Raw genomic sequence first — 56,378 nt, 5'->3', positions numbered from 1 at the left:
GCCAGTCGAGGTGATGGAACGTCTTCATATTCTTTCCCGCGAACTCCATCAGCTTCTTGTGCAGCCGCTCGCGCTCTTTTTTGAAATCTTCAATCCTGCTCATAGGCTAGTAATATATCCGAGCATAAGTGGGTGTCAAGCGCGGGGTGATTGTAGGTCGGTGGTTAGGGGAGATGAAGTTTCCGAAAGAAGGGTTAGTCATTGCGAGTCCTAACGTCGCAGGCGTCAGGAAGAAGCAATCTCAATGAGATTGTTCCGCAGCCGTCATCCTACGGAGCCACGCCACCTGCGGTGGCTCGCAATGACGGGGTGAGCAAGGCTTGTTGCTTAGCGAAATAATGGACTCGGTCATAACAGAGTTTCAAGTTCTTTCCTTGTCAGACCACATTGTTTGAGGATTGCCGATTTTAGAATCTTGATGAAGTATTCCGGCGATTGTCGAAAAGATTTTGGGGTCCCCGCGACTTTGTGAGCAAAGTCGTGGGGTGATTAATTGCCGTAGAGATCGAACTCGCGGAAGTCGAACCAGTAGCCCATCTTTGTAACCGAATCCAGCTCTGCCTGCACTAAGGCGAGGTGTCCTTCCTCGATCTCCACGAATTGGGCAAACATCTTCTGGGCATCGCCGGGGAGTTTTTCAACCATCTTTTTGTAGAAGCTCGATGTTACCTTTTCCGCTTCAAGAGCCTTTTGGAGCATGTTGATCTCGGCCCCGTAGTCCTTCCGGGAGACCTGGGCTTTCATCTTTTTGGTGCCTTCGATGATTCTTTCCTTGGAGGGAAGAGCGGTTCTGAGTCCTTCGATGGTGAGTTCTCCTGATGCCTGCCACATCGCAAGTTTTGAATAAAGGAAGTCAAGATGGTGCTGTTCTTCGTCGGCCAGAAGCTTGAAGATGCGTCTGCCCTTCTCGTCGGTTGCTTTTTCCACCGCCTCCTGGTAAACGTCTCGCACCCTGGTCTCGTAGGTGATTGCGGTCTTGATCGCCTCTTCTACAGTCATTTCTCCTCCTTGAGTCTTTAGCTAATTTTACTTGACATGGGGATGAAAGCAACATTCACGAAAGTCCTTTGGAGTACAACAACCGTGTTGTTGTAGCAATGACACGGTCATTGCACTCCATAATCAGAGGAGAAGGAACCAGGGTCGGCTATGAACTCTTCCAGCTTCGCTCTGATTGCGTCCCTTACGGTGCGGAACTCACCCAGCACCTTCTCCTCGGTTCCGGATGCGCTGATCGGGTCAGAAAACGGCCAGTGCAGGCTCTGGCCTGCCTTTCCTATAAACGAGTGGCAGTTGTTCTCGCCGCACAGGGAGATAACGTAATCGAAGGACTGGCCTTGAAATTCTTGCACGTGCTTTGAGCGCTGCCCGGATATGTCAACGCCCAGTTCACCCATAACCTGGATCGCATTAGGCTGAACGAAGCAAGGGATGGTGCCTGCGCTTTCCACCTCGAACCGCTCGCCTGCAAGATGTCTGAGTAACCCTTCCGCCATCTGGGAGCGGCATGAGTTGCCGATGCAGAGAAAAAGCACTTTTATCTTATCAGGCATTTACAGATTATTTTGGAGTGCAACAACCGTGTTGTTGCATGCAACGAGGCGCTCGTTGCACTCCAGAGTGGGTTTTTGGAGTACGACAACCGTGTTGTTGCGTCAAGCTAGAAATCGTCATTGACATTGACACGACCCCAAGGATAATCTTGTTGTAGTTTTTTGAGGCGTTCTTCTTCAGTCTTTATTCTGTAATAATAACTCCCATGCGGATAATCTTCAGGATTTGGGACATATCCATGCTTTACCGGGTTGAAGTAAATGTAGTTTAGTCTGGCAAAGTAAGACCGTTCGTGAGTAATACATCTATCCCAGTAGTTCCAGAAGATTCTTTTAGCCGATTTCGCTTCCAAGGCATTTTTCTTTATCCAGAGAGCGGTAAAGCGATGGATTTCACTGATCATTTTGGATAAATCAGGATCCTCCTCAGGGGCTTGCAGCATCAGGTGATAATGATTGTCGAGTATAACCCAATCTTCCAATAACCAGTTGGATTTATCGCATCCTTTAATTATGGATTCCAGGAGACGCGATTTGCTCTCATGAGAACTTAGAAAAGGCTTTTTCTGGTATGTAGAAGCGGTGATGAAGTATTTGGCTTTGGGGATGAACAGATGAGGTGGATTGTGTTTGTGCTGCTTGTAGATTAAATCATCGCTCATTATACAACGCTATTCTGGAGTGCGACAACCGTGTTGTCGCAAGCAACGAGACGCTCGTTGCACTCCATAAAATCTTTTGGACTGCAATGACTGTGTCATTGCACTTCATAATTATATCTTTTTCCGTGAGAGCCTCAAACTGTTTAACACCACAGTCACACTCGAAAACGCCATGGCACCGGCGGCGAGCATTGGGTGAAGGATGAAGCCCGGCAGAAGCCCTACCGCGGCGAATACCCCGGCAGCCAGGGGAACGAGCGCGGTGTTGTATGCAAACGCCCAGAACAGGTTCTGCTTTATGGTGCGCATGGTTGCCTTGGAGAGTTTGATCGCCTTGGCTACGCCAGCAAGGTCGCCGCCCACCAGGGTTACATCCGATGCCTCCATCGCTATATCCGTGCCAGTGCCTATCGCTATCCCTACGTCCGCCCGTGCCAGGGCAGGCGCGTCGTTGATGCCGTCACCCACCATCGCCGCCCTCCTCCCATCCTTTTGATATTCATTGATGTAGGATTCCTTTTTCTCTGGAAGAACCCCGGCGATTACTTTATCAATTCCCACTTTTTGAGCAATGGCTTGAGCCGCCCGTTCGTTGTCGCCTGTGAGCATCACAGGTACCAACCCCAGAAACTTAAGGGAAGCTACCGCTTCATGGGAGGAGGGCTTTTCTTCATCTGCTACTGCCAAGAGTCCTACCACCTTGCCATCCACCTCAACCACTATCACCGTCTTGCCCGCCGATGCCAGCTCATCCACTCTGCCTTTAATCTCACTGCTCAACTCGAACCAGTCGGGTTTGCCTACTTTCACATCTTTGCCATTGACTGTGGCTGTTACCCCGAATCCTGAGACCGCTTTGAAATCCCTCGGTTCTTTAAGTTTCGCCCCCTTCCCCTCCGCTCCCTCAACCACCGCCTTCGCAATAGGATGCTCGGAGCCGCGCTCAGCACTTGCGGCGAGAACAAGTCCTTCATCTCCGTTATCCAGAGGCAACCAATCGGTAAGCACCGGCTTGCCTTCTGTTATGGTCCCGGTCTTATCGAACATTATCGTGTCCAGCTTGTGGGCGGTCTCCAGCGCCTCACTCGATTTGAAGAGGATGCCCATCTGCGCACCCTTGCCTGTACCTACCATTATTGCGGTCGGTGTGGCTAATCCTAATGCGCAGGGGCAGGCGATCACAAGAACCGCAACCATCCTTAGCATGGCAGGAACGAACTCGCCTCCCAATCCCCACCACAAAGCAAAGGTCACGATCGCTATTCCGATAATCGTGGGCACGAACACACCGGACACCCTGTCCGCTAACCTCTGAATGGGTGCCTTCGAACCCTGCGCCGCCCTTACCAATCTTATGATCTGGGCGAGTGCGGTCTCCGAGCCAACACCGGTGGCCTTAACCTTCAAAAGACCCTGTTGATTGACGGTGGCGCCGAACACCTCAGCCCCTTCCTTCTTGTCCACCGGTATGGACTCGCCGGTCAGCATGCTCTCATCTATTGAGGAACTTCCGGCAATTACCTTCCCGTCTACCGGTATCGCCTCGCCGGGCTTGACTATTACTACGTCGCCTCGTCTCACCTGATCAGCCGGAACATCCTTCTCGTTTCCGTCGGCATCAATCACATGGGCGATCTTGGGGGCAAGATCCATCAGCTTTCGTATTGCCGCCGACGTCCTTCCCTTGGCCATCACCTCAAGCATCTTTCCGAGCTTGATAAGGGTGATGATCATGGCTGCGGTCTCGAAGTAGACGTGTTCGCCGATGCTTATGCCTGGAGCGATCAGGGGTACCAGGATTACCGCCAGGGAATAGAAGAATGCCACCGAGGAGCCCATCGCCACCAGCACCTCCATGTTGGCCGAGCGGTTCCTTAAGGACTTGAAGCCTCCGATGTAGAATCCCAGGCCGGTAAAGAACTGAACCGGGAGAGCAAGAGCAAGGAACAGCCAGTTGACCCAGGGCTGGTGAGCCCACGCGCCTACGAGCCCAAAATCTCTGCTCATGCTCAAAACGAACAGGGGAACGGTGAACGCCACACCCACCCAGAACGCGGTGCGCTCCCTGCGAACCTCTTTCTCCCGTGCCTCCTGCTCGGCGTCCGCCGCTTTCGCGTCGTCATCAGGCAGAACCGCCTTGTAGCCTGCCCGCTCGACAACGTCGGCTATCACCTTGAGATCGGCTAACTTAGAATCGAACTCCACCGATGCTCGCTCTGTTGCAAAGTTTACGTTGGCCGAGATCAGACCGGGCACCTTGCGCTTCAGCGAGCGCTCGATTGTCAACGCGCAGTTGGTGCAGGTCATGCCGATTATGGGTATCTCGGTCTTTTGAGATTTAGGCGGCATCAGTCCTCCTAGCGGTCTCTATGCGTCGGGCTTCACTCCTGGGGCGGGTAGCCGATGGCGCTTATGCGCTCCTTGATCTTCTCCCATGTGGCGGGTGCTTCCCAGATGAAACGCGCTTGCTTGGTGGTGATATCCACCTTTACGTCCTTTACGCCTTCAAGCTTTGCCAGCTCGTTCCGCATCTCGATGAGGCTGTAGTGGCCGCCGATCGCCGGTATCTTGACTATCTTCTTCTCCATGTATCTATTCCTCAGGTGGATAGCCGATCTCGGTGAGGGTCTTTTTGATCTGCTCCCAGGTTGCAGGCGCATCCCACCGAATGCGGGCGGTCTTGGCATCAACGTCTACCTCAACGCTCCTTACACCTTCAAGTTCACCTAACTCCCGCTCTATGGTCATCTTACAGTGATGACAGCTTATCGCTGGGATTTTTATCTTCTTTGCTTCCATGGCGTTCTCCTTAATCCTCCCAGTCCAACAACCGCCTCTCGCCTTCTAACTTGCGGATCTCTGTAACATCCTGACTAACCTCGAGGGTTCCGCGGTAGTTACCATCGGCGTCTCTCATGGCGAAGTAGCGGATGTGGATGAACTTACCCTTGAGCTCGATCCAGAACTCGGCGGCATCCTTGCTGCCTTTCTTGAACTCTTCCAGTATCTTATTAACCACGTGCACGCTCTTGGGTGGATGGCAGTTCTGCACCTTTCGGCCGATCACCGCAGGGGTTCGGGCGAAGATGCGCTCCGGGGTGTCGGAGTAGTAACGCAGCTCATCCGACTCGTCCACAAAGCTTACGTCCACTGGCAGGTGCTTGAGCATGATGTTTATCTGCTCCAGGGTAAGCTCGCCTACGTCCAGAGGCAGTTTCATGTTGCGAGCAACGATTTCGGGCAGGTCATTGAGGTTCATCGAACCTGCTTCAATTCTTTCTTTAGCCATTTCCTCGCTCCTTTCTTCCACGATTTCCGGCCTCCACTCCTCGCCCGGCGGATCTATTAAAGCATACCCTATCTCCGGCTCCCCCTTGCGAATCTCCCACCACTCCGTTTCATCCAGCTTCTCCAGGGCCATGGGATAAAGAATCTGCTCTTCCTTGTAGATCATGTCCAGCACCGCACCGGCCAGCTTTGAGGAGCGCTCTTTAACTGCCTGGAGATTTCCCTGGGTCAGTCCGACACGAACTGCCTTAAGGTGCTCTCGAATCTGATCGTGCACCCCCCACATCACCTGGGGCGGTCCTTGCACCCCGTGTTTTTCCAGATAGGGAAATAGCTGGTTCTCCTTGCGGGTGTAGTGGATGTCTATCTTGCCCAGATTATCCAGCACTTCCTCAAGATCGTCCTTACGTTCGGCCAAAGCCTGCTCGTCGGCATCCCGGGTCAGCTCGCTCAACCGTCTTGCCAGCTTCTCGAATTCCCGGTTCTCGGCGCGGAAGGTGTGCACCGGATGCCCGGGCTGCATCCCCGGAGAGTCCTGTTTATCCAGTGACTCCCTGAAAACCGCCACGTGCAAATCACACATCGAGGTTATCTCTTCCTCACTGATGCCTGTCTTGATCAACTGCTGCTCGATCTCGGCGATCTCTGTGGGGCTTACGTCCTTGATCTCGGCTGCGAACCGCGCCTGCAGTTCCTCGATATTCTTCCCCTCGGCTGCGTGCAGTTCCTCAAGTATCTGCCTGATCCTTTTCGCCCGCTCTGCCATCTCCTCGGCGCTCATTATACCAACTTCCTGGCCGGTCTGGCTCTTAATCGCATCCCGCAGATCGGCAATGAATCTGGTGACTTCAATATCGGCGTTGGAGGCGGCCATCTGCAGCGTGGCTATCTTGCCGATAGTCTTGCGGGCGACCGGGTTAAGGAGTTTCTTAAACTTTGGGTTGTAGCGGGGCAGAAACTCCTCCAGGAAAGGGAAAGCCTTCAGAAGTTCTGCGATCCTGGTCTTGGGGCTGAGTAACATTCCTTCTCCTTGGGGGCTGCGGGGGCCGCTTGCAGCGACCCCCAACCTTTTTCTCTCAAACGGCCTGAATCAACCCTTGAGTTCCTTAAGTTGATTGCTGAGCATGGTGATGTGGGAAAGTTCCTCCTTAATGATGTCGGTGACCCTTTCCGTGCCCAGTCGCTCGGGAACCATCTCCTTGATGCCCATCGTGTCTTCATTTATTCGCCTGGTGTTGCAGCCGGATTCAGGATGGTTGCGGTTGCGATCAGAGGCCTTGCACCCATCTCCTTGTCCAGCATAAAGAGACCTTCCTTGCTGCCTTCCACCATCTTGAGCCGCTCTACCGCCTTGAGGGTCTGCTCCTCCTCCTCGATCTGCTCGGCAACGAACCAGTGCAGGAGGCCGATAAGGGCCGCGTTGTCCCCCTCCTCGCGGGCCAGATCAACCAGGTCGTTGATCATCCTTGTGACCTTTTGCTCATGCTCGTAAGCCGCCTCAAACGCCTCCACAGGGGTTGATAAGGTGATCTCCGGTTTTTTGACAGCGTACAACTCCACCATTCCGCCGCGTTCGATTATATGGTTGTAGAAGCGCATTGCATGGCTCATCTCCTCAAACGCCTGCGCCTTCATCCATTGAGCAAAACCTTCAAGGTTGGAGCCCTCAAACCATGCCCCTATGGCGAAGTAGAGATATGCGGCATAGAGTTCGGCGTTCAGCTGTTTGTTGAATCCGTCCTCGATCTTCTTGCTTATCATGGTTATTCTCCTTTCCACAGACCGTGAACGTTGCAGTGCTCACGGGCAGCGATCTTTTCGGAATCAACCATGAAGATAGCTTCAGGCACGTCGCCCGGCTTAAGGTGCTTGCGGTAGACGCGTCCCGCATCATCGGTAATCTCTATCCACTCGATGTAGTGATCCTCCTCCATGGGATGCGGGGTCGAACCCACGATGACCTTGAAGCCGCCTTCTATCTTCTCGATCATGGGCACGTGCTTTTCGGTCTTATAGTCAGCGGTCTGTTCATCCAGAAGCTTCATCGGTTCGCCGTGACACGAGTAGTTTCCGCAGCCTTCCTTTAGGACCTCTATCATGTCCCCGCACTCCTCACACCTGTATATCTTTTTTAGTTCAGGCATTTAACCCTCCTTGGGTTTTTGGATTTTTTGAAACAATAATCTCTTCAAAAAATCTCACTGCACTTTCTCGTACCCTTCCGGGAAAGCCCTCTGGAAGTACCCTTTTGAGTATAGGATAAGAAAGGGGGATGTCAAGCTGGGAGTGTAAGTAATTGATATTTGAGACAGATACATGGTTATACAGTCCAGGAGTTACATCCATCGCAGTAATTATACTATTTCTGTATGGATTATCAAGGTAATCTTGAGTTGATTTAGAATGTGGATGTGAGCCTAAGAGATAATCGGGCTGAGAGGGGTGCTATTTTCTAATCCATCGAGTCGAATATCCAGATCTGATAGTCGTAGAAGCTGTCCCCGCCCTGGGCTGCTTCGAGGGCGATCCTTTCTCCATCCGGGGAGAAGGTAGGGTTGTCTATCCAGGCCGCTTTGTCCGGTGAGGCGTCAACCTTGCTCGTCTTTCCCCTCTCCAGGTTGAATAAAAGTATATTCCGGTTGGATTCCCTCTGGTAGATAAGAAGTTCCGAGGGGTTGGCCGGATTCCAATCAAGGGCTGCATCGAATTGAGGGTCAAGATCAAGTGGTATTCGCTCGCCGCTGTTGATGTTGTAGATCGCATCTCCTATGGCGAACAGGGTGTCACCCGGGCCCGGGGCAACGCTGTAGCCCTTCCCCGCGACGAAGATAACCTCGTCCGTGCCGCTGGTTCTTTCGACCCTGTGCAGGTAGGTTGAATCCCAACCCTGCTTCCGATAGATATAATAAAAGACCTCGCTGGATTCGTACGAGAACCTGGGGTAACCGTAGATGCCCTCGGGCCTTATTGAGTCCAGAGTGGTCCAGGTTTCTATGTCCACCACCCTGATCCAATCGTCGCCTTCAAACCAGGTGGGCAAGCAGATACCGTCACGGCGAGAGACATCCATCGCCTGAAACGTATCCCCACAGACCGTCTCCAGCGCCTCGTCTGCGAGGTTGACCGACCAGATCTGTCCGGGTTCGTCGGGATTGCGGGGACCATCTGAGTGTATAAAATATATCTTGGAGCCGTCTGCAGACCAGCGAGGGGAGTAGGTAGCCTCCAGATGGTTCTCTACCAGCAGGGTCAGTTCTCCTTCGATATGGGGAGTGCATGAGAGCAAAACCGTACCCAGCAGGGCCACTGTCAAAATAAGCGATGTCTTTTTCATCACTCCTCCTTTCTAAGATCATTATATGGGAGAGACAGGATTGTCAAGGTGCCTCGCTTTAATTGAGGAGAGGGAGGATAATTGCGTCGTCACCGGATGGACAACGTGCCCCGGTCGGGTATAAGGTCGGCCCGGTTCCTTTTGTCATCGCGAGGAGCGAGTGTTGAATTTGGCAAATATGTACGTATAGTCAGTGATGAATCGGCTTCGTGATATGGGCAAATCCAGGCGAGCAAGCGAACCTTTCAGGGGTTCTTCACGTCAAAAGAGAGTGATGGAAACCGAGGGGTTAACGGTAACGCTAACAAGCGGGCAGGCTGCCCAGCAAGCCCGCGGTGATGTGGGGGAGCGCGAACGAGAAAAGAAACTGGAGCAAATCTATGCCAACCACGGGGCTATGGTTTACAACCTCTGCTACAGGATGTTTGCCAACCGTGCCGACGCACAGGACGCGACACAGGATGTGTTTGTTAAGGTCTACAAGAACTTGCACAAGTTCGCCGGTCGTTCGAAGCTTTCGACCTGGATATACAGGATCACGATGAACCACTGCATTGATCGAATGAGGCGCAAGAAGCTTAAGACGGTCGAGCTTCAGGAGTGGATGGCCTCGCCGAAGCGCGATCACGATGCACGCATTGAGCTCGAGAAGGCCGTTGCAAGCCTGTCGCCCAGCTACCGCAGCGTCTTTGTGCTTCATGACATCCAGGGTTTCCGTCACGCAGAGATAGCAGAAATCCTGGGTATCACAGCGGGTTCGTCCAAGTCGCTCCTGCATCGTTCGCGTGTTATCTTGCGGAAAAAACTTAAAGGAATCCGGAGGCGCAATGGGCCGACACCCGTCTGATGCAACCCTATCCCGCTACGCCGACGGGGATTTGAGTGGAGCGGAAAAAACTCACCTGGCAAGTCACCTTAAGGGGTGCTCAGGGTGTAAGAGGCGCCTTGCAGAGATTGTTCACATTAAGGATCTGGCAGAAAGCCTTGAGCCTGTTGAGGTTCCTCCAGGTCTCCTTGCAGGCGTCCGTGCACGTATTTCTGCCTCCAAGGCTCCAAAAACTCAGGGGTTGTGGCGCGGGATAGTCCTGGGATTTGCAATAAGTGCTGCAATAGCTCTCCTTATACTTCTTCCCCACAGCACCACTCCTGAGCCTCGAGCGGAACCCGTAACACCACTGGTAATTGAACCCGCAGCCGAACCCCTTGGCCCGCCGCTTGGGCTGGCACACGCTCAGGGGTTCGGTCAATCATCCCAAACCAACCACTCAGATGTACATGTTGCAGCCTATGAGGAGCCTTCGCATGATACAGTTATTCTTATCCCGCTTGATGAGACGGCCAGGCAGAACTTAGAGGCCGCTAAGACCCCCCACTTCAGACAAGGGCCTCGGTTCCATATACCTCAAGAAGACGAAGGGTGGATCGTTACCGTAGGGGAGACCATCTACAGGTAAAGAGTAAGGAGTAAGGATAAAGTTGCAATAATAACCGTAAGGAGGAAAAAGATGAGAAGAGTTCTAAGCATTTTGATCCTTATCTCATCGGCAGCACTCAACTCTGCTGTACCGCTTGAAGGATTCAGCGAGGTGGTGGATAAGGTGGCGCCGGCGGTGGTCGGTATCACCGTGACAAAGGAGGTTCCATTCGTTCAGGGGTTCGATTTCGACGAGGAGAGTGTCCCGGAAGAACTTCGTAAGTTCTTTGAATTTTGGGACTTCGACATCCCTGCTCCACGTGCCCCCCGGTTTGTTCCGGGTGCCGCCTCCGGCGTGATCTTCGATGAACGAGGATACATACTGACAAACAACCACGTGGTTGATGGCGCTAAGGATATCGGAGTAAAGTTGTCAGACGGCAGGGAGTTCTCCGGCAAAGACGTGGAAGTCATCGGCACAGACCCTGAGACCGACCTCGCCGTTCTCAAGATCAAAGCCAAGGACCCCCTCCCGGTAGCGAAGTTTGCCAGCTCTGAAGAGGTCAAGGTCGGCGACTGGGCGATTGCCATCGGCAACCCCTACAACCTTGAGCAAACCGTGACAGTGGGCGTGGTAAGTGCCAAGGGACGCAGTAACGTGCTCCTATATGGCGGTCCAAGCTACCAGAACTTCCTGCAGACCGACGCGGCAATCAACCCGGGCAACTCGGGCGGAGCATTATGCAACATCAATGGCGAGGTCATCGGCATCAACACCGCTATCCGTACGAACGGGCTTGCGAACTCAGGTATAGGGTTCGCCATTCCTTCTGACATGGCCGCCGATATCGCAGGCGAGCTTATCAAGCACGGCAAGATCTCACGCGGCTATATGGGGATATACCTCGAGGAAGTCAAACCTGAGGTGCTTGAAGCAATGGATATCGAGGAAGAAGGGGTTTTTGTAACCAGGGTTGTTCCCGACTCACCGGCCGAGAAGGCGGGTCTGGAGGACGGCGACCTAATCACCTCGTTTGCCGGAGAAAAGATAACCTCGGTAGATCAGCTTCGCTGGCTTGCCGCAAGCACTGCACCTGGCACAAAGGTAGACCTTGATATTATCCGTGAAGGCAAACGCAGGAAGATAACCCTGAGGCTTGCCGAACGCCCTGGCCGCGAGGAACTCTCCACCCGCATCGAGCCTGTACCCGAAGAGGAGAAAGGGACCAAGACATCTATCCTTGGCATAACGGTCAAAGACATAAGTGACAGAATCAAGAAGGAATATGATCTCAAGCATGGGGTTCTGGTGGAGGATGTCGAACCCGGCAGTCTGGCCGACAGGGCAGGAATCAGGGTCGGAGACGTAATCATTAAAGTCAACAAAATCCTCATCTCTAACGTCAAAGAGTTAAAGAGACTGAAAGGTGATCTGGAGAAGGCAGACGTGGCCCTTTTCCAGATTAACCGTAGAGGGCACACGCACTTTCTAACCATCCGACCCTAGAAAGACCACAAAGAGCCGGGGCCTCACGGCCCCGGTTTTTCACATGCTCCTTTTCTCATACTGAGAAAAGATCGCAGGGAGGAAGTTTTTGCCGAAACAACGAATGCTTCGCCTTCTTGTAGAGGCTCGGAGAAATTGATTCGCAGGAGTCGGAAGGACGTAGTGATTTATTCCCAGAGATAATGTGTTTTTCTCCTTTGCGATCTTTTTGCCGAAGGCAAAAAGGAGCAAAAATCGGGGTCCCCGCGGCTTCACGAAGTGAAGACGTGGGGTATAAATTGCTTGACAAGCGCTCGATTCTGAGAATTATACACAGCCAATCAAATAAGGAGGCGTAAATGGAACACAAGATAGAGTATGGACCTGCGTTTTCCCTGCTTTCGATCCGGATCGGCGAGGGCGAAAAGATTACCGCTGAAGCCGGAGCGATGGTCTCAATGGACGGTACCATCAACATCGAAACCAAGATGCGAGGCGGTCTTGGCGGAGCACTCAAGCGTTCACTCCTGGGCGGCGAGAGCTTCTTCATGAACCACTACACCGGCACAGGCGAAGTAACCCTTGCCTCTTCCGTCCCGGGCGACATCAAACACGTCCCGATGGTCGGCAACACCCTGTTTGTCCAATCCGGCTCGTTCATCTGCTCGGTAGGAGACATCGAGGTAGACACGAAGTTCGGCGGCGCCAAAACATTCTTCTCCGGCGAAGGTCTGTTCCTTCTGAAGATCTCAGGCACCGGCGATCTTTTCCTGTCCTCCTACGGGGCGATGACCGAGCGTGAACTGCCTGCCGGTCAGGAACTCAAGGTGGATACCGGGCACATGGTCGCTTTCGATGAGGACGTGCAGTACAACGTAAAGGCCGTAGGCGGCCTGAAGAGCACACTTCTTTCGGGCGAGGGCCTGGTCGCAAGCTTCACCGGCCCTGGCAAAGTCATCATGCAGACGCGCTCACTCAGCTCCTTTATCGGTCTGCTTACCACGAGGATGAAGAGCAAGTAAAACATTTCAATTCGGTTTAAGGGACAGGGGTTCGTGAGTTCAATGGTGAAGTGCAACACCTTGGAAAGGGGCAGGCTATTTTTGAGGGCTGCGCCTGGCGGATTTCTTGGAGGGAGTCGATGGGATGGCTTGGGGTGGGAGCTGGGCGAGGAAGTCCCAGATCCGCTGCTTGAGTACGGTGTGATTCTTAAGGGAGATGTTGTACCCGCCTACGGCAACGAGCCGCGCACCGAAGTGCCCCAACACCTTTTGCATCCAGCGCGAAGGGCGTTTGTGGGGATCGGTTTTGGTGTATGAAAAGAACACAGCCACCTGCTTTTCGGCAAGTCGTGTCTCGGCAAGGAAGGTTTTAAGAGGTGTTGCCGGCCTGCCTGACCATATCGGAACAACAATTACCATCAGGTCCCAGTCCTGGGGTTGTAGAGGGATGGTTTTGATCTCAGGACGACGCCCGAAAAGGGCGGAGAACGTAGACCTAACCACTCCTCTGTGGCGCTTGACCTCTATGCGGTGCACGGGTGCTTGAAGATGTTTTGCTATCAAGCGCGCCGCCACCCGCGAGTTACCGTAGCGGGAATAGTAAACAACAACCGTCTTCATTAACTTCTCCTAAGGGATTGTATCCAGTTATGGGGGGAAATCAAGAGGGTAAAGGATTAAAGCATCTGACCGGGGATTTAGATTCCATCTTTGAGTCTGAATGTCCGGGGTCCCCGCACGGGCACGTAAAGCGCCCGTGTGGGGTTTAAAAAAATCGGGGGCGGATGCCCGCCCCCTGGTTGGTTTCTATTATACCTCAGTCTCCTATCCTCCAGCCCCACATGGTTCCGCCAATTCCGGGGCTAGAATAGGAGTACCAGTTGCCCCAGCAGGTGTCAATGTCCAGATTGAACTCCATATTGAAGGGACCCATTTCGAGGGGTTCTAAGCCGCTGGGATCCATCCACGTCCAGGTTCCTTCGCAGTGAGCAACCGTATGGTAAGGCGGTTCAACGGATTTGGCGAGGGATATGACGGCCCCCTGGAAGCCGCCGGAGCTGCCGTCCAAGTCTTGCCAGTGGCCGGTGAAGAGCCATGACTCCAGGCTGCCGTTCCAGGTTTGCCAGGGGTAGATGATGATTCCAGCGGGTGTCTCGCAGCTTCCTTCGCCGTAGCCTTCCCAGATGCCGTCGAGTTCTGCGAAGAGCGGCGTTGCTCCGATCAGAAAGATCACCGCCAAGGCGGTGAGCATTAGCTTTTTGGAGTTACTCATTGCTTCTCCTTTTGGTTTAAGGTTCATCCCGAGGGGGACGGGTTTGCGCCCCCCTCGGCTTTAGGTTTAGTGTACCTTTCTGCCTCTCATGGTTCCGTGTTCGCTGGGCGATAGCCAGATGGATGTCCAGGTGCCGGTGCACTCCCTCTCGTAGACGTAGAACTTCATCTCGAAGTCGCCTCCGTAGACCGGTTCGTGACTGGGACCGGTAGGATCGAACCAGTACCAGGAACCTCTGGCGATGGCGACGGTGGTGCTGATCCAGAGGATTTCGCCCTTGAATGTGCCGCGGTTGTCGAGGCTGTCTTTCCACTCGCCGGTGAAGACGTCCTGGGAGTTGGGGATCTCACCTACCCACGCCTGCCAGGGGTAGATGATCGTGCCCGGGTGTGGACAGCAGCAGCTGGTTCCGGTGCCTTCCCATGTGCCTGCGATCTGGGCGGCAAGCGGCGTGGCCCCTAGTAAAAGGATCACCGCCAAACCTGTTAGCAGGATTTTTTTTGGGGTGCTCATTTGTTCCTCCTTTGAGGTTTAGGGTTTATCAGGGGGCGGAAGCCCGCCCCCTGGGTTAGCCGGTTTCCCGGTATATCCTCAGTCTATCTTTTCTCCTTTCATGGTTCCGCTCTCATTACTGTAGTAAGTCCGCCATTCACCGTAGCATATTGCTTCTTCCAGCTTGAACTTCATCGAAAACGGTCCCATGTAGTAGACACGCGGAGGGTCGTAGCGTTCGTCGAACCAGTGCCACTCGCCTTCGCAGTATGCATCCTCGGGAGTTACGAATACGATCTCGCCTTTGAAGGTGCCGTTGTTACAGCGGTTATCGTACCACTCGCCGTAGAAGACTTCATTATCCTCAACCAGACCTTTCCAGTTCTGCCAAGCATAGATGGGGAAGTCGGTAGGTATAGGGGGAGGCGGAGAGCAAACGCCTTCTCCTTCGCCCGCCCATGTACCGTTGAGTTGGGCAAGAAGCGGCGTCGCCCCTGCGAGGAAGATCACCGCAAGCGCGGCGATGAGGATTTTTTTGGGGTTACTCATTTGTTCCTCCTTTGAGGTTTAGGGTTTAAGTGGGGGCGGATGGCCGCCCCCTGGTTGGTTTCTATTATGCCTTAGTCTCCTATACTCCAGCCCCACATGGTTCCACCCTGAGCGCCAGAGTACGGCCACCATTCGCCGTTGCATGTTCCTTGGACCTCGTAAAAGACCATCTGGAATAGGCCCATCTCGATGGGTTCGAGACTCGAATCGTCTCTCCATGTCCATACCCCCGGGCAGACTGGGGGGTTCAGGGACGCCATGCAGCCTTCGAAGGTGCCTTGATTGCCGTCCGAGTCTTCCCACTCGCCGGAGAAGTACCCGTATTCATCAACGGTTCCGTTCCAGGTTTGCCAGGGGTAGATGATGGTTCCAGCGGGTGTCTCGCAGCTTCCTTCGCCGTAGCCTTCCCAGATGCCGTCGAGATCGGCGAAGAGAGGCGTCGCTCCGATCAGAAAGATCACCGCCAAGGCGGTGAGCATTAGCTTTTTGGAGTTACTCATTGCTTCTCCTTTTGGTTTAAGGTTTATCCCGAGCGGGGATGGAAACCCGTCCCCGCTCGGCGTTAAGGTTCAGTGTACCTTCCTGCCTCTCATGGTTCCGTGCTCGCTGGGCGATGGCCATATGGAGGTCCAGGTGCCTTCGCATCTTCCTTCCAGGATGTAGAACGTCATCTTGAACTTGCCGCCGACTATTGGTTGGTGAGAGGAGCCTGTGGGGTCGTACCATGTCCATTCGCCTTCACAGTATACTTCCTCTGGAGTGGAGAAAGGGGCTATTTCGCCCTTGAAGGTGCCGTGATTGCAGTCCGAGTCCCACCATTCGCCGAAAAACACATCCTGAGAGTTCGGGATCTCGCCTATCCAGTTTTGCCAGGGGTGTATAGGAGGGTGGCAGGGCGGGTAAGCTTCGCCCCTACCAGTGCCCTCCCAGGTTCCGGCCAGCTGAGCGAACGCCGGAGTGGCTCCCAGCAGCAGGATAACTGCCAGGGCGGCGAGTATGAGTTTTTTATAGTTGTGCATTTTGTTCCTCCTTTGAGGTTTGAGGTTTATGAGGGGGCACAAGCCCGCCCCCTAGGTTGTGACTTTACGGTTCTACCTTCCAGCCTCTCATGGTTGCGGGTAAGGCGGTGGGCCAGATGGATATCCAGGTGCCTTCGCATGTTCCTTCCAGGATGTAGAATGTCATCTTGAAATCACCTCCAATGATTGAAGCCCCTGAAGGGTCATCTAAGTTCCAGATACCTTCGCAGTATGCTTCGGTGACACTGGAGATTATTATCTTTCCGTGGAAGGTGCCCCGGTTGCTATCTGCGTCCCACCACTTGCCGGAAAACACGTCTTGGCTGTTGGGTATTTCACCCTTCCACGTCTGCCAAGGGTAGATGGTAGTTCCGGGAGGGCTGCAGCAGCCTTCGCCCGTGCCTGCCCAGACTCCTGCGAGCTGGGCGGCGAGAGGCGTAGCCCCTGCGAGGAAGATCACCGCAAGCGCGGCGATGAGGAGTTTTTTGGAGTTACTCATTTTGTTCCTCCTTTTGGTTTAAGGTTTGTAAGGGGGCGGAGGGCCGCCCCCTGATGGTCTGTCGAGGTATACCTCAGTCTATCTTCCAGCCTTTCATGGTTCCGGGACCGCTGGGCGATGGCCAGATGGATGTCCAGGTGCCTTCGCATATTCCTTCCAGGATGTAGAACGTCATCTTGAAATGGCCTACAATGATGGACGGGCTGGAAGGATCATCCCACGTCCAATAACCTTCACAGTATGCTTCCTCTGGAGTTGAGAAAGGGGCTATCTCGCCCTTGAAGGTGCCGTGATTGCAGTCCGCGTCACACCATTCGCCTGTGAAAACATCCTGAGTGAGCGGGATCTCGCCCATCCAGATCTGCCAGGGGTGTATAGGCGGGTGGCAGGGCGGGTAAGCTTCGCCTGTACCAGTACCCTCCCATCTTCCTGCGATCTGGGCGGCAAGCGGCGTGGCCCCTAGTAAAAGGATTACCGCCAAACCGGTTAGCAGGATTTTTTTTGGGGTGCTCATTTGTTCCTCCTTTGAGGTTTAAGGTTTATGAGGGGGCGAGTAACCCCGCCCCCTGGTTGGTTTGTCTGTTCTTTCTTATTTTGTCTCCAGTTTTTGTCCTTGCATGGTTCCGTAGTCCTCATGGTAGAACCATTCGCCCAGGCAGGTGCGGGTGAGAAGATCGAAGTCCATATGGAACTCGCCTATAACAGGAGGGATTATGAGTATGGTGGGGTCAGTCCATCTCCACGTGCCTTCGAAAACCGCATAGGTTGAGTCTATCTGGACGACTCTTCCTTCGAAGGTGCCTTGGTGTCCTAAGCTATCTTGCCACTCACCGTGAAAGATCTCGTGGTTCACGACGAAGCCGTCCCATGTCTGCCAGGGGTATATGGTGATGGTGGTGGACTCTGGATGGCAGCAGCCAGTGCCAGTTCCTGCCCAGAACCCGTCTAGCTCGGCGGCAAGGGGCGTTGCGCCGAGCAGGAAGATCACCGCAAGCGCGGCGATGAGGAGTTTTTTGGGGTTACTCATTTTGTTCCTCCTTTGAGGTTTAAGGTTTATAGGGGGCGGAGGGCCGCCCCCTGGTTGGTTGTATGCTTCAGTGCACCTTCCAGCCTCTCATGGTTCCCAGCTTGCCCGGCGAAGGCCAGATGGATGTCCAGGTGCCCTTGCATTCGCCTTCCAAGAAGTAAAAGGTCATCGTGAATTCGCCGCCTTTGAATATCCCTTCGGGGGTTTCCCAGGTCCAGTAGCCTTTGAACACCTTCGCATCAGGAGTGGAGTAAGGTGCAGGCTTGCCTTCGAATCTGCCGTGGTTGTCAAGGGTGTCTTTCCACTCGCCGAAAAAGACGTCTTCAGAGTTTGGTATCTCGCCTATCCATTTCTGCCATGGATATATAGGTAGGTGGCAGGGCGGGTAAGCTGCGCCTTTACCGGTGCCCTCCCAGACTCCTGCGATCTGGGCGGCAATAGGCGTGGCCCCTAGTAAAAGGATCACCGCCAAAGCGGTTAGCAGGATTTTTTTTGGGGTGCTCATTTGTTCCTCCTTTGAGGTTTAAGGTTTATGAGGGGGCGAGTAACCCCGCCCCCTGCTTGGTTTCTATTATGCCTCAGTCTCCTATCCTCCAGCCCCACATGATTCCCGGGCCCCAAGGCTCAGGGCGATTGCAAGGCCACCATTCACCTTCGCATGTTCCGTAGAGGAGGTCAAAGTTCATCCAGAACTGGCCCATAGATATCTCCTCCCCCTCGTCATTTACCCATGTCCAGGTGCCTTCACAGTATGCTACGTCATGTGGTTCCGCGGGTGGGACTGGGGTGCTGATGGATATTATGTCGCCGTGAAAGTTGCCGCCGTTGTCGCCGTCCCACCAACTGCCGTCGAAGGCTCCATTCTCCACGAAGCCGTCCCACTCCTGCCAAGGGTAGATAGTGATTCCGGTGGGTGTCTTGCAGCTTCCTTCGCCATTGCCTGCCCACGGTCCTTCAAGTTGTGCGAGGAGGGGCGTTGCCCCGACTGCAAGTATCACAGCCAGGGCGATGAGGAGTTTTTTGGAGTTACTCATTTTGTTCCTCCTTTTGGTTTAAGGTTTATGAGGGGGCGAGTAACCCCGCCCCCTGGTTGGTTTCTATTATGCCTCAGTCTCCTATCCTCCAGCCCCACATGGTTCCACCCTGAGCATTAGTGTAAGGCAACCATTCGCCCCAGCAGGTGTCAAGGTCTACGTTGAACGTCATCCAGAAGCTCCCTAGTTCAATGGGTTCTAAGCCGCTGGGGTCAATCCACGTCCAGGTTCCTTCGCAGCCGGCAAACGTATATGAGGGTGGGACAGTAGTGAAGAAGCATGTGATGCCTCCTGTGAAACCGCCGGAGTTGCCTTCGTCATCTTCCCAGGAGCCGCTGAAGACTCCATTCTCGACAGTACCGTTCCAGCTTTGCCATGGGTAGATGATGCTACCGTCAGGTAAGTAGTAGCTGCCATTACCATAGCCTTCCCAAATACCATCGAGATCGGCCAAGGCAGGTGTTGCCCCAACCAAGAAGATCACGGCGAGGGCGATTATGAGTTTTTTGGAGTTGCTCATTTGTTCCTCCTTTGAGGTTTTAGGTTTATGAGGGGGCGAGTAACCCCGCCCCCTGCTTGGTTTCTATTATGCCCTACGGGCCTGTCCTTCGGCCCCACATGTGTCCTTGCGGGACGGCGGTAAGTTCACTCCACCATGCGCCCCTGCATGTTTCAATGACGTAGTGAAAATCCATCTCGAACGGACCTACGGTGATCTCCCGTGGTGGGTCGCAACCTTCATCTACCCACGTCCAGAAGCCTTCGCAGTATGCTACCTCTTGGGTTAAGGATGGTATGACGCCTTGGAATCTGCCGTGGGCGCCTGTGCTATCGTACCACTCCCCGTAAAAGCGTCCGTTCTCGACGGTGCCTTTCCAGGTTTGCCAGGGGTGAACAGGTACTATGCCGCTTGGTGGCCGCCAGGTTCCATCGCCATGGCCTTCCCAGATGCCGTCGAGCTCGGCGGCAATAGGCGTTGCTCCGATCAGAAAGATCACCGCGAGCGCGGCGATCGTGAGTTTTTTGAAGTTACTCATCTCTTACTCCTTTTGTGATCTGTGAGGAGGGGCAGAAATCTGCCCCTCCGAGTTTCATGGAAGGTTAATCTACCTTCCAGCCTTTCATGGTGCCGTGATCGCTGGGTGAGGGCCAGATGGATGTCCAGGTGCCTTCGCATCTTTTTTCCAGGATGTAGAACGTCATCTTGAACTTGCCGCCGACTATTGGTTGCTGAGAGTGGCCTGTGGGGTCGTACCATGTCCATTCGCCTTCAGCGTATGCTATCTCAGGAATGGGTGAGAACTCCACCACGCCCTTGAATGTGCCGTGATTGCCGTCCGCATCCCACCATTCGCCGGTGAAGACATCTTGGGTGGCCGGGATCTCGCCCTTCCACGTCTGCCAGGGGTGTATAGGAGGGTGACAGGGCGGGTAAGCTTCGCCCCTACCTATGCCCTCCCAGGTTCCGCCCAGCTGAGCGAACGCCGGAGTGGCTCCCAGCAGCAGGATAACTGCCAGGACGGCGAGTATGAGTTTTTTGGAGTTATGCATATCTCCTCCTTGGGTTGAAGGTTTCTGAAAGAAGGACATAAATCTTCCTTCTATCCCTAATGATGCACAAAATTTTATGATTGTCAAGAGCTTTTGTTATAAATCAAAAAAATGATATCAAGAATTTGGTTGGGGTAGCCCCTTCCCACTCGTCGTTTTTGGAGTCTTAGATGCCCTAAAGGCGCCCTTACTTTCTGCTAGATTGCTCCGTCAATCCCAAGCTTGCTCAGGATAGCCGAACAGCTCGGTAGGAGAGAGTATGCTGCGGCCTTCCACCTCGTCTAAGAGCTTTTGCGCCTGTTCGCGAAGTGCGGGGTAGGAGGCATCAAGATAGGGCCGCGCAAGCTCAGCCAAGCGCTCCTTGAGGTCTGAGGTCTTCTCCTCGTCCTCTAGTTTCGTATAGACGTTGCGCAGTGCTCGCAGGAGTGTCGCCTGATAATCCGGTTTGCGTGCTTTGTCCAACTCAATCTCAAGGGGTTCAAGTGCCGCCTCACCTATCTGGGCTAAAGCGGCCATCGCCGCGGCGCGGACCGTAAAGTAGGGATCCGAAAGATCATCTATCAAGACAGGTACGGCCCTTTCGTCCTTTATCTTTGAGAAAGCCTCTGCCACCAGAATCCTCATGCGTTCCTTATGATGATCGGCGTAGTGGACTATCGCAGGAACCGCCTGATTTGCCTTTAACTTCCCAAGCGCAGAGACCAGTGAGCCTGCCAGGGAGTCGTTGCGTTTGTCCTCAAGCTTTTTGATTAATGTGTCTGCTGCTCCCTCGATCTCCAGCTGACCCAAGAGATAGATCGAGTTGCGCACGATGGTGTCGTTGTCTGCTTCAAGACCTTGATAGAGATAGTAGGCGGCGGTGTCCTTGAACTCCGCAAAATGCTTCTCTATCGCCCGCAGCGTCAGCCCGCTGTAGGTGCAGAACTCGTAGTTGAAGATGTATGAGACCGCCTGCTCTGCGTAATCCTCTTTCAGCATCCTTCTTGCTGTCCTTACCTTGCCGATGTCGCCGCGCACCTCCCACAGCGACGCGTAGTGGAACAGCCTCGCCATCCTTGCCGAGTCAGTCTCTAACGTATCCAGCTCAGGGAAGGTGGTAACCGTATCCTGCCAGGGTTCCTTGCGCGGCTGGACCGCCTCCACGTCCATACCCAGGGCGAAGGTGCCTGAGGTCCAGACGTGGTTATTTTCGCCCTTGTCCTCCTCGGCGTAGCGGTCGTTACCCTGAAGGTCGATAAACATGCCCACTCCCCCGGTGCCTCGCGACCAGTTTGCCCCGCCCTGGCTTAGACCCTCGCGGGAGCAGTAGTCGTCGTTACCCCTTGTGTCCACGAATATCCCTACCGAGTTGGTCAGGCCGATCCCCTGACCTCCTGACGCGTAATACACATCGTCGCCGTCGGCATCAAGAAGCCAGCCGACCGCAAGATCGTGCCCCTCACCCTGGGACGGACCGTAGCGCGAGAAGTAGTGATCGTCGCCCTCCAGATCCATCAACGCACCTATCGATAAATGAATGCCTGACCCTTGAGAGTACTGAGCCGCCGAGTACAAATCGTTGCCCTGTTCATCTAAAAGCATCCCTAACGCGAACCAGTAGGAGGTGGCCTGCGCGTATATCTCTGAGATGTACTTATCGTTGCCCTTACGGTCGTATAAAAATCCTATCCCACCGGAGGCCACGTCGCGCCAGCCGAAACCGAACCCCTGGGCGAACGAGCGGTACTGGTCAGGGGTAAGGGGATGGTGGATGTGAACCCCGCCAGCGTAGTACAGATCGTCGCCTTCGTAGTCGGCAATTAACCCGTATCCCCATGGGCCGCCTAACCCTTGAGTCCAGTCCCAGGCGCGGTAGGTGTCGTCGCCTTCACGATCGGCAAGAACGCCTGATCCGAAGTTGCCCGCCCCCTGGGTGAAGAACCCGGCCCTGTATGAATCCTCTCCGTCCTCGTCGATCAACATGCCGATCCCATACAGACCCGCACCATGCGAGATGTGGAACCCTGTGTAGGAATCGTTGCCGCCTTTATCCCATAATAAGGCCGCACCGAACAGCGCCGCACCCTGGTTAACCAGCTTGGTACGGTTGCGGTAGACGTCGTCTCCTGCAAGATCGAGCACGAAGCTGACCGCGGTCCACAGCTCGCCAACCGCACCTGCAGCCCGTCCTTCGTAGACATCGTTGCCGCCCAGATCGATGATCACCGCGAAATCACCGGTATAGGTGTTATGCCACGGTCCGCCGATAACGCATTTCTGGCCATCGGGGAGATCGTAGACCGCGTAGACCACTCCTTCAACCCCCTCCACCTGCACCTGTGGCGGGTTCTCCTGCGCAAGTAGCTCCTTAGCCATTGGTATGATCTGTTCCACCCCATCAGCAAGACTCGCCCCTGCAACGTGCAGCTCGCGGATATCCACCTTCTGGGATAAGCGAAGCAGATCAACCAGCTTCAACCCGTAACTCGTATCGCGCTCTATCCCGAACTCTTTATGCAGCGCGCCTGCGTAGCCGTTTTCTAACGAGTCGGCCTCGTCAGACCACAAGGCAGGGGCGGTGTATAGGAGGCTGTCGCGCTCCGCCTCGGTTAAATCCTCAAACGCCTTATCCAGATGCTGGCTGGTCAATTCGAACACCTCTTTAACCGCATCCTCGATATCTGCAGCTTTTATCTTCTCCGATCTGAACCTCTTGCCGGTAAGCTCCAGACATGTAAACCTCAGGTAGTCGGAAGGCCGGTAGAGCTCACGTATCTCTTTACCTGAGAGAAGCACGTAGTCAGGCACGTCCAGCGGGTTGTTCATGAGGTCGTTGACGATCTCGAGCCTGAATGAGTCTTCGCGCCAGAGCTTGTCGTAGCCCAGGTCTGAAACCTCAAGATTCATAAGCTGGAGCCCTTCAAGTATGTGCTCGTACTCAGTCTGCCAGAGGCTATCTATGGGTGCGGCAAGTATCGCAAAAACTAACGTCAGGGACATCCTTTCCTCCTAAATTGTAGGGGCACGGCATGCCGTGCCCCTACTCTTAATAACTTGAAGCTATCACCGCTACCAGGGCAGAACCTCGCCCGGAGAAACGTCAAACGCCACCAGACCTGAAACGAGCTTCGGGTAGAAGTCGGTGGACTTCTGCGGCATCCTGGCGCCGGCCGCCGAGACCGCTTCAACCTGCTCGACCTTTGTCGGGTTCATGAGGAAGCATATCTCAAACTCGCCGGAATCCACACGGCTGAAAGCTTTATCCACGTAGCGCTCGTAGCGGATGTATGACTCGATCTCCTCCTTGCTGATATCCAACAGCTTCTCGATCACCAGGTTGTGCAGCACAGATACGTCAAGCGCTTTGATCTGGGGCGGATCTGCGGGCATTACCTCGTCCATCACGGCATCGTCCTTGAGCAGCAGAAGCCAGGAACCGTCCTTACGATAGAGGCCAAACGCGTGCTTATCCGCGTTCTCCTTGACCTTGACCGCAAGTTCTTCCTTGGCAACCGGCGTGATCTCGAAATACTCTGCCATCTCCGCTTTGGCGGTATCGAAGTCGGTTTTCAGTTTTATCACGTAGCGATGGGTAGGAAGCACCAGCAGTCCTGGATCGAACAGATTAACCAGTGTCACCATGCGGTGGTTGAAGGCCGAGGCGTCAGGCACATCGGGATGATCCTTGACAAGATGCTCCTTGAGTGCAAGCGCGGTCTCGTAGCGGTGGTGACCGTCTGCGATCATTACCGGTTTGGGAGCAAGAACCTCCTGAACCTTGCCGATCACCTCAGGATCAGAAACCCGCCAAACCCTGTGGATACAATCATAATCGTCCGTCGCCTCCATCAGGGGCTTTTGGGCCATCGCAGGCTCAAAGAACTTCTCGATCCTGCGGTCGGAATCAGCGTAGAGCATGAACACCTGCTCGTAGTTCTTATGTGTCTTTGAAAAGAGTTTGAAACGATCCTGTTTTGGCCCCTTCAGGGTGCGCTCGTGCGGAAGCACCACCCTGTCGGAGTAAGGGTGAAGCTTGAGTGCGGTGATGAACCCGGTGCGGGTGATAGGGGCAGGATTACCCTCAATCCTATAAGTCTGGGTATATGGGTAGAGTGCGGGTTCGACATCCTTGATGATGAGACCCTCTTCCATCCACTTGTTGAAGAAATCCGCCGATTCCTGGTAACGGTCTTCTTCGCGTCCGTAGATGAGGCGTACATAGTTCAGCGGGTGCCGATCATAATACTCCGCTTGCATCCGGGGCGTTATCTTGTCGTAGGGCTGGGTGATCACACGAGAGGGGTCAGCTATCTCTTCCGGGTTGTAGCGAAGCCCTCTGAACGGTCGTATGGTTGCCACTTATGACCCCTTGAGCGCCTCGATTACCTTTTCTGCGACCTGCACGCCTGCGCGCTGCTGACCTTCTGCGGCCTGGGCACCCACGTGCGGGGTGAGCACCACGTTATCCAGACTAAAGAGCTTGTGCTCGGTTACAGGTTCGCTCTCGTAGACGTCTACGGCGGCCGCTCTGAGCTTGCCGGAGGTGAGCGCTTCATACAGCGCCTCCTCATCAACCACACCGCCGCGGGCAGCGTTGACAAGAATCGCTCCGTCCTTCATCTTCGCAAACGCATCGGTGCTTATGAGGTAATGGGTGCTGTCGTTATGGGGCAGGTGAAGGGAAAGGAAATCAGCCTCCGCCAGGACCTCATCCATCTCCTTGTAGGTGCCGAACTCGGATTCGGAGACTACGGCGTCGAAGAAGAAGACACTCATGCCCATGGCCCGGGCGCGCTTGGCCAGCTCGGAGCCGATGCGACCCATGCCGATTATGCCCAGTGTCTTGCCGTAAAGCTCAATACCCTTGAACTTCTTCTTGTCCCAGCGGCCTTGCTTGAGGCTAACCGTGCCCTGTGCGATGTGCCGGGCCGCGGAAAGCATCATACCCAGAGCAAGCTCAGCTACCGAGATGGATGTCGCTGCCGGGGTGTTGTAGACAGCAATGCCGCGCTCCTTGGCCGCCTCGCGGTCCACGTTATCCAGTCCAACGCCGGCGCGACCGATCACCTTCAGGTTCTCGGCGGCCTCGATGATCTCGCGGCGCACCTTGGTCGCCGAACGCACGATGAGGGCGTCGTAGTCTTTGATCTGAGCTTTCAAATCCTCCGGTTCGAGATGATCCACCACCACCTCGAATCCTGCGTCCTTCAGCTTCTGGACGCCCTGGGGGGCGATGGCGTCGTTTACTAAAACCTTCATTACATCCTCCTAGTGGCCGAGTATGTCGTCTATAGCGGCCAATAGCTCGTCTATGTCTTTCATCTGAAGATCACCCATGTGGGCGATGCGGAAGGTCTTCTCCTTGAGCTTTTTACCGTAGCCGTTGGCTAGGGCCATGCCGCGCTCAGCCAATGCCTTGTTCAAATCGGCCACACTTATGCCCTTGGTGTTGGCGATAACGGTCACGGTCTCGGACTCATAGCCTTGCTCAGGGAAAAGATCAAAGTGCTCCTTTGCCCAGGAGCGCACGCGGTTGGCCATATCCGAGTGACGCTTGTAACGGTTGTCCATGCCTTCTTCAAGCATGCGATCGAGCTGGAAGTCGAGTGCGTTGTAGAGGGCAAGGTTGGGGGTGGATGGTGTCTGTCCGCCTCGCTCGTCTATGTACTTCTTCATGAGTAGGAAGTCGGTGTAGTGGCCGCGGTGCTCGATGGTCTGGGCCCGCTCAAGGAACCTGTCGGAGACGGTGCAGAAGGAAAGGCCGGGTGGAAGTGCCACACATTTCTGGGTAGAGGTCAAAACCACGTCGTATTTGTCAACGTTGATCCTGGCACCGGTGAGTGAGGAGACGGCGTCTACCAGAATCAAAACGTCCGGATAGCGCTCACGCACCATGTCCGCGATCGCATCGGTTGGGTTCATTACGCCGGTGGAGGTTTCGTTATGGGTAAGGCACAGCACGTCGTATTTGCCGGTTGCCAGTTCTTGATCCACCATCTCCGGCGTTATGGCCTTGCCCCATTCGACTTCAATAGCACCACATGGCAAGCCGTTGGCCTTGGCCATCTTGTGCCAGCGCTCGGAAAAGGCCCCGCAGATAGTGTTGAGCACGCCCTTCTTGACGCTGTTGCGTATGGATGCCTCCATGATCAAGGAACCCGAAGCGGTCCACACGATCACCTGCTGGTCGGTCTCCAGTACTTTTTTCAGCTTGTTGATTACCGATGTTCCCAGTTCGGATGCCTCCTTCATGCGGTGCCCGAACATGGGTTTGGTCTGAGCCTCTAGAACCTCAGGCAGGACCTCGGTGGGTCCTGGGATGAAAAGTTTCTTATGCATCACTACCTCCTCGGAGGTTTGAGGGTTAATCTATTCAACTTTCCGAAAACGCCTCTGTTAAGACGTTTTAATCCAACCACTTAGCAACACAGATGTCTGCGTCTTTACATCTATCTTGTCAAACGAACTCTAGTATATCTGGGGCTTTGGAACTGTCAAGTGTTATGAGACAGTATAATTATTTAAGGCCAATTGGAGTGGACTTTCCGACCGCCTGACAGATTGGTTGGAAATCCCCGGTGTTGGTTGTAAAGACTCGATAACCTTTAGGACATTGTGTGGCAATTATTGCATCCCCCAAGATGTAGCGACATTTCTTACCATGCGCCTTTTCAGGATTTCTCAAGATGGATGCCGCTGGAGATTTAAATTTACTCAGGCTATCAGGAAGGTTATGGGCGAGTGACTTTAGTTCCGCCTTGTGACGGCTCCAGAAATCCTCGATGTCACAAGGAGGTGGTTTTGTAAGAGGACATGAAATTTTTTCGGATGCAGAAGGTTCAATCCGTGCATCTACGCATTCAGGTGATTTTACAAATGAATCCCTATCTATCCTTACCCAAAAGTAATAATCCAGCAACCAATCTAAAAGATATTCTACACGTTCCTGCAATGCTTCTTTTAATTCGGACATCGGTCGGTTAGGGGCACTGTTCCGTAACTCCTCCATTACTGGCCCAAGGATTTTTTTCGTTACTCTCTCCGTTCTTCTATTATAAGAGGGTAGTCTATTGACGGCTTCATTGATCGAATTAGAGCTTTTCAACAAATTCAAAAAGATTGCCGCATCCTTGACAATTGTCCATCTGTATTCACCAAGAACGTAATTCGATGCAGTACACGATGTGCTTTGGTTTATTTTTTTGCGTATTTTTTTCTTGGTCTTTTGTTTACCCAGGTATCTGTTCATTTGGACAGTTGTGTCGAGAAAAAGCTTCACTCGTTTTGGTTTTCTTCTTCAATTATTTTGGAAAGGTCTTCATCAAGATGCGGGTATGCATCTAGGTCGCCCTCATAAAGGAATTCTAATACCTGCATATGATCTGAGGGATGAAGTTCTTCCTTTGCTGCAACCTTTATGGCCTTAAGCAGTGCTTGGAGATTTTCTTTTTCAAGATCCTCAGCATAGATATTTCTCACAGCGTCTCTGATGGTGAGCGCGATCTGTTTCCGGACATCCCTGCGTAAGTCAAGATGTCTTACTGCCTCATAGAGAGAATCTGCCTTCTCTTGCACCCTACAGAAACAATCTAGTCGTTGCCCAAGATCATCAAAAGACTCCAGCGTAGTTTCTGCTGCGAGTCGTAAATCATTCAGAATCACTAAAAACCTTATTTCCTTGTGTTCTCGTGATGGCTGATGAACAAATTCCGCACGCTCTGGCGTTAACTTAAGGAATTCACTTACCGTTTTTTTAATGTTTTCTATTTCAGTCGCATGTTCTTTTAAATGGCCCCAATGCAAGTTAAACATGCCCCGCATGATGCGGAAAATTTCTTCAATGTTTCTTTCCTCTAGATATCTCACTTGGATTCTCCGGTTGCTAACTCATCTTCTATTTTTTTGAGTTCGCTTATCAAATAACGGATATCTTCCTTGTCACACCCTAAGGAGAGACTTTTTTGAATTCTATGGATTCCAAAAATCGGTGATAGAATCCTTGCTAAAGGGTCTTCGGAAGGACCAAAAGGCGGTTCTAAGTAACGGAATTCAATAGTCGCAAAGGGGGTCGACTCTCGTTTCGATTTACGTTCATCCGCCAGCCTCCGGTTTATCTCCCACCTGACTTCCGTAACTACGGGAGTCTTCGCCCGCCGTTTTGCTTTTGATCTTCTGCGAATGGCCCATTCCGGTTCGATTTCTTTGAGTATGCCTATCTTCTTTTCTAGTATTTCTCCCCTTTCTTTTCGGGCTTTTTCGGTTTCCTCCTCAGAAGGGGGGCCTAAAAGTATGTCTACAGATATTTCTATTTCTTCGTACTTACCTCTCGTAACGTTAAGAAATTTGGAGATTTCCCCTATCGAACTTTTCACCTCTTCTAGTTTCAAATCCATTCCCTTAATATATTTTTCCAATGCACCTTCTTCAATTTTAAGATCAACGCCGTCAGGGTGAACAAGGATTTTCATCCCGTCGTCTTTGTATAGCTGACGCAGGAGACCAACGACTTTCTTAAACTTTTCCAGTTCTTTATCGGCCTTTTTGGGCATTCATATCCTCCTCTGTATGCCTAAGAATAGGGCAAAACTGTCGCTTGTCAAGGGGGTGCCGGCTTATTCATTGGAGTTAGTATCATTGTGCTAAGGCTCCAACTAGCGTTGCTTGTGCGTTTGTTCCCGTGTCCGCAGATGCCTCCAGAGAACCGGAATCAAGTATAACGGGCGTTCTTAACGTGTCAAGTGCTTAGGAATAAACCACAGATTTCGCAGATTACACGGATTAAAGAATATATCCATCGGCGAAATCGGCGTAATCCGCGGATAAAAGGAATCTACCTTGCGATTTGCTCCCGCAGGAATAAACCACAGATTTCGCAGATTACACGGATTAAAGAACAGATCCATCGGCGAAATCGGCGTAATCTGCGGTTAAGGGGTGTTACGGGCGGGTGTTACGGGCGGGTGTGTTCCCGCACGTACTTGGCGATTATATCGAACTCAAGGTTCACCTTATCGCCCACCCTTAGCCCGGATAAGGTGGTTCTGCGCAGGGTCTCTGGGATCAGGTTAACGGTGAGTTTTGGCCCAGGCAATTTTTTTAACACCGTGAGGCTAACACCATCAATGGCAACAGAGCCCTGATCAACCACCAGACCATCCGCTTCGCGTGAGAACGCCACCTCTATATGCCATGCGTCTTGAGTCTTCTTGAGCGCGGCAACCTTACCCACCTCATCCACGTGCCCCTGCACCAGATGGCCTCCCAAGGGCTTCTGCAATGTCAGCGCCCTCTCCAGATTGATCCGTGAGCCTGCGTGCAGATCGCCGAGTATCGTCCTTTTGATCGTTTCTCCTGTCGCCTCTGCCTTCAGGAATCCTGGTTCAACCTTGATCACAGTCAGGCACGCACCGCTCACCGCCAAGCTGTCACCCTCGCTCAGCTCCAAACTCGTTTCAATCTCAAGGATCTTGTTATCTCCTCGACTGGTGACCCTGCGAAGGGTGCCTACTTCCTCGATGATGCCGGTAAACAAGGTCGCGCCTCGAGTCTTAGATCTTTACCCAGCCAGGAAACCTTCACGTCTTTAAGACAGATTCGTTCGTTGATGTTGGAGTACTCAATGGTGTCGGTGTAGCCGATTCCTTTGCCGAGGAACGAGAGGTTGATGCAGCAGATGAAGCGATCCACAAGGCCCTGACGCAGCAGCTCGGAGGCAAGCATGCCGCCGCCTTCAACCAGGAGCTGGGCGATCTGCCTTCTCCCCAGCTCTTTCAGCACCTTTTTAAGATTCAGCCGTCCATCTTCAGTCAGGTCGACCGCTGCGAACGAAACCTTTGCCGCATCGTAACTTTCTCTTCGAGCAAGCGATTCGCGTGATGTGAAAATCAATGTTTTGCCTTCATCGAACACCTTGGCATCGGCAGGCATCTTAAGCTTGGTGTCGAGTATCACCTTGAGGGGATTGCGCCCGGTTACTAGCCTCACGGTAAGCTGGGGGTTGTCGGCCAAAACGGTTCCAATGCCTACCATCACCGCGTCGGACTCGGTCCTCAGTTGATGCGAGTAACGCCGCGCCTCCTCGTCTGTGATCCACCTGGAGTCGCCTGTAGAAGTAGCTAGCTTCCCGTCGAGTGTGGTAGCGAGCTTAAGGATAATCAAGGGCAAGCCCGTCTCGCGGTGCTTGAAATAGGCCTGGTTCAACGCGCGAGCTTCGTCTTCTAAAAGCCCTACATCCACATGAATGTGTGAGCGGCGCAGGTACTCTATGCCTTTGCCGTTAACCAGCCTGTCCGGGTCTTTTATGGCGATCACTACCCTCAGGATACGGGCTTTGGATATCTTCTCCACACATGGAGGCGTACGCCCGAAGTGTACGCACGGTTCGAGATTCACATAAAGGGTCGCGCCGTCCGCCCGCAGCCCGGCGTCGGCGATAGCGATAGCCTCGGCGTGAGGCCCTCCGTAGCGGGAATGATAGCCTTTGCCAACCACCTCACCTTCCTTCACGATTACCGCACCTACCATGGGATTGGGCGAAACCTGACCCCTTCCCTTCTCTGCCAGAGCTAAAGCCATGCACATGTAGCGCTCGTCCTCTTGAGAGAACTCCGGGAAGAGGGTGTCACTCATCTGCCCAGATGCTCCTTGCCGTCCATGTAGGGACGCAGAGCGTCAGGCACTTTTATGCTGCCGTCCGCTTGCTGGTAGTTCTCGACGATTGCGATGATGAGCCTGGGGAACGCGGTGCCCGAACCGTTGAGTATGTGTGGATGGATCAAGCTGCCGTCTGCGAGCCTCAGCCGCGTCTTGTTGCGACGTGCCTGGAAGTCGGCGCAATTGGAGATCGAGGAGACCTCTAGCCAATCTTCGGCACCTGCAGCCCACACGTCGATGTCGTAGGTGAGTGATGCCTGGAACGCGGCCTCGGTTGGGGAGAGCGCCTTAACCCTGTAGGGTAGCTCGAGAAGCTGAAGGACCTTCTCAGCATTAGAAAGGATTTCATCGAAAGCCTGGTGCCAGTGCTCAGGATGCGCGAACTGCACAAGCTCCACCTTCTCGAACTGATGTATGCGGAAGAGACCTTTGGTCTGGGTGCCGTAGGTTCCTGCCTCGCGGCGGAAGCAGGAGGTGTAGGCGGTGTATTTAAGAGGTAAGTCTTCTTCCTTGATCTCTTGCCCCATATGCAGGTTGATGAGTGCTGTCTCCGAGGTTGGGATTAAATAAAGTGGATCGTCCTTGAGCGCGTACATATCCTCAAGTTTGGAAAGCTGCCCGGCGGCGTTTGCCGATTCAGCACGGGCTAATACCGGCGGGAAGACCTCTTTGTAACCGTGTTCTCTGGTGTGCAGATCAAGGCAGAGGTTTACCAGCGCACGCAGGAGGAGCGCGCCATCGCCTGTATAGGCGGCAAAACGTGCACCGGCGTAAGATGCCGCGTAGCGGAAGTCGCAAAGCTCAAGTCTCTCGCAGATGGTTACGTGATCGGCGGGTTGGAAGTCGAATTCTGGTTTTTCTCCCCACGTCCTTAGTACGGTATCTTCATCCGGCGAGCCCGGATCGGGCAGGTTGGGCAGCTGCCAGAGTAACTCTTCGAAGCGTGCCTCGATCTCCGAGAGCTTACCATCCAGCTCCTTGGTCTTAGCAGAGAGCTTCTTGGTTTTTGTCATCACCCCGGATGCATCTTTGCCCTCGCGCTTGAGCTGACCGATGGCATCGGACGCCTCTTTCAGATCGTGCCTCAGCGTATCACGTTCTGCCTGCAGTTTTCTCCGCTCCTCGTCTGCCGCCAGAACTTCGTCCACCGAGACCGGACACCTTCGGCGTGCCAGAAGCTTGCGAATCTCATCAGGGTTCTCGCGAATCTTCTTGGGATCAATCATGGGGTATAATATAATGAAGGGAGGTGATGTCAACTACGAGAAATACATCGGGCCTTGATATTTGGGGGATTTCGTAGGGGCCGGTCTTTAGACCGGCCCGCATATGGTACAGGATAACGGACTTTTGGAAAACTGCTGCACTTCAAATAGCAGCCCATACAATTACATTTAAGAGAACAGACACTCCTGCCTGTTCCAGATTAGCATGTAGTGCGAGACTTTAGTCTCGCTTGCTTTCTTGGCGAACCTGAAGGTTCGCACTACATTTAACGCCCCACGCGGTCGCTTTACTATCGCGCGGGGACCCCGATTTTAATGATCTTCGAAGAATCTCTGGACTTCTAAGAGGTTGAAAACGACCGGCGCAGGTGGCATCGAATCTAAGAATAATCTTCCATACGCTTTCTTCACAATCCTCGAGTCCAGCACCGCTATCACCCCGTAGTCGTCGTCGCGGCGGATCAATCTTCCGATGCCCTGCCTGAACCTCAAGACAGACAAAGGCAGCTGGTAGGTGGTAAAAGGCTCCTTTCCCTGTCTGCGATAGCCTTCAAGGATCGCCTCAGCCCGCGGATCGTCAGGAACCTCGAAGGGAAGGCGCGTGATCACGAGAAGTACCAGCGACTCGCCGGGGATATCCACACCCTCCCAGAACGAGGTGGTGGCGAATAAGACCGATGAGGTGTCGAAGCGGAACTCATCGAGAAGCACATTCCGGGTAGTCCGCCCTTGCACCAGCACGGTGTGCTTCTTGGAGACCTCTTCTTCCAGAGCCTCTACGGTTTTGTTTAGCGTTGCGTAGCTGGTGAATAGGACTAATGCTCTACCTTCGCTTACTTTGAGCAGTTCGCCGACCCTTTGCGGCATGCGCTCGGCCCACGCTTCATGCTTGGGCGATACCAGATCGTGCCCTACGTAGGTCAGGGCGTTCTGCTCGTAATCAAATGGCGAGCCAAGAAGCAATGTCCTGTCGTTGAATCCTATCCTCTGGCAGGTAAACTCGAACCGCTTGCCCACGGTCAGGGTAGCCGAGGTCAGGATGTTGGTCCAGGGCTGGTTCCACACCGAGTTGCGCATCATCTCAGAAACGTCAATCAAAGCCGAGTGGATCGAAACACGGTCGTTACGGTCGCTTGCCTCTATCCAGTATACCGAGTTCGCATCCGCCATGTCCAGAAAACTGACCACCGCGCCCTTAGCCACCGATATCCGATCACCCAAGGAAATCAGTTCAAAAGACAGATTCTCATCGTCGGTGTCCTTGGCCTTCTCGAAGCAGAACCCGGAAAGATCGTCAAGTGGCTGCTCAAGATCGTTGGGTACGCACTCCGGAACCCGGATGCGCTTCTTGTACTCGTAGGGTTTGAGCAGACCTGCTATGTTCATAAAGAAGTTGTCAGCCGCCAAGCGGGTCTCCTCGATGAGCGCCCGCAGTTTGGGTTTGAGTGCGGGGAAGCCGGGTAGCTTGGGGGCTATCCCCGAGCCGCGGCGGGGATTGTAGATACGGGAGCAAAGCAATGAAAGCCCGATCGAGGTCAAGCGTACCCCGAAGTAGGAGGCGGCTATCTGCTCAAGGCGTTGCGCCTCGTCGAATACAGTGGCACCGAACTCTGGCAGAAGCTTGCCCGCCGACTCAAGATGGGCAAAGAACAGGTGGTGGTTGATCACGATGATGTCGGCCTGCTCGGCTGCCCGGCGCTTGCGGTAGTAAGGGCACTCGACGTAGTAGGTGCAGTTGCGGCGAAGGCAGGCCTCGGAGCGACGGCTTATCTGTCCCTTGAGTCCGTGGGAGATGGGTTCTTGGTAGTCTTCGAAGACACCGCTTTCTTGACTGGCCCAGGTTGCAATCCGCTCAAGCTCTGAGGCCTGGTCCGGATCGTCAAAAAGACCGTACTGAGCGACCATCCCGGCCCTGCGGCGGCAGAAAAAATTCTCCTGACCATAGAGGACCTCGAACTTAAACGGTATATCGCTGTGATCTGCAAGGAAGGGCAGGTCTTTTGCGACAAGCTGGTTCTGCAGAACCTTGGTTCCGGTGGCGACGACCGCCTTGCGCCCTTCCTTGAGGGTCCAGTAGATCAAGGGCACAAGATAGGCAAAGCTTTTGCCGATGCCGGTGCCCGCCTCAACCATCAGGTTGGTTTCTGAGGTAAGCGCGTCCGCCACCGCTAATGCCATTTCCAGCTGTCCACCGCGCTTTTCATATCTGGGGAGGTTGGTGAGGATCGGGCCGCGTCCTGTGAACTCCGCCTCTATTCTCGCGTGCATCCCTGAATCAACCTCAGCCGGTTTTTTGTGGTGGCAAGAACTTCAAACCGGCGTCAATCTTTTGATGCATCGCCTAGAGGATAGGCGTTAACCAGATCGCGGTCGAAGTCGAAGACGCCCACAAAATCTTCCTTGCGGTCCTCGTCGGTCTTGGTAAACTCCCCGGCCTCGATAAGGTTAAACACTATCTCCCCGAAGTCTCGAGTAGAGCGAACCCCCCAGCTCTCGAATACCTGTTTTGCCAGTCGGCCGTATCGCTCCCAGCCCAGCGTCCTGATCCCTTCAAGAAGTTCTCTGGCCGTGAGGTGACGCCGTTTGTCTGGAGAGTCCACCCCCAGACGTTTCAGCTCATGGTGCAATGCCTCGATTACGAAGAGATAAGCCTCAAGCTTGTAACGACGATCGCGTCCCAGGATTTCGGCGAGTCTCGTGAGCCTTTGAAGCTGATTGTTCATGCTGGATGTACTTTGCCTTTGCCTTTCACTATCCTGCCGATGAGGATACCACGTGTCTTCTCGCGTACCCCCTCAGCGTCCTTCGACCTTACGAACAGCACCATCCCTATCCCCATGTTGAACACCCGGTAGGCCTCGGTATCGGTCACATTGCCGCGCTCCTGGATAAGTTTAAAGACAGCAGGAACCTTCCAGCTCTTGCGCTCGATCACGCAGTCGAGATCATCCGGCAGGATTCGGGAGATGTTGCCGCGGAACCCGCCGCCGGTGATGTGGGCGATGCCCTTAAGAAGCGGCTTCACCCCCTCAACCTCTTTCCGATAGGATTTGTGCACGGCCAGAAGCGCCTGGCCCACCGTCTTTTTGGTCCCCGGGACCAGAGCGTCCAGAGGGAAGGGGGCGTTGCCCTCAAGAAGCACCTTCCTTGCCAGGCTGTAGCCGTTGGTATGAAGACCGGTTGATCGCAGCCCTATGACCACATCACCAGGTTTGATGGAGCTACCGTCGATCAATTTACCTTCTTCGATAACCCCGACCACGGTAGCCGACAAGTCGAAGTCCCCAGGTTTGTGAACACCAGGAAGCTGGGCGGTCTCGCCGCCGATGAGGACCACCTTCTCCTTCTTACATGCCTTGGCAAATCCTTCTACGATCTGTGCGATGTAGTCTGCATCAAGCTTGGTGAACGCTAGATAGTCCAGTATGAAGAGAGGTGTAGCACCAGTGCACATGATGTCGTTGGACGAGTGATTGACCATATCCGCGCCAATTGTATTGTAGATGCCTGCCAGTCTCGCGACCTTGGCCTTGGTGCCGATGTTGTCGGTCGATGCCACAAGCACCGGCTTGCGATACCCCTTCAGGCGAAACCCTCCGCCGAAGTGCCCGAACTCGGTAACCACGTTCTCGGTGAACGTTCGCTTCACCGCTCTCGACATCCTCTTCTTGATCCTATCCAGCGTCGCGATATCCACGCCTGCCTTACGGTAATCCATACCAGAAGCATAAGGCGGTTGTGAGGGTTGTCAAGAAAATACATTCAAACCGCAGATTGCGCAGATTACGCTGATTAAATATTACGAGAGTAGAACTTCTGAGTTGTAAGATCAATTAAATCTGTGTAATCTGCGGATAAAAAGAGGGCACGGCGTGCCGTGCCCCTACGGATCTGCGTTCCGAAGGAGAACGACTGAAAGGAGTTCCAATCTGCGGATTTATGCTCCTTTTCTCCTTCACAGAAAAGTTCGCAATGGGAATTTAGGAATGTTTGCTTATTCGAGATAATAGTTCCCCCTCCCTGTGTGGACAGCGTGCCCCTTGGGGCGCCAATTTTACTGCGCCCCATAGGGTAGGGGGATAAAGGGGGAGGGGAAAAGAAGTAACACCTCCTCCGTCCGATCCATTGGATCGGCCACCTCCCCTATCAAGGAGGAGGAGACTCAATGCTCCCTTCGTCCTACGGACGACGCTTGCGATCCGAAAGGATAAAGATCGCTGTTTTGCGCAGGCTGGAGAGCCTGCACCACAAAGGTTGGTTGGGATTTATTTCGGCATCCACGCGCGGTCACGTGGCGAACGCTTGGGGTTGATTTGTGGCGGCAAGAGCTTTGCCGATAGCTTCATCGCCAGGTTCTCAAGTGGCTTGTGGATAAGGTAAACACCTACCAGGAGTCCTACAAACCCCGCAGCCAGAATTATCCAGTGGATGGTTGAGAAGTGGATTGACTGCTTGCCCAGCCAGCTACCCACGATGAGCGAGGGGATACGGCCCACAGCAACCATCAGAAGAAGCTTCCACAGCTTGATATCCGAAAGCGCGGACATGTAGTTTACCGTGTCGCCAAGTGGGTTGGGGACGATGTAGAGGAGGAACAGATATGCCCATCCTCGTGTCCTGACATATTTATCGAACCTATCCAGCTTCTCCTCGGAGATGAAGATGCGCATGAGCGAGCGGCCAAACGCCCTCATGATGGAGATGGAGATCGCGGCACCTATCACGCAGGAGATCCAGGAAAGCCCTACCCCGCCTCCCCAGCCGAACATAAGCCCTCCTGCGAAGTTCATGAGCGTGCCAGGGATCGGGGCAACGATGATCTGGAAGACGTAAAGGGCGACGAAGATCACCGGTGCCCAGATGCCGAACGAGGCAATGTAAGAACGGATCTCGGTGGGGTTTGAGAAAAGGTGGGAAATCTGGGGCCACTGCCAGACCACGAAAGCGACTAGTGCGGCAAGAACCATGGCACCTGAGGCAAGGATTATCACCTCACCCGGTCGGGTCTTCTTCATGCGGGGGTAAGTATAGGGGAGGTTAGGGAAAGGTCAACCTATAAGGTGTGGCTCAAAAGTATTGTTATAAATAGGTGGTCAACCATTCCTGAAGAGATCACTAAAGTGGTCACAAGTGCTTACGTAGTTCACTACACCTTCTCGAATTTCATCGAGAGAATTATTGATTCTCGTTTCGATACCCTCTTTAAGTGTTTTCCAGTCAAAATCTAAGTCTTCTCGTATGGATAGAGGAAGAACGCATTTGCCAATCAGAGTATTTTCTTCTATACTTACTAGCTTGAATCTTGAGATTGGAGCCATTTTCCATTCCTTTACACCATAGATAAATCCTAAGTTTTCTTCATTTAGATAGTTTTCGAGTAGTCTGTAGATCGGGGCTGGAAAGGCCTGCATTGTAAATCCTGTTTCATAGGGCGTTTGATTACCTAGACTTAATCTAGCTAGGATTCTTTGTTGTGTTTCATACTTGATTGTTGACCAATCGGTTGGTTCTAACCAACAGTATACTATGAGGACTTTATTGTTTTTGAGATATTCTTCACGGCTTTCGACTGGAATGCCCTCTGGAAGGGAAACATCCTCAAGAGCCAATTCTAATTTCATTGCCTTCCTCCTTTTTGGAAGAGCTTTTAATCATTACCTACTACCCCTCGTACCTATTCGTTATCGGCATTCTTCTGCCAAAACCGAATGCTCTTGGAGTGATTTTCAATACCGGTGCGGCCTGGCGACGTTTGTGCTCGGAATGGTCAATCCGGCTGATAATCGAGCGCACCAGTCCCTCATCGAATCCCTTAGCTATAATCTCCTTGGAGGATAGGTTCTCTTCAATATAAAGCTCAAGCACCCGATCCAGCAGCTCGTAGGGCGGCAGGTCGTCGGCATCCTTTTGATCAGGCGCAAGCTCTGCAGATGGGGCGCGCTCCAGGATACCGATGGGGATCTGGTCGGTCTGCTCACGCTCGTTGAGCCAGCGGGCAAGCGCATAGACTGTGGTTTTGGGCACGTCACCTATGGGAGCCAAACCGCCTGACATGTCGCCATATAAAGTTGCGTAACCCACGGCAAGCTCAGACTTGTTGCCGGTGGCCAGCACCAGATACCCGAACTTGTTGGAAAATGCCATCAGAAGGTTGCCCCTTATGCGCGCCTGGATGTTCTGCTCGGTGTTGTCGGGTTCCTGGCCCGCGAAGTGGTCCTTCAGGGTGGCAAGATAGGTCTCGAACAGGGGGTCTATGGATATGGGTTCGGTCTTGATGCCCAGGTTGTTGCATAGGAGTAAAGCATCCTTGAGACTCTGTTTTGAGGTGTAGCTGGAGGGCATGACCAGACCCAGAACGTTCTCCGGCCCCAATGCCTCGGATGCTAAGGCGGCGACTAGGGCCGAGTCGATACCCCCTGAGACGCCGAGAACAGCCTTTGAAAAGCTGTTCTTATGAGCGTAGTCGCCCAGGCCCAGGGTTAACGCGTGCCAGATTTCACCCACCTCCTCAATCTCAGGTTTAACTTCCTTATCCTCACCATTGTATACAAACAAATCCTCCTTAAATCCCTTGGCCAATCCTACAATCCTGCCACCTGCATCCACCACCAGGCTACGACCGTCGAAGATCAAATCGTCCTGGCCGCCGATCATGTTGACGTAGATAAGGGGCAGACCGGCTTCCTTTGCTCTGGTTGACAATAAGTCCAGCCTGGCTTGAAACTTGCGGGCGTAGAAGGGCGAGGCGGAGATGTTTACTAAGAGATCGGCACCTTTGTCCGATTTCGCCCAATTTATTTTACTCAGAATTCTATCGACCCAGATATCCTCGCAAATAGTAATCATCACATTGGTTCCGTTCCTTAGGGCGATTACAGGATTCTGGCGCCAGAATTGACTTTCAAAGTACCTTTTTTCGTCGAATACGTCATAATTAGGTAGGTATTTCTTATGAATGAAGCGTTCAACCTTGCCATCTCGAAGGACTGCCGCGGCATTGTAAAGTCTTCTTCCCTCACTTATTCGAGCCGAAAGGTCGTATAGGTTCTGGCCTCGCACCTCCTTACGAGGCGTAAAATCCACGCAGCCCACGATGACCGGAGTATCACCTGTGATCTTAGCGATCTCGGTAAGCCTCTGGCGCTGTTCTTCAAGGAAGCGGGTCTTGAGCAATAAATCTTTTGGCGGGTAGCCGGTAAGGACAAGCTCAGGGAAGACTATTAACTCAGCCTCTTGTCCCTCGGCATTTTTGATCCATTCGACTATCTTTGCCGCGTTGCCGCGTAGATCGCCCACCGTCGGGTTGATCTGGCACAGCGCTATCTTTGGGAACCTATCCACATGCGCAGTATAGGTAGGCAGACGCGGGTGTCAACCGTTATTTCCTTCCTGAAACGGCCGGAGGGTATCACCCTCCCCTTTATCCCCTCCCGTCAAGGGAGGGGTATTCTTTTATCCTACCAAGTACCAGTTACTCACCTCCCCCTTTACGGGGGAGGGTAGGGTGGGGGTGGATATTTTCCCCCTCCCCCCGACGTAAACGTCGATCCCCTCCACCAAGGAGGGGGAGTCACCCCCTCTTTAATTCTACCCGACGGGGGCACTTCGTCCCCGGTCAAGGAGGAGATACAATACGATAGTCAACCTTTGATTGGCTCAGTTCTGATCTTCCCCTCCCTCAACGGGACAGCGTGCCCTGTTAATCCCACCGTCTGGGGCAGTCGGGTAGGGGATAAGAGAGGAGGGTGATTACTTTACGAGGGAAGTTTTTCACACTCGGAGTATAGGAAGCAGTGACATGCATGTCAAGCACTGTCAACGGGTTCTTAGACTGTGGAACAGGCTCTCCAGCCTGTTCTGATGGAGAGAATAAACGCGCAGACTGGAGAGTCTGCGCCACATTTTAGTCTATCGAATCAGGATCACCTTCTGTTTAGACAACTCCCCGTCTGTGGGCATAATGAAGTAGACACCCGGTGAGTGCCCCTCACCCCACATCACGCTGCCAGAGTGCAGGGTTGAGTGCAACTCGTCAACCTTTTGACCCGACTCGTCGAAAACAGCGGCGTGGAAACCTTCCGGCCTATCCTTATACATCAGCATAATCTCGCGGCCGATGGGAGTAGCATCCCAGTCCGTAACACACCTATCCGCAACCGATTCCTCTTCTACTCCGACATAACCTAACGAGTCAGTTTTGAGTATATAGATATCACTTCCCCCTGCTCCGAATGATTCTGTTCCCCCTACCACAATGTAGCCTTCGTCACTTGTTTGTTCTACGAAATTGCCCCACTCGGAGGAGTCACCCCCATATATACGTTGCCAGACCCCCCAGCCATCCCAAAGATCTCTTTTGGCCAGGAAAAGATCCCCTTCTGAAGGACCATTTTCTCCCCATACTCCGGTGACAACACAACTAAAATCGTTAGTGAGTGCAACGTAATATCCTAAGTCGTAGTATTCCGACCCCCAAGATACATCCCATTCATAAAGTTCCAGGCTTCCAAATTCCGTTTTGGCTAAATAGATATCGGAAATATTATACTCCCCACCACTAGGATGAACCCAACATGTGACGAGATAGCCGTTTACAACATCATTCATATATACTGTGTGCAGACCTACCCATACTTCACCTTCAGATTGTACTTCGCCTGCCGTGTCGACTTTAACCAATTGATCACCCATATAAGAATATGCCGTAACGAGCATTATGTAGCCTTTTCCTTTTTGGTGAGTGGGGTGAACACAACGAAGTATGTCATCTTCTTCTCCCCCGTAGATCTTAGTCCATAAAGTATCTCCCTTGGCATCCGTCCTCAACATCCAAACATCTTCGTCCCATTCATTCGTTGCAAAGGATTCTGTCCTTCCGAAAAGCATATATCCGCCATCTTCAGTCTCGAATGCAGCAATACCATAATCCAACAAACTATCTTTTCCGTACGTGCGAGTCCACGAAGTGTCCCCATTTTCTTTTAGCTTTAACAACCAGAGATTGTCGTTTTTCCCGCCCGCTATGAGATATCCCCCGTCGCTGGTCAGGTAGATATTCTCGGCGCTACCGTTATAGAGTCTAGTCCAAACTGTATCACCGTTGGGGTCCAGCTTTAGTAGCCACATAGGGCCTCCTTGAAAAGAGTAGGTGTGCCCAAGGACTATGTAGCCACCATCAGGGGTCTGCCTGACGCATCTTCCTACGTCATTTTCTGCCCCTCCATACGTCCTCCACCAGCCAGCGACCAGTTGTGTGGGTATCACTGCAAGCGCCACACTCGCCAGGATAAGGATTAGGGAAAACCTCTTCATGATTTCCTCCTTTCATTACCCCGCACGAAAGCTTCGCTTTCGCGAGGGGACCCCAAAGGGCTGGTTTATGTTATAATATAGGCCAAACTTGAGGGGTTGTCAAGTAGTTCTATTGCTCCTTTTGCCCTGCGGGCAAAAGATCGCAGAAGCTATGGATTTTATCCTCGGGCTCCCCGCGCGGCTGCGAAGTAAACGCGTGGGGTGAAAAACACCTTCCCCATCAAGGGGGAGGAGACAGATGATAGTACGTCAGTCTAAAATTCCCCTCCCCCTTTATCCCCCTACCCTATGGGGTGCAGTAAAGTTAGCACCCCAAGGGGCACACTGTCCACAAAGGGAGGGGGAACTATTACCCCACGCCGTTACTACGTAACGCCGCGGGGACCCCTAGGACAGTTCTATACTGCGATCTTTTTACCGCTAGGTAAAAAGGAGCATATAATTACCTCCCCCTTGATGGGGGAGAATTAAAGAGGGGGTGTCATTGCGAGACTTCCCCCAGAAGTCGAAGCAATCTCAATCAAAGGAGCATTTCCTTCTCGCAACCCAATCCGAAGGTAATAGATTGCTTCGGTTGCTCCGAGCAACCTCGCAATGACAAAAAACCCAGAGAACTTCCCAAATCACTCTAATTTTGTCCAACTTCTGACCATCTTTTGTCCAGCTTTTGACTACCTTTTGACCAGCTTTTTTTTTACCCCACAAGATCGCTTCGCGCTCTTGCGGGGACCCCATAATCGTGACGAGTGCAATGTAAACCTGACGAGTTTGTAGCATGTTTATCTTTAATCGTGGCACGATTTTACCCCTTTATTTTCCAAATCGAGGAGCGCAAAAGTCCGCAAGGGTTGACAGAAGCCCATTTCTAGACTACACTTTTACATGAACGTCATAGCTGAGAACCGCCGGGCACGGCACGACTACTTCATAGAGGATACCTTAGAAGCAGGGGTTGTGCTCGTAGGCTCGGAGGTCAAGTCCCTGCGTGACCATCAGGCATCGATTAAGGAGGCATACTGCATAATCCAGGAAGGCGAAGCATACATCGTGGGAATGCACATCGCAGCGTACAGAAAGGCAACGTTCGACGTCCCCGAACCACTGCGCAAGCGCAAGCTTCTTCTGCATAGCCATGAGTTAAAGAAGCTCTACGGCAAGACCCAGCGCAGAGGCTACACGCTAATTCCCCTCAGGCTCTACTTCAGCGACCGCGGGATTGCCAAGCTTTTGATAGGCGTCTGCCGGGGCAAGCAGAGAATTGACAAGCGCGAGACGCTTAAGCGCCGCGCCATGGAGCGCGAAGTAAGGAGGATTGGGCTGTGAGACGCGTGCTTGTGCTCTCCCTGCTCGTCTTGTTTGTTCTTGAGGCGGGCACAGTCACCTTTGCGGGCAAGACAATGAATACCGTCACTTACGACGGCAGGGAGTCGGTTACCTTAGCCGAGTTTGCAGCTAAGACAGGTTCCAGGCATGCCTGGGTTGCGGCAAAGAAGAAGGGGGTGCTGGTTTATGCCGGTCACACGTACGTCTTTACCGCTTCAAACCGCACGGTGGTTATAGATAACCAGGCAGGCATCCATCTGCCTGAGCCTATCGGCTGGGACGGGGTAAACCTCTACATACCGGTTGAGATGCTTGATCGCATCTTCAGCATCTCCCCATCGCAGCTTAAGCCCTCGGAAGATATAAAGATAGAAAAGATAATCCTTTCCGGCTCTGATCCGACCACCATCCGGATTCTGGCCTCAGGCGGCATCGCCTGCGAGGTTATCGAGCGCTCCGCAACCTCGGTGACCCTCAAGGTCGGTGCCAGCTCCAATGTAAATGAGATAAGTCCTACAGGTCTGGTGAGTTCTGTAACCCTTAAGAACCAAAATAACAAAACGACTATCGATCTGAAATTCTCCAAGGAGGTCACGATTGCCTCCAAGGGTATCCCCAACGGGGTCCAGGTTACGTTTACGAGCAAGGCGGTGGTTACGCAACCTGTGGCAAAGCGCAAGCTGGTGATAGTGATAGACCCGGGACACGGAGGAAAGGACCCGGGGGCTATAGGCCGTAAGGGCACCAAGGAAAAGGTCTTGACCCTGGACACATCTCTGCGGTTAAAGAAGCTTCTCCAGGCTCAAGGGCACACCGTTTACATGACGCGCACCACAGATAAGTATGTTCCACTTGCCGACCGCACAAAGTTCGCCAACCAAAAAAAGGCTGATTTGTTCATAAGCATCCACTTCAACGCCAACAACTCCTCCTCACCTTCAGGGTTCGAGACCTACTTTTTGGGAATGCATCGGCTTGAGTATGCAAAGAATGTGGCCCTGCGCGAGAACGCATCGCTCAAGTACGACATCGGTGAGAAGGCCTACAATCCAGATGCGGTGCTCAACGACATCATCGCCGCCCTTCTTACCAACAGGTTTCAGAGGGAGTCCGAGGAGCTTGCCGGATACATACAGGACGCGTCAGCGGCCAAGACCGGCTTTGCGAATCGTGGTCTTAACCAGGCCGGCTTCTACGTGCTCAAGGGCTGCTCGATGCCTGCCGTGCTCGTCGAGGGCGGGTTTTTGACCAACGCGACAGAGGAGGCGAAGATTCGCCAGTCCTCCTATCGCCAGAGGATAGCCGAAGGCATTGCCAAAGGGGTGTCTGATTGCGTCAACCCGTAACCCGTAACCCGTAACACCACCATTTTGGGAAAGGTTGCGTCGAATCGAGAAACTCGTAAAATTGGCCTGATAGAGGCATAATGAAAACGGATTATGAGTAAATTAAACGCGGATCAACCCATAGGTGTATTTGATTCAGGTATAGGCGGGCTTACCGTGGTGCGTTCGCTTGCCGAGCTTCTCCCATCAGAGGAGATCGTCTACCTTGGCGATACTGCCCGCTTGCCTTATGGAACCAAATCTGCCGAGACTATCCGCCGCTTCGCACACGAGGATACCGAGTTCCTCATTGAACGTCAGGTTAAGATGGTGATCGTTGCCTGTCATTCGGCGACCTCTGCGGCCTTGCCATTCCTCAAGAAGGACTTCAAGCTTCCCATCATCGGCGTGATAGAGCCTGGGGCGCGGGCAGCTACGAAGGCCTCTAAGAATCGCCGTATAGGTGTGATAGGCACGCCTGCCACCATCTCTGCCGGAGAATACGAACGTGCTATCCTTGCCGCAGACCCCAACGCACGGGTTATAGCCAAGTCAACACCACTCTTCGTTCCCCTGGTAGAGGAGGACTGGGTGGATAAGAACGTAACACACCAGGTCATCGCCGAGTATCTTACCTCCTTGAGAGATGATAAGATAGACACCCTGCTCCTGGGCTGCACCCATTATCCCTTGCTTGCGCCTGCGCTTGACAGATTCTTTGAGCACAAGGTGAAGCTGGTTGATTCTGGAGATGAGACCGCGCAGGCCGCACACGAGGTTCTGAAGAAGATGAACCTGCTTCGCGATACGTCCCATCACGGCTCATGCCGCTTCTACCTTACCGACCTTTCCCCCAACTTCCGCTCGATCGGTGAGCGCTTTTTGGGCGAGCCGATGCACGATGTTATTCGGGTTAGTGTGAACCATGAGGGTTGACGGCCGCAAGCCTCAAGAACTCCGACCGCTTTCATTCCAGTTAGGGTATCTTAAGTTCGCCCCAGGTTCGTGTCTTGCCCAGGCAGGGGAAACAAGGGTGCTTGCAGCCGTATCGCTTGAGCCGCGCGTGCCTACCTGGCTTGAGGGGCAAGGACAGGGATGGATCACCGCGGAGTACGGCATGCTCCCCGCCGCAACCCCGGAGCGCAACCAGCGCGAGGCACGTAGAGGCAGACCTTCTGCCCGCAGTCAAGAGATTTCAAGGCTCATAGGTCGTTCCTTAAGGATGGGGTTCGATCTTCAAAGATTGGAAGAGAATACCCTCATCGTTGACACGGACGTTCTTCAGGCGGACGGCGGAACCAGGACCCTTGCGATATGCGCCGGGTTCTGCGCCCTGTATCAGGCATGTGAGAGACTCCACAGCGAAGGAATCCTCAAACGTTTGCCCCTGCGAAGATTTGTGGCCGCGGTGAGTGCAGGTATCGTGGAGGGCCAGGTTATTGCCGATCTCTGTTACGAGGAGGACTCCAAGGCCCAGGTGGATGCAAGCATCGTAGGAACGGAAGATGGGAAACTTATAGAACTGCAGCTCACCGCCGAGCGCGAACCGATATCCGACGAGCAGCTCTCCGAAATCATCTCGTTGGGTAAGGCGAAGATCGCAGAAATCGTCAAACACATGAAACGCTCACTTCGTGCCCGTAACACACCCCGTAACACATCTTAAAGGGATGGGGTATCGTTAATTGGAAACAACCTTAGCGTTAGAATCATCCCAGGTGTAAAGCATGCCCTTTGTAGAGCGAGAGTTCAAGCGAACGGTTTCCCGGAAGATGGCAGGTTCCAGGCTTGATCGTTACCTCATCACCTCCGGCATCGGTCTTTCGCGCTCCATGACCGCAAAGCTCATCAAAGAGGGTAAGATCCTGGTGAACGGGCAGCGGGCCAAGCCTTCCCAGAAGCTTGCCTCCGGTGACGAGGTTTACGCGATGCTCGTGCTCCCCGATCGAGACGCGGCACTGCAGCCTCAGGAGATTCCTTTAAACGTCGTGTACGAGGATGATCACATAATCCTTTTAAACAAACCTCGGAACATGGTTGTGCATCCGGCACGTGGACATTCGTCAGGTACCTTGATAAACGCCTTACTTGCGCACTGCGGTGACTTACCAAGAGGTGAGAAGGGTGAAGTGCGGCCCGGAGTTGTCCACAGACTTGACAAAGACACAACTGGCCTTATTCTGTTTGCCAAAACCCACACAGCACTTCGCGATCTGACCAAGCAGACCGGGGCGCGCTCGATGCGCAAGGAGTATGCAGCTCTTGCCTGGGGACGATTTGAATTGCAAGAGGGTGAGATTGCTGCCCCCATCGGGCGCTCAACCCTCGACCGCAAGCGCATGACGGTAACGCCTATCTCCTCGCGCGAGGCAGCCACCCGGTTCAAGCTCGAGCGGGTTTATGCCGGATGCGTCTCATACCTTCGGCTCTGGCTTGTGACCGGTCGTACGCATCAGATACGGGTTCACCTGCGGCACTACGGGCATCCGGTGCTTGGCGATGCGGAGTACGGCGGCCGGGAGCAGATTAAACCTGCATCTCGAACCGAGGCCGAGGTGCTCAAGGGCTCGCTTGAACGTATAGATAGACAGGCGCTTCACGCAAAGATGCTGGGGTTTACGCATCCGGCTACAGGCAGCCAGATGGTTTTTGAAACCGATCTGCCGGAAGATATGCAGAACGTAGTAGACTTCTTGGAGGAGTATGAAGGATCTCATAATAGTTGAGTCGCCGACCAAGGCACGCACAATAAAGAAGCTTCTGGGTCCTAAGACCAGGGTTATCTCCAGCAAGGGGCACATCAAGGATCTGCCAAAGTCAAGGCTGGGGGTGAAGATCGAGGATGGCAAGTTTATCCCTGAGTACATAAAGATCCGGGGCAAGGCCAAGGATATCAAGCTCATCCAGGATGCGGCCAAGAAGGCAGAGCGGGTTCTTTTGGCACCTGACCCTGACCGGGAGGGAGAGGCGATTGCGCAGCATCTGGCAGAGGAGATTGGGAATGAGCACGTAGCCCGCATCCGGTTCTACGAGATAACCAAAAGAGGGATAGCCGAGGCATTAGCCAATCCGGGCCAGATAGATCACCTTCTTGTCGATGCCCACCGTACACGCCGGGTGCTGGATAGATTGGTAGGATACAAGGTCTCTCCCCTTTTATGGAAGCTGGTGCGGAGTGGTCTTTCTGCAGGGCGCGTCCAGAGCGTGGCTCTTAGAATCCTGTGCGAACGCGAGGCGGAGATAGAGGGCTTCAAGCCGGAGACCTACTGGGTCATCAAGGGTCTCTTCGAGGCCAGGGGTGAGCGCTTCGAGGCAGAGCTGGTAAAGATCAAAGACAAAAAGGCCGAGCGACTGGACGAAGGCCAGATGAGGAAAGCCAAGACAATCCTTCGAGCCGGGATTGATGCACAGGTTGCCAAGTTTGAACGCGGCCCCAAGTCATTCACTCCGTCCCCGCCTTTTAAGACCTCCACCTTACAGCAGGAGGCAGCCTCGGCTCTGCATTTTGCCCCCAAGCGAACGATGCGTCTGGCCCAGGGGCTATATGAGGGTGTAACCCTAGAGGAGACTACGGTAGGTCTCATAACCTACATGCGAACCGACAGCCTGCGCATTGCACATGAGTTCATTGCCTCAACCGAGAACTTCATCGTCCAGACCATGGGTGAGGAGTACTCAAAGCCGCGTGCATATCGTGACCGTAAGGGTGCGCAGGCGGCGCACGAGGCCATTCGTCCCACATTGCTTGCCCGCAGCCCGGATTTCGTGGCCCCACACCTGGACCGTGACTCGAAGCATCTCTATGGCCTCATCTACAGACGCTACCTGGCATCCCAGATGGCCGATTCGGTCTACGATCAGAGGACGGTGGGGATCGAACATGAAGGTTACCTCTTCAGGGCACGTTCACTCAAACGCATCTTTGAGGGATACGAGAAGGTCTATTCCCGTGAGAAGCGTGAGACCGATTTCCTGCTGCCCGAGCTTGCAAAGACTGATGGGGTGCGACTTGTAAAACTTATGATAGAGCGAAAAGAGACCCAGCCGCCCCAGCGTTATACACAGGCGTCCCTGATCAGGAGATTGGAAAGATACGGTATCGGCAGACCGTCAACCTACGCCAGCATCGTCGACACACTTGCCGAACGTCACTATACCAGACGCGAGGCCCGCAAACGCTCAGCCCCGCTTATGCCAACCGAGTTGGGGAGAGTGGTCAATGACATTCTGGTTCCTCGTTTTGCGGATCTGTTTAACGTGAAGTTCACCCGGCGTATGGAGGCAGAGCTTGACCAGATAGCCGAGGGCAAGCTTGACTGGCAGAGAGCACTTAGTGATTTCTGGAAGCCTTTCAGTGCGGCGCTTGAGAAGGTGGAGGCGGAGATACCTGAAATCAAACAGGAGATGGTTAAGGAGACCGGGGAGACCTGTCCCAAGTGCGGGAAGCCATTGGTTGAGAAGTGGGGCAGGTTCGGCAAGTTCCTGGCCTGTTCAGGATTCCCCACCTGCCGCTACACCAGGCCAATCGGTGATGCTGAACCTCAGGAGATCGAGAAGCGCTGCCCTGAATGCGGTGCTGCGATGGTGGTCAAGGTCGGGCGCTTCGGTAGATTCCTGGCATGCTCCCGCTACCCTGAATGCAAAACCACAATGCCCTACGTGCTTGGCCATCCATGTCCATTGTGTGGTGGTGAGGTGCTTGAGCTGCGCGGCAAGCTCGGCAAGTTCTACAAATGCTCCAACGATGCGTGCACCTTCACCTCTCCTTACCCCTTGAGCGATGAGCGCTGTCCTGCCTGCGACGCTCATATGGTTGCCGCCCCCGCTGGTGCTTTCTGTGTGAGATGCAATCCTGAAAAGATGAAGGCAAAGACAGCAAAAAAGAGGAAGTCTGAAGATGACTCCAAAGCCTAAACGAGAACCCCCTCCTCTACCTCCAGACGTTGAGGAATTCCTTGCCTATCTGCGCGATGAGCGCCGCGCATCAGAGCACACCCTGCGGGCTTACCGTTCTGATCTTGCAGCGTTCATTGAATTCCTTTCCCTTTATCAAGGGAAGAAGGATCTTTTGGATACCGATCGCTCAGATGTGCGTGCGTTTGTAGCGGTGCAGATAAGATTCGGCTACTCGAAACGCACCACCCAGCGCAGGCTCTCTTCTACCAAGAGTCTATTCAAGTTCCTGTGTCGTGAGGAGCGGTTGGCGCGCAACCCGGCGCGACTGGTCAAGGGGCCGAAGCTCTCTCGAAGGCTACCAGAGGTATTCACTCAATCTCAGATTGAGGAAGTGCTAGAAGGCAACTTTAACCTCCTGCGCGACCGAGCGATCGTCGAACTTTTATACGATGAGGGGCTGCGGATCTCAGAGCTTGCAGGACTCAACATTGGAGATATCAACTTCTCAAAGGGTGAGATCAAGGTGTTCGGCAAGGGTAAGAAGGAGCGCATCCTTCCCTTGAGTTCACGCGCTGCAGATGTGCTCAAGGCGTACATCGCAGATCGCAACTCAGGACCACTTTTCATCAACGAGCGCACCGGAGGGCGCATGGGGGTACGCGACCTGCGCCGTATCGTAAACTACTACCTCGCGCAGCTCCCCGACGCCCCTGCGGTCAAGCCGCACGCCCTGCGGCACAGCTTCGCCACCCATCTTCTGGAGCGAGGGGCAGACCTTCGCGCGGTGCAGGAACTCCTGGGCCACGCCTCGCTCGCCACCACCCAGATCTATACCCACGTTGAGATCAAGAGGCTGAAGGAGATATACAAAAAGGCGCATCCAAGAGCAGGAACCGACGAATGATTATGAATAATGCAAAATTCAAATTGCAAAGTGCAAAATGCAAAATGAGACGAGAAGGATGAAAAACATACGAAGCGAGCTGTCGGAAAGGTTGCTAGATTTTGCGGTTGCGGTGATTAAGTTGACTACGAAGATCGAAAAGATAGCGGTCGGACGACATATAGCGGGACAATTAATTCGATCGGCGACATCGGCAGGTGCCAATTATGAAGAGACTTGTGGCGCGGAGAGCAGGAAGGATTTTGTGCACAAACTTCAAGTAGTTTTGAAGGAGCTGCGTGAATCTCTCTATTGGCTAAGGCTGACAAGGAAAGCCGAGCTTGCTTCGGAGGGAGATTGCAATTCATTAATAGATGAGGCACAAGAACTGACTAAGATCATTGCCAAGTCAATCGTAACCGCCAAACAAAAGGTATAATTTTGCAATTTGATATTTGCATTTTGAATTTTGAAATGAGTAATCCTTTAAGGAGGAGTGATGACATCTAAGATTCGTTCCACTACCGTCCTCGGTATGTTGGACAGCAAAAAGAAAGTTGCCGTCATCGGTGCGGACGGCCAGGTTACCCTGGGCGAGACGGTTATGAAGCACACCGCCCGAAAGATTCGCAGGATAGGCGATCACATACTTATCGGATTTGCCGGCTCTACCGCCGACGCCCTGACCCTTTACGAGAAGTTCGAGACAAAGGTGAACGAGCACCCTTCCAACATCACCCGGGCGGTTATCGAGCTTGCCAAGGAGTGGCGGATGGATCGCGCCCTGCGCAGGCTTGAGGCGTTCATGGCCATCCTCGATCCTGAGCACGCCTTTTTGGTCTCCGGTTCGGGCGACATCATCGAGCCTGATGACGCCATCGTAGCCATCGGCTCTGGCGCTCCTTATGCGCTTGCCGCTGCCCGTGCCCTGGCCAGACACTCAAAGCTCTCGGCGCGGGAGATCGTTGAGACCTCGATCCGCATCTCTTCAGAGATCTGTCTCTACACCAACGCGGAGGTTCATATTGAAGAGACATCGTAGCCTTATCCTTGTTCCTTTAGCCATTTTCGCCTTTGCCGGATGCGTCAGCCGCTACGGGATCGAACGCTGGAGCGAGGAGCCGGTGATAAAGGTGCTGGTTGCGGAGAACGTTCCATCCGTCACTATAGAGGCCAACGGCAACCACACGTTATCCTCAGCCTCTGGCTCTATGCCTGTTCTTAGGCCGGGGCGATGGGATATCTCACCTACAGCAGGTCTGAGTGTGACCCTTAACGGCTCCCAGCATCTTACCAATCCCAGCCTGCCCTTGAAGATCGCCCCTGACGAGCGCACCCTACTCAAGCTCAACGGAGCGTCCTATCGCGGGTGGCTGGCGGTGACGCCCGGAACCTCCTCAGGCTTAAACGTCATCAACCTGGTGCCGCTCGAGGCCTACCTTTACGGGGTGGTGCCGCGCGAGATAGGCACCGGTTCTGCAGACATCATGGCTGCTATTGAGGCACAGGCGATCTGCGCGCGCTCCTACGCCATCTCCCACTTCGGGAGGCACCGCAGAGAGGGATTCGACATCTACGCCGATTCCCGCAGCCAGGCCTACTCCGGTATGGCCAGAGAGACCCGATGGTGTACCCAGGCGGTGGATGCGACGCGTGGGCTGGTGGCTTTCGCAGGGGATCAGCTTATCGATGCCCGCTACCACTCCACATGCGGAGGTCGCACCGCCAACTCCGAAGACGTGTGGTCCTCGCCCGTTTCGTATCTGCAGAGCATCAAGGATAAGCCCCTGTTCGGCAGGCCTTACTGCTCCAAATCCCCGCACTATGAATGGAAGAAGCTCGTTTCTAAACAGGAGTTCTACGCAACGATCGCGCGGATGATCCCTGCAGGCGCCAAGATACGCTCGTGGTCGCTTGAGATTAACCCCAAGTCTAAAAGGGTAGTGAAGATGATAGTAAACTCCGATAAGGGCACGCACGAGATAAAGGGTTCTGCGCTGCGCACGGCGTTTGGCTTAAAGAGCACCTGGTTTAAGATCAAGGAGCGCGGCGACGGGCTGCTTTTTGAGGGCCGGGGCTGGGGACACGGCGTGGGCATGTGCCAGTACGGAGCCATGCAGATGGCCAGGCGAGGCAGGAGCGCCAAGAGGATTATCAAACACTACTACCAGGGCGCGTGGATCGGCAGGTTGTACAGGTAAATACCCCACGACGTTATTTCATAACGTCGCGGGGACCCCCAAAGAATCGTACGTTATTCCCCGCGTGGGAGCTGGTGTTTAGACCGGCCTGTTCCATAATAACGCGGGCCGACCTTCCACCAGGGAAGGGGAATCTTTCTTCACAGTGCTAGATAATTCCCCCTCCCGTTGTGGAGGGGGTGATGCTTCGTAAGAAGTATCGGGGGAGGGGAATGTTCACCTTGACAGCAAAAGAATTTCGTTTAATATAACAGTGTAAAATAAATCCAAATTTGAGGAGGAATCCATGAGCGATGTATCGAAGGGTGATAGGGTTCGGGAATGGTTGAAAGTTTTCGTGCCGATTATAACTGCAGTTTTGGTTGTAGGTGGAGGTGGGCGGGTTTCGATTCGCGTAGCCAATAACATTCAACGCAAGGTTCAAGAAAGAAGCAACGACATTGAAGTTGCCCATATGGTGATAGACGTGCTTGTTGCAAAGGATATGAGTCTTTATGCTTGGCTCCCAGATCTCATCGGGACGATCTCCGATTCTCTGTTGCAAGATGTGATGGCGAAGGGAGTAAAGGCTGACACGACAGTCCCCGATACGATTAGAGAAGCGGTACAAGAAAGACTGCTTGAAGTATCTGTTGATTCAGAAAGGCTCGGGGTGCAGATTATGTACATGAAAGGCGACTCAGTTTCGATGGATCGCGCTCGTAAGGCTAAGGAATTTCTTGTGGCTAAAGGATTCCAGTGCTTTATTACTCCAGCGAGTCACGAGTGGTACTACGTAAGGTGGGGGCGTCCTGAAACTCCTGTAGCTGAGATAAGACACTCCAAATCGGAACTAGATTTCGCCAAAAGAGTCAAGGGTAAGTTGGATACTCATTCGGATCTTGGCGAATTCAAACTGAAGAAGATTGGTGGAAGTATGTCGCCCACTTCAATCTCGATTGTATTGCCCGATAAAACAAAGTAAGCCTTCATCCTCTACCCAACGGGAATACTTCGTCCCCAAGGGAGAGAGAACGTTTCTCTGCGATCTTTTGACCTTCGGTCAAAAGGAGCAATAAGGGGGCTCTTCATCCGGCTGGGGATTGAGAAGTTAAAGTCACCCCAAACGAGCGCGATCCTTTCTCCGCATGAGAAAGGGAGCATCAATACCTTGACAATAAAAGAATTGCGTTTAATATAACAGTGTAGAATAAATCCAAATTTGAGGAGGAATCATGGGCGAACCATCCAACAAAACCAAATCTGTTGAGTGGGTGAAGGTTCTCATGCCGCTTATAGTCGTGCTCGTTACATGGGGCCTTTCGAATGTGGTCATCAATAAGGTTGAGACGAACACCAAGGCAAGAGAAGAAAGGCAGCAAGAAGAGGAGCGAACCAGAAGCCACGACAGCGTGGTTGTCCAAGCGGTGGTGGAAGTCATTAAAGAAGAGAAGCCCCTCTCTACCGAGGAGTTGTCGGGACTGATTGGGATGATCAAAGACCCTGCACTGAGAGAGATCACGGTGAAACGCGTTGCTTTAACAGAAGATGTACCTGAAGTGGTTGAAAAGGATTTGGGACGAGAAGTGGCAATCAGCGCACTCGAGACAACCGAGGATCTTGGCAGGGAGATAGAAACCCTTGAGGAGCAGAGTGTTCAGGTCATACACAAAAGGGGAGATGAAGCCTCGGAAAGGACGGCTCTGAGAATCCAGGAGATCTTAAAATCCAAAGGCTACATCTGTTTTATTTCCGACATGGACGTCAAATCGTACGCCTTCCTTTTCGAGGGTTTGAGACTCCCCTTATTACTGTTCCAGCAGGAAGCGGAGGAATTCGCAAGCAAGGTCAACGACCTGCTGGCCACAGAAGCCCGAATGAAATTCAACCTCCAGCCCATCGAAGAGATTCGGTTGCCCTCTATACCACCTAGAGAGCGGGAAGCGATGGGCAGGATAGAGCTCGCAGCAAGACTCTCACCCTGTTCCATCACGATTATCTTGTAGATAGTGGGGGCACGGCATGCCTTGCCCCTACATTTTTTTCGTCATCGCAAGCGACCGAAGAAAGCGTGGCGATCTCATAGCTCTTCCTTTTGGTCTACATGAGATTACTCCGTTACCGTCGTCCTTCGGAATTCCGCAAGCGTCGCCATGACGTATCCGATCCCTTCCCCCGCTGGAATCTTGTAGGGGCTTACCTTTAGGTGAGCCCGTAAGGATTAAGGCCGACCTTGCGGTCGGCCCCTACGTTTCTCTGCGATCTTTTGACCTTCGGTCAAAAGGAGCAATGAGGGTTGTTCATCCGGCTGGGGATTGAGAAGCTGAAATCACCCCAAATATCTACTTCGTAGCCATGCGGGGACCCCGAAAAGAACCCTCACCCTGACCCTCTCCCCCTGGGAGAGGGAACTAATCCCCCAAACGTCTACCTCGTAGCCGCCGCTCAGTGGCTTCTGATCTTGAGACCCAGGATTGACGGATTTCTTCTTGGTCGTTTCTCCTCTCGACACATAAAAGCTAGCTACAATTCTCCAACCAGTAAGCTAAGCAGCAGCCAACCCACCCCCGTTAAGATAAAGAAGATCCCCAATGCTAGAAACCAGAGGAGATTCCTCTTTGAATAGCCTTTATGGGTCTTAAGCAAACTCGGGAAAGTGAGTCTCAAGCTTGAGTTAAGAATGTGTAACACGCCCAGGACGAAAAGGGTTATGCTAAAAAACAGCCTCCAGCCCATTATTCGTGTAATCACCAGAGGTAACGTCACTGCATGTGAGAAGGCCAAAACCCCTATGATAATCCAGCCAAGCGCGTCTGGCTTTCGCTTAGGCGAAGGGGTCTTTTGCTCTTGAGGGTCAAGTGCCTCGGGGTTCTTTTGAGTCATGATTCCCCCTGGATTGATTCTTTGCCTACGCCTTCTTCTTGTGCCAGCGTAAGGTTAACCAGATGACGGCTGCTCCTGTAAAGATGCCGCCGAGCATCCGCCGCTGCGAGAGCTCACTTTTATTTCTGTTGCCATGTCTCCGCCTTAGCTTACATATCCTAGCCTGAGCGCCCCCCTTTTTATTCAGTTTAGCCTTTGTCTTGCTTTTTACGCTTGCTTAATACACCCCATATCGTGGATACAATGATTATTAAACCCACCGCTACAATTACAAATGGCCACCATCCTCTCCAGGCGTACCAGCCGCCGCCCAGGAGGGGTATTATACCCACAACGGCAAGGATCAAAGCGGGAATAAACATTCCAATAAAGCTGCGGCGCAGGCCTGGCACAAAAAGCCAGGCTATACCCTGCAAAAGAAAGAGGGCGGCCAGGCCCAAAGAGAAATAAGCGCCCCACTGGCCCCAGGTTATCATTCCCGACATCTTCAGATAGAAACTCACTCCTACCCAGATTACGATCAATCCGGCAAAGATACCGCCGATCAGGCTTCTGGCTCGAGAGTTCTTAGAGGTCATATTTCCTCCTGATGGAATGCGGCCCCTGCCACGCATGACATCCTCCGGGTGCGTTCACTTCAATGGAGCTGAGCGGATTTGAACCGCCGACCTCCTCGTTGCGAACGAGGCGCTCTCCCAGCTGAGCTACAGCCCCATAAGACCCGGAATATTACTGGATTTTCACCGCTATGTCAACATAACGATGCTGAGGGCCGATGCGGTTATCTCCCTCACCCCTTGGGAGATGAGTTAGAGGTGAGGGGTGTTCCTTATTGTCTTAAGGAAAAAACTTCTATCGGGGTCCCCGCAAAGGCGCGCAGCAACTTTGTGGGGTGATTAGAGGCGTCTACTTCGCCGAACTGAGGGCAGAGGAGGCAAGGACCAGTCGTAAGGTTGTGATGTTGAGGTAGACGGATCGACACGCCAACCTCACTCGTTATTGCGAGGAGTAAAGTCGGAGACTTTGCGACGAAGCAATCTCATATGGGGCACAATCCTAAAATGGAAGACCTATGAGATTACTCCGTAAACGTCGTCCATCGGAGCCGCGCTCCCTACGGTCGCTCGCAATGACTAAAACCTCCTTACTGTAGTAGCACTAATTTGACATTCTATCCTCTACCTGTAAAGTTCAAGGTTCCATCATCAAGGAGGAACGATGCATAAGATTGTTGATTTGAAAGACGAAGAGAGTTTACTTGCGCATAATCGTGAGTTGGCCGAAAAGATTCACGAGCAGCTCGCAGAACGAGGCATCTGTTCGATCGATGTGATGGGTGCGATAGGCTCGGGCAAGACCACCATACTTGAAAAGCTTGTCGAGCGCCTCAAAAACCAGTACCGCATCGCGGTCCTTGCAGGTGACCTGACCACCACCATTGATGCGGATCGTATCGGCGCGCACGGCGTTCAAACCTTCCAGATCAATACCGGCAAGGAGTGCCATCTTGACGCGCACCTTATCTCCCACGCTATC

Annotated in this window: 62 protein-coding genes and 1 tRNA gene (1 of these 63 running past the window's edge); 17 read left to right on the top strand and 46 right to left on the bottom strand. The window is 53.3% G+C overall.

Annotated features, from left to right (window positions below; all coding sequences use genetic code 11):
* The 11 genes from CEE36_03005 to CEE36_02955 all read right to left on the bottom strand — a co-directional run.
* Window positions 1-103: the start of a hypothetical protein gene (locus CEE36_03005; protein TKJ43669.1), read on the bottom strand. 248 nt of this gene lie to the left of the window's left edge; the window shows 103 of its 351 coding nt (coding positions 1-103); the start codon lies at window positions 101-103; its stop codon lies off the left edge, out of view.
* Window positions 104-489: 386 nt separating this feature from the next.
* Entirely contained in the window at window positions 490-999 is a 510-nt protein-coding gene (locus tag CEE36_03000) for a hypothetical protein (protein ID TKJ43668.1), read from the bottom strand.
* A 107-nt stretch (window positions 1,000-1,106) separates the two neighbouring features.
* Window positions 1,107-1,553 carry a hypothetical protein gene (locus tag CEE36_02995; GenBank protein TKJ43667.1) on the bottom strand — a complete coding sequence of 149 codons (447 nt, stop codon included), beginning with the start codon at window positions 1,551-1,553 and terminating at the stop codon, window positions 1,107-1,109.
* A gap of 107 nt (window positions 1,554-1,660) precedes the next feature.
* Window positions 1,661-2,215, bottom strand: a complete 555-nt coding sequence (locus CEE36_02990) for a hypothetical protein (protein TKJ43666.1) — start codon at window positions 2,213-2,215, stop codon at window positions 1,661-1,663.
* A 111-nt stretch (window positions 2,216-2,326) separates the two neighbouring features.
* Window positions 2,327-4,564, bottom strand: coding sequence for a cation-transporting ATPase PacS (locus CEE36_02985; protein TKJ43665.1), 2,238 nt, complete (start codon window positions 4,562-4,564; stop codon window positions 2,327-2,329).
* Window positions 4,565-4,596: 32 nt separating this feature from the next.
* Complete coding sequence (locus CEE36_02980) at window positions 4,597-4,902, bottom strand: hypothetical protein (protein TKJ43664.1); 306 nt, start codon at window positions 4,900-4,902, stop codon at window positions 4,597-4,599.
* A complete protein-coding gene (locus CEE36_02975) occupies window positions 4,808-5,014 on the bottom strand; it encodes a heavy metal transporter (protein TKJ43663.1) in 207 nt (68 codons plus the stop codon). The genes CEE36_02980 and CEE36_02975 overlap by 95 nt, the downstream gene beginning before the upstream one ends.
* A 10-nt stretch (window positions 5,015-5,024) precedes the next feature.
* The gene (locus CEE36_02970) at window positions 5,025-6,524 is read right to left on the bottom strand and encodes a hypothetical protein (GenBank protein ID TKJ43662.1); all 1,500 of its coding nucleotides are present in this window, start codon (window positions 6,522-6,524) and stop codon (window positions 5,025-5,027) included.
* A gap of 200 nt (window positions 6,525-6,724) precedes the next feature.
* Window positions 6,725-7,264 carry a ferritin gene (locus tag CEE36_02965; GenBank protein ID TKJ43661.1) on the bottom strand — a complete coding sequence of 180 codons (540 nt, stop codon included), beginning with the start codon at window positions 7,262-7,264 and terminating at the stop codon, window positions 6,725-6,727.
* A 2-nt stretch (window positions 7,265-7,266) separates the two neighbouring features.
* On the bottom strand, window positions 7,267-7,647 hold the full coding sequence (locus tag CEE36_02960; protein ID TKJ43660.1) for a desulfoferrodoxin: 381 nt from the start codon (window positions 7,645-7,647) through the stop codon (window positions 7,267-7,269).
* Between the two features lie 308 nt (window positions 7,648-7,955).
* Window positions 7,956-8,837, bottom strand: a complete 882-nt coding sequence (locus CEE36_02955; protein ID TKJ43659.1) for a hypothetical protein — start codon at window positions 8,835-8,837, stop codon at window positions 7,956-7,958.
* A 196-nt stretch (window positions 8,838-9,033) separates the two neighbouring features.
* On the opposite strand from CEE36_02955, the gene CEE36_02950 reads away from it, so the two are divergent.
* From CEE36_02950 to CEE36_02935, 4 genes are all read left to right on the top strand, one after another.
* Entirely contained in the window at window positions 9,034-9,684 is a 651-nt protein-coding gene (locus CEE36_02950) for an RNA polymerase subunit sigma-24 (protein TKJ43658.1), read from the top strand.
* Window positions 9,665-10,291, top strand: coding sequence for a hypothetical protein (locus CEE36_02945; protein TKJ43657.1), 627 nt, complete (start codon window positions 9,665-9,667; stop codon window positions 10,289-10,291). The genes CEE36_02950 and CEE36_02945 overlap by 20 nt, the downstream gene beginning before the upstream one ends.
* 51 nt (window positions 10,292-10,342) lie before the next feature.
* On the top strand, window positions 10,343-11,758 hold the full coding sequence (locus CEE36_02940; protein ID TKJ43656.1) for a hypothetical protein: 1,416 nt from the start codon (window positions 10,343-10,345) through the stop codon (window positions 11,756-11,758).
* A gap of 338 nt (window positions 11,759-12,096) precedes the next feature.
* Window positions 12,097-12,759 (top strand): TIGR00266 family protein, encoded by a 663-nt coding sequence (locus CEE36_02935; protein ID TKJ43655.1) that lies wholly within the window; start codon window positions 12,097-12,099, stop codon window positions 12,757-12,759.
* Between the two features lie 75 nt (window positions 12,760-12,834).
* Here the strand turns inward: CEE36_02935 and CEE36_02930 are convergent, their stop codons facing one another.
* From CEE36_02930 to CEE36_02775, 32 genes are all read right to left on the bottom strand, one after another.
* On the bottom strand, window positions 12,835-13,359 hold the full coding sequence (locus tag CEE36_02930; GenBank protein ID TKJ43654.1) for a hypothetical protein: 525 nt from the start codon (window positions 13,357-13,359) through the stop codon (window positions 12,835-12,837).
* 196 nt (window positions 13,360-13,555) lie between these two features.
* The gene (locus CEE36_02925; protein TKJ43653.1) at window positions 13,556-14,011 is read right to left on the bottom strand and encodes a hypothetical protein; all 456 of its coding nucleotides are present in this window, start codon (window positions 14,009-14,011) and stop codon (window positions 13,556-13,558) included.
* Between the two features lie 66 nt (window positions 14,012-14,077).
* A complete protein-coding gene (locus tag CEE36_02920; protein ID TKJ43652.1) occupies window positions 14,078-14,524 on the bottom strand; it encodes a hypothetical protein in 447 nt (148 codons plus the stop codon).
* 78 nt (window positions 14,525-14,602) lie between these two features.
* Window positions 14,603-15,052, bottom strand: coding sequence for a hypothetical protein (locus CEE36_02915; protein TKJ43651.1), 450 nt, complete (start codon window positions 15,050-15,052; stop codon window positions 14,603-14,605).
* Between the two features lie 71 nt (window positions 15,053-15,123).
* Complete coding sequence (locus tag CEE36_02910) at window positions 15,124-15,552, bottom strand: hypothetical protein (GenBank protein ID TKJ43650.1); 429 nt, start codon at window positions 15,550-15,552, stop codon at window positions 15,124-15,126.
* A 69-nt stretch (window positions 15,553-15,621) separates the two neighbouring features.
* Window positions 15,622-16,071, bottom strand: a complete 450-nt coding sequence (locus CEE36_02905) for a hypothetical protein (protein TKJ43649.1) — start codon at window positions 16,069-16,071, stop codon at window positions 15,622-15,624.
* A 64-nt stretch (window positions 16,072-16,135) separates the two neighbouring features.
* Complete coding sequence (locus tag CEE36_02900; protein ID TKJ43648.1) at window positions 16,136-16,570, bottom strand: hypothetical protein; 435 nt, start codon at window positions 16,568-16,570, stop codon at window positions 16,136-16,138.
* A gap of 73 nt (window positions 16,571-16,643) precedes the next feature.
* On the bottom strand, window positions 16,644-17,084 hold the full coding sequence (locus CEE36_02895; GenBank protein TKJ43647.1) for a hypothetical protein: 441 nt from the start codon (window positions 17,082-17,084) through the stop codon (window positions 16,644-16,646).
* A gap of 75 nt (window positions 17,085-17,159) precedes the next feature.
* Window positions 17,160-17,597: a hypothetical protein gene (locus tag CEE36_02890; GenBank protein ID TKJ43646.1), complete on the bottom strand. Its 438-nt coding sequence runs from the start codon at window positions 17,595-17,597 to the stop codon at window positions 17,160-17,162.
* A 67-nt stretch (window positions 17,598-17,664) separates the two neighbouring features.
* Window positions 17,665-18,102 (bottom strand): hypothetical protein, encoded by a 438-nt coding sequence (locus CEE36_02885; GenBank protein ID TKJ43645.1) that lies wholly within the window; start codon window positions 18,100-18,102, stop codon window positions 17,665-17,667.
* A 73-nt stretch (window positions 18,103-18,175) separates the two neighbouring features.
* The gene (locus CEE36_02880; GenBank protein TKJ43644.1) at window positions 18,176-18,631 is read right to left on the bottom strand and encodes a hypothetical protein; all 456 of its coding nucleotides are present in this window, start codon (window positions 18,629-18,631) and stop codon (window positions 18,176-18,178) included.
* Window positions 18,632-18,704: 73 nt separating this feature from the next.
* Entirely contained in the window at window positions 18,705-19,151 is a 447-nt protein-coding gene (locus tag CEE36_02875) for a hypothetical protein (GenBank protein ID TKJ43643.1), read from the bottom strand.
* Between the two features lie 73 nt (window positions 19,152-19,224).
* Window positions 19,225-19,668, bottom strand: coding sequence for a hypothetical protein (locus tag CEE36_02870; GenBank protein TKJ43642.1), 444 nt, complete (start codon window positions 19,666-19,668; stop codon window positions 19,225-19,227).
* Window positions 19,669-19,732: 64 nt separating this feature from the next.
* Window positions 19,733-20,221, bottom strand: a complete 489-nt coding sequence (locus CEE36_02865) for a hypothetical protein (GenBank protein TKJ43641.1) — start codon at window positions 20,219-20,221, stop codon at window positions 19,733-19,735.
* Window positions 20,222-20,392: 171 nt separating this feature from the next.
* Complete coding sequence (locus CEE36_02860) at window positions 20,393-23,161, bottom strand: hypothetical protein (protein TKJ43640.1); 2,769 nt, start codon at window positions 23,159-23,161, stop codon at window positions 20,393-20,395.
* A gap of 69 nt (window positions 23,162-23,230) precedes the next feature.
* Window positions 23,231-24,520: a hypothetical protein gene (locus tag CEE36_02855; GenBank protein TKJ43639.1), complete on the bottom strand. Its 1,290-nt coding sequence runs from the start codon at window positions 24,518-24,520 to the stop codon at window positions 23,231-23,233.
* Window positions 24,521-25,420: a 3-phosphoglycerate dehydrogenase gene (locus CEE36_02850; protein TKJ43638.1), complete on the bottom strand. Its 900-nt coding sequence runs from the start codon at window positions 25,418-25,420 to the stop codon at window positions 24,521-24,523.
* A gap of 9 nt (window positions 25,421-25,429) precedes the next feature.
* Window positions 25,430-26,500 carry an aminotransferase gene (locus tag CEE36_02845; GenBank protein TKJ43637.1) on the bottom strand — a complete coding sequence of 357 codons (1,071 nt, stop codon included), beginning with the start codon at window positions 26,498-26,500 and terminating at the stop codon, window positions 25,430-25,432.
* Between the two features lie 178 nt (window positions 26,501-26,678).
* Window positions 26,679-27,440: a hypothetical protein gene (locus CEE36_02840; protein ID TKJ43636.1), complete on the bottom strand. Its 762-nt coding sequence runs from the start codon at window positions 27,438-27,440 to the stop codon at window positions 26,679-26,681.
* Window positions 27,437-28,027 carry a hypothetical protein gene (locus tag CEE36_02835; GenBank protein ID TKJ43635.1) on the bottom strand — a complete coding sequence of 197 codons (591 nt, stop codon included), beginning with the start codon at window positions 28,025-28,027 and terminating at the stop codon, window positions 27,437-27,439. Before CEE36_02835 ends, CEE36_02840 begins: the two co-directional genes overlap by 4 nt.
* Window positions 28,024-28,710 carry a hypothetical protein gene (locus tag CEE36_02830; GenBank protein TKJ43634.1) on the bottom strand — a complete coding sequence of 229 codons (687 nt, stop codon included), beginning with the start codon at window positions 28,708-28,710 and terminating at the stop codon, window positions 28,024-28,026. The genes CEE36_02835 and CEE36_02830 overlap by 4 nt, the downstream gene beginning before the upstream one ends.
* Window positions 28,711-29,111: 401 nt before the next feature.
* On the bottom strand, window positions 29,112-29,693 hold the full coding sequence (locus CEE36_02825) for a riboflavin synthase (protein TKJ43633.1): 582 nt from the start codon (window positions 29,691-29,693) through the stop codon (window positions 29,112-29,114).
* Window positions 29,666-30,790 (bottom strand): riboflavin biosynthesis protein RibD, encoded by a 1,125-nt coding sequence (gene ribD, locus CEE36_02820; GenBank protein TKJ43632.1) that lies wholly within the window; start codon window positions 30,788-30,790, stop codon window positions 29,666-29,668. The genes CEE36_02825 and ribD overlap by 28 nt, the downstream gene beginning before the upstream one ends.
* Entirely contained in the window at window positions 30,787-32,040 is a 1,254-nt protein-coding gene (locus CEE36_02815) for a serine--tRNA ligase (GenBank protein ID TKJ43631.1), read from the bottom strand. The genes ribD and CEE36_02815 overlap by 4 nt, the downstream gene beginning before the upstream one ends.
* A 312-nt stretch (window positions 32,041-32,352) precedes the next feature.
* Window positions 32,353-34,308, bottom strand: coding sequence for a hypothetical protein (locus CEE36_02810; GenBank protein TKJ43630.1), 1,956 nt, complete (start codon window positions 34,306-34,308; stop codon window positions 32,353-32,355).
* Between the two features lie 53 nt (window positions 34,309-34,361).
* On the bottom strand, window positions 34,362-34,763 hold the full coding sequence (locus tag CEE36_02805; GenBank protein ID TKJ43629.1) for a hypothetical protein: 402 nt from the start codon (window positions 34,761-34,763) through the stop codon (window positions 34,362-34,364).
* Window positions 34,760-35,758, bottom strand: coding sequence for a phosphoribosylformylglycinamidine cyclo-ligase (locus tag CEE36_02800; protein ID TKJ43628.1), 999 nt, complete (start codon window positions 35,756-35,758; stop codon window positions 34,760-34,762). Before CEE36_02800 ends, CEE36_02805 begins: the two co-directional genes overlap by 4 nt.
* A gap of 547 nt (window positions 35,759-36,305) precedes the next feature.
* Window positions 36,306-37,055, bottom strand: coding sequence for a hypothetical protein (locus CEE36_02795; protein TKJ43627.1), 750 nt, complete (start codon window positions 37,053-37,055; stop codon window positions 36,306-36,308).
* 78 nt (window positions 37,056-37,133) lie between these two features.
* Window positions 37,134-37,661, bottom strand: a complete 528-nt coding sequence (locus CEE36_02790; GenBank protein ID TKJ43626.1) for a hypothetical protein — start codon at window positions 37,659-37,661, stop codon at window positions 37,134-37,136.
* Between the two features lie 40 nt (window positions 37,662-37,701).
* Complete coding sequence (locus tag CEE36_02785) at window positions 37,702-39,381, bottom strand: NAD+ synthase (protein ID TKJ43625.1); 1,680 nt, start codon at window positions 39,379-39,381, stop codon at window positions 37,702-37,704.
* A gap of 567 nt (window positions 39,382-39,948) precedes the next feature.
* Window positions 39,949-41,352 (bottom strand): hypothetical protein, encoded by a 1,404-nt coding sequence (locus tag CEE36_02780; GenBank protein ID TKJ43624.1) that lies wholly within the window; start codon window positions 41,350-41,352, stop codon window positions 39,949-39,951.
* A gap of 516 nt (window positions 41,353-41,868) precedes the next feature.
* Entirely contained in the window at window positions 41,869-42,129 is a 261-nt protein-coding gene (locus CEE36_02775; protein TKJ43623.1) for a hypothetical protein, read from the bottom strand.
* A gap of 105 nt (window positions 42,130-42,234) precedes the next feature.
* Between CEE36_02775 and CEE36_02770 the strand changes: the two genes are divergently transcribed.
* From CEE36_02770 to CEE36_02715, 12 genes are all read left to right on the top strand, one after another.
* Window positions 42,235-42,675: an SsrA-binding protein gene (locus CEE36_02770; protein ID TKJ43622.1), complete on the top strand. Its 441-nt coding sequence runs from the start codon at window positions 42,235-42,237 to the stop codon at window positions 42,673-42,675.
* The gene (locus CEE36_02765) at window positions 42,672-44,021 is read left to right on the top strand and encodes a hypothetical protein (GenBank protein ID TKJ43621.1); all 1,350 of its coding nucleotides are present in this window, start codon (window positions 42,672-42,674) and stop codon (window positions 44,019-44,021) included. Before CEE36_02770 ends, CEE36_02765 begins: the two co-directional genes overlap by 4 nt.
* 93 nt (window positions 44,022-44,114) lie before the next feature.
* On the top strand, window positions 44,115-44,936 hold the full coding sequence (locus CEE36_02760; GenBank protein TKJ43620.1) for a glutamate racemase: 822 nt from the start codon (window positions 44,115-44,117) through the stop codon (window positions 44,934-44,936).
* Complete coding sequence (locus CEE36_02755) at window positions 44,926-45,666, top strand: ribonuclease PH (protein TKJ43619.1); 741 nt, start codon at window positions 44,926-44,928, stop codon at window positions 45,664-45,666. Before CEE36_02760 ends, CEE36_02755 begins: the two co-directional genes overlap by 11 nt.
* 61 nt (window positions 45,667-45,727) lie before the next feature.
* The gene (locus CEE36_02750; GenBank protein ID TKJ43618.1) at window positions 45,728-46,726 is read left to right on the top strand and encodes an RNA pseudouridine synthase; all 999 of its coding nucleotides are present in this window, start codon (window positions 45,728-45,730) and stop codon (window positions 46,724-46,726) included.
* On the top strand, window positions 46,704-48,914 hold the full coding sequence (locus CEE36_02745) for a DNA topoisomerase I (protein ID TKJ43617.1): 2,211 nt from the start codon (window positions 46,704-46,706) through the stop codon (window positions 48,912-48,914). The genes CEE36_02750 and CEE36_02745 overlap by 23 nt, the downstream gene beginning before the upstream one ends.
* Window positions 48,898-49,800, top strand: coding sequence for a tyrosine recombinase XerC (locus CEE36_02740; GenBank protein ID TKJ43616.1), 903 nt, complete (start codon window positions 48,898-48,900; stop codon window positions 49,798-49,800). The genes CEE36_02745 and CEE36_02740 overlap by 17 nt, the downstream gene beginning before the upstream one ends.
* Window positions 49,801-49,858: 58 nt before the next feature.
* The gene (locus CEE36_02735) at window positions 49,859-50,218 is read left to right on the top strand and encodes a four helix bundle protein (GenBank protein ID TKJ43615.1); all 360 of its coding nucleotides are present in this window, start codon (window positions 49,859-49,861) and stop codon (window positions 50,216-50,218) included.
* Window positions 50,219-50,278: 60 nt separating this feature from the next.
* Window positions 50,279-50,821 (top strand): HslU--HslV peptidase proteolytic subunit, encoded by a 543-nt coding sequence (locus tag CEE36_02730; protein TKJ43614.1) that lies wholly within the window; start codon window positions 50,279-50,281, stop codon window positions 50,819-50,821.
* Window positions 50,805-51,980: a hypothetical protein gene (locus tag CEE36_02725; protein TKJ43613.1), complete on the top strand. Its 1,176-nt coding sequence runs from the start codon at window positions 50,805-50,807 to the stop codon at window positions 51,978-51,980. The genes CEE36_02730 and CEE36_02725 overlap by 17 nt, the downstream gene beginning before the upstream one ends.
* A 286-nt stretch (window positions 51,981-52,266) precedes the next feature.
* Window positions 52,267-52,944 carry a hypothetical protein gene (locus tag CEE36_02720; GenBank protein ID TKJ43612.1) on the top strand — a complete coding sequence of 226 codons (678 nt, stop codon included), beginning with the start codon at window positions 52,267-52,269 and terminating at the stop codon, window positions 52,942-52,944.
* A 250-nt stretch (window positions 52,945-53,194) separates the two neighbouring features.
* Window positions 53,195-53,965 carry a hypothetical protein gene (locus CEE36_02715; GenBank protein TKJ43611.1) on the top strand — a complete coding sequence of 257 codons (771 nt, stop codon included), beginning with the start codon at window positions 53,195-53,197 and terminating at the stop codon, window positions 53,963-53,965.
* Window positions 53,966-54,482: 517 nt separating this feature from the next.
* Here the strand turns inward: CEE36_02715 and CEE36_02710 are convergent.
* From CEE36_02710 to CEE36_02700, 3 genes are all read right to left on the bottom strand, one after another.
* Window positions 54,483-54,842: a hypothetical protein gene (locus CEE36_02710; protein ID TKJ43610.1), complete on the bottom strand. Its 360-nt coding sequence runs from the start codon at window positions 54,840-54,842 to the stop codon at window positions 54,483-54,485.
* Window positions 54,843-55,030: 188 nt separating this feature from the next.
* Window positions 55,031-55,420 (bottom strand): hypothetical protein, encoded by a 390-nt coding sequence (locus CEE36_02705; protein TKJ43609.1) that lies wholly within the window; start codon window positions 55,418-55,420, stop codon window positions 55,031-55,033.
* Between the two features lie 63 nt (window positions 55,421-55,483).
* A tRNA-Ala gene (locus tag CEE36_02700) sits at window positions 55,484-55,556 on the bottom strand.
* Window positions 55,557-56,060: 504 nt separating this feature from the next.
* Here CEE36_02700 and CEE36_02695 point away from each other — a divergent pair.
* The coding region (locus tag CEE36_02695) for a hydrogenase accessory protein HypB (protein TKJ43608.1) at window positions 56,061-56,378 on the top strand (318 nt) is incomplete at its 3' end.

The sequence above is a fragment of the candidate division TA06 bacterium B3_TA06 genome (assembly GCA_005223075.1).
In the GTDB taxonomy this organism is placed as follows: domain Bacteria; phylum Hydrothermota; class Tepidihabitantia; order B3-TA06; family B3-TA06; genus B3-TA06.
The sequence above is the reverse complement of the archived record's forward strand: the minus strand, read 5'-3'. Positions and strand labels throughout refer to the sequence as shown.

Excerpts from the sequence above, each read along its gene's own strand:
- CEE36_02990 (TKJ43666.1), bottom strand. The coding sequence starts at position 2,215 with ATGAGCGATGATTTAATCTACAAGCAGCACAAACACAATCCACCTCAT.
- CEE36_02925 (TKJ43653.1), bottom strand. The coding sequence starts at position 14,011 with ATGAGTAACTCCAAAAAGCTAATGCTCACCGCCTTGGCGGTGATCTTT.
- CEE36_02755 (TKJ43619.1), top strand. The coding sequence starts at position 44,926 with ATGAGGGTTGACGGCCGCAAGCCTCAAGAACTCCGACCGCTTTCATTC.
- CEE36_02980 (TKJ43664.1), bottom strand. The coding sequence starts at position 4,902 with ATGCCAAGACCGCCCGCATTCGGTGGGATGCGCCTGCAACCTGGGAGC.
- CEE36_02775 (TKJ43623.1), bottom strand. The coding sequence starts at position 42,129 with ATGCTACAAACTCGTCAGGTTTACATTGCACTCGTCACGATTATGGGG.
- CEE36_02975 (TKJ43663.1), bottom strand. The coding sequence starts at position 5,014 with ATGGAAGCAAAGAAGATAAAAATCCCAGCGATAAGCTGTCATCACTGT.
- CEE36_02865 (TKJ43641.1), bottom strand. The coding sequence starts at position 20,221 with ATGTCCTTCTTTCAGAAACCTTCAACCCAAGGAGGAGATATGCATAAC.
- CEE36_02805 (TKJ43629.1), bottom strand. The coding sequence starts at position 34,763 with ATGAACAATCAGCTTCAAAGGCTCACGAGACTCGCCGAAATCCTGGGA.
- CEE36_02885 (TKJ43645.1), bottom strand. The coding sequence starts at position 18,102 with ATGAGCACCCCAAAAAAAATCCTGCTAACCGCTTTGGCGGTGATCCTT.
- CEE36_02730 (TKJ43614.1), top strand. The coding sequence starts at position 50,279 with ATGACATCTAAGATTCGTTCCACTACCGTCCTCGGTATGTTGGACAGC.
- CEE36_02875 (TKJ43643.1), bottom strand. The coding sequence starts at position 19,151 with ATGAGCAACTCCAAAAAACTCATAATCGCCCTCGCCGTGATCTTCTTG.
- CEE36_02940 (TKJ43656.1), top strand. The coding sequence starts at position 10,343 with ATGAGAAGAGTTCTAAGCATTTTGATCCTTATCTCATCGGCAGCACTC.
- CEE36_02795 (TKJ43627.1), bottom strand. The coding sequence starts at position 37,055 with ATGAAGAAGACCCGACCGGGTGAGGTGATAATCCTTGCCTCAGGTGCC.
- CEE36_02720 (TKJ43612.1), top strand. The coding sequence starts at position 52,267 with ATGAGCGATGTATCGAAGGGTGATAGGGTTCGGGAATGGTTGAAAGTT.
- CEE36_02705 (TKJ43609.1), bottom strand. The coding sequence starts at position 55,420 with ATGACCTCTAAGAACTCTCGAGCCAGAAGCCTGATCGGCGGTATCTTT.
- CEE36_02780 (TKJ43624.1), bottom strand. The coding sequence starts at position 41,352 with ATGAAGAGGTTTTCCCTAATCCTTATCCTGGCGAGTGTGGCGCTTGCA.
- CEE36_02960 (TKJ43660.1), bottom strand. The coding sequence starts at position 7,647 with ATGCCTGAACTAAAAAAGATATACAGGTGTGAGGAGTGCGGGGACATG.
- CEE36_02710 (TKJ43610.1), bottom strand. The coding sequence starts at position 54,842 with ATGACTCAAAAGAACCCCGAGGCACTTGACCCTCAAGAGCAAAAGACC.
- CEE36_02850 (TKJ43638.1), bottom strand. The coding sequence starts at position 25,420 with ATGAAGGTTTTAGTAAACGACGCCATCGCCCCCCAGGGCGTCCAGAAG.
- CEE36_02860 (TKJ43640.1), bottom strand. The coding sequence starts at position 23,161 with ATGTCCCTGACGTTAGTTTTTGCGATACTTGCCGCACCCATAGATAGC.
- CEE36_02890 (TKJ43646.1), bottom strand. The coding sequence starts at position 17,597 with ATGAGTAACCCCAAAAAACTCCTCATCGCCGCGCTTGCGGTGATCTTC.
- CEE36_02880 (TKJ43644.1), bottom strand. The coding sequence starts at position 18,631 with ATGAGTAACTCCAAAAAACTCCTCATCGCCCTGGCTGTGATACTTGCA.
- CEE36_02810 (TKJ43630.1), bottom strand. The coding sequence starts at position 34,308 with ATGCACGCGAGAATAGAGGCGGAGTTCACAGGACGCGGCCCGATCCTC.
- CEE36_02935 (TKJ43655.1), top strand. The coding sequence starts at position 12,097 with ATGGAACACAAGATAGAGTATGGACCTGCGTTTTCCCTGCTTTCGATC.
- CEE36_02965 (TKJ43661.1), bottom strand. The coding sequence starts at position 7,264 with ATGATAAGCAAGAAGATCGAGGACGGATTCAACAAACAGCTGAACGCC.
- CEE36_02750 (TKJ43618.1), top strand. The coding sequence starts at position 45,728 with ATGCCCTTTGTAGAGCGAGAGTTCAAGCGAACGGTTTCCCGGAAGATG.
- CEE36_02870 (TKJ43642.1), bottom strand. The coding sequence starts at position 19,668 with ATGAGTAACTTCAAAAAACTCACGATCGCCGCGCTCGCGGTGATCTTT.
- CEE36_02970 (TKJ43662.1), bottom strand. The coding sequence starts at position 6,524 with ATGTTACTCAGCCCCAAGACCAGGATCGCAGAACTTCTGAAGGCTTTC.
- CEE36_02895 (TKJ43647.1), bottom strand. The coding sequence starts at position 17,084 with ATGAGCACCCCAAAAAAAATCCTGCTAACCGGTTTGGCGGTAATCCTT.
- CEE36_02950 (TKJ43658.1), top strand. The coding sequence starts at position 9,034 with ATGAATCGGCTTCGTGATATGGGCAAATCCAGGCGAGCAAGCGAACCT.
- CEE36_02920 (TKJ43652.1), bottom strand. The coding sequence starts at position 14,524 with ATGAGCACCCCAAAAAAAATCCTGCTAACAGGTTTGGCGGTGATCCTT.
- CEE36_02770 (TKJ43622.1), top strand. The coding sequence starts at position 42,235 with ATGAACGTCATAGCTGAGAACCGCCGGGCACGGCACGACTACTTCATA.
- CEE36_02760 (TKJ43620.1), top strand. The coding sequence starts at position 44,115 with ATGAGTAAATTAAACGCGGATCAACCCATAGGTGTATTTGATTCAGGT.
- CEE36_02915 (TKJ43651.1), bottom strand. The coding sequence starts at position 15,052 with ATGAGTAACCCCAAAAAAATCCTCATCGCCGCGCTTGCGGTGATCTTC.
- CEE36_02900 (TKJ43648.1), bottom strand. The coding sequence starts at position 16,570 with ATGAGTAACTCCAAAAAACTCCTCATCGCCGCGCTTGCGGTGATCTTC.
- CEE36_02735 (TKJ43615.1), top strand. The coding sequence starts at position 49,859 with ATGAAAAACATACGAAGCGAGCTGTCGGAAAGGTTGCTAGATTTTGCG.
- CEE36_02910 (TKJ43650.1), bottom strand. The coding sequence starts at position 15,552 with ATGAGTAACTCCAAAAAGCTAATGCTCACCGCCTTGGCGGTGATCTTT.
- CEE36_02945 (TKJ43657.1), top strand. The coding sequence starts at position 9,665 with ATGGGCCGACACCCGTCTGATGCAACCCTATCCCGCTACGCCGACGGG.
- CEE36_02995 (TKJ43667.1), bottom strand. The coding sequence starts at position 1,553 with ATGCCTGATAAGATAAAAGTGCTTTTTCTCTGCATCGGCAACTCATGC.
- CEE36_02955 (TKJ43659.1), bottom strand. The coding sequence starts at position 8,837 with ATGAAAAAGACATCGCTTATTTTGACAGTGGCCCTGCTGGGTACGGTT.
- CEE36_02800 (TKJ43628.1), bottom strand. The coding sequence starts at position 35,758 with ATGGATTACCGTAAGGCAGGCGTGGATATCGCGACGCTGGATAGGATC.
- CEE36_02815 (TKJ43631.1), bottom strand. The coding sequence starts at position 32,040 with ATGATTGATCCCAAGAAGATTCGCGAGAACCCTGATGAGATTCGCAAG.
- CEE36_02905 (TKJ43649.1), bottom strand. The coding sequence starts at position 16,071 with ATGCACAACTATAAAAAACTCATACTCGCCGCCCTGGCAGTTATCCTG.
- CEE36_03000 (TKJ43668.1), bottom strand. The coding sequence starts at position 999 with ATGACTGTAGAAGAGGCGATCAAGACCGCAATCACCTACGAGACCAGG.
- CEE36_02845 (TKJ43637.1), bottom strand. The coding sequence starts at position 26,500 with ATGCATAAGAAACTTTTCATCCCAGGACCCACCGAGGTCCTGCCTGAG.
- CEE36_02830 (TKJ43634.1), bottom strand. The coding sequence starts at position 28,710 with ATGCCCAAAAAGGCCGATAAAGAACTGGAAAAGTTTAAGAAAGTCGTT.
- CEE36_02790 (TKJ43626.1), bottom strand. The coding sequence starts at position 37,661 with ATGAAATTAGAATTGGCTCTTGAGGATGTTTCCCTTCCAGAGGGCATT.
- CEE36_02740 (TKJ43616.1), top strand. The coding sequence starts at position 48,898 with ATGACTCCAAAGCCTAAACGAGAACCCCCTCCTCTACCTCCAGACGTT.
- CEE36_02985 (TKJ43665.1), bottom strand. The coding sequence starts at position 4,564 with ATGCCGCCTAAATCTCAAAAGACCGAGATACCCATAATCGGCATGACC.
- CEE36_02715 (TKJ43611.1), top strand. The coding sequence starts at position 53,195 with ATGGGCGAACCATCCAACAAAACCAAATCTGTTGAGTGGGTGAAGGTT.
- CEE36_02930 (TKJ43654.1), bottom strand. The coding sequence starts at position 13,359 with ATGAAGACGGTTGTTGTTTACTATTCCCGCTACGGTAACTCGCGGGTG.
- CEE36_02745 (TKJ43617.1), top strand. The coding sequence starts at position 46,704 with ATGAAGGATCTCATAATAGTTGAGTCGCCGACCAAGGCACGCACAATA.
- ribD (TKJ43632.1), bottom strand. The coding sequence starts at position 30,790 with ATGAGTGACACCCTCTTCCCGGAGTTCTCTCAAGAGGACGAGCGCTAC.